The organism is Frigoribacterium sp. ACAM 257 (assembly GCF_007954365.1).
Classification (GTDB): domain Bacteria; phylum Actinomycetota; class Actinomycetes; order Actinomycetales; family Microbacteriaceae; genus Frigoribacterium.
The window spans coordinates 57301-113721 of the sequence record NZ_VOLO01000003.1; the positions used below are offsets into that span (position 1 = coordinate 57301).

General features: G+C 73.1%; 48 protein-coding genes (2 of these 48 cut by a window edge). 21 read left to right on the forward strand and 27 right to left on the reverse strand.

The features are described from left to right. Nucleotides 1-924, forward strand: the 3' portion of a protein-coding gene (locus ES689_RS10140; RefSeq protein WP_146903831.1) for a CPBP family intramembrane glutamic endopeptidase. Its footprint begins 207 nt before the window's first position; the window shows 924 of its 1131 coding nt (coding positions 208-1131); the start codon falls outside the window, past its left edge; its stop codon occupies nt 922-924. 111 nt (nt 925-1035) lie between these two features. On the opposite strand, the gene ES689_RS10145 is transcribed toward ES689_RS10140, so the two are convergent. The 4 genes from ES689_RS10145 to ES689_RS10160 all read right to left on the reverse strand — a co-directional run bounded on the left by ES689_RS10145 (nt 1036) and on the right by ES689_RS10160 (nt 6380). After that, nucleotides 1036-2844: a beta-galactosidase family protein gene (locus ES689_RS10145; protein ID WP_223269527.1), complete on the reverse strand. Its 1809-nt coding sequence runs from the start codon at nt 2842-2844 to the stop codon at nt 1036-1038. A 166-nt stretch (nt 2845-3010) separates the two neighbouring features. Next, the gene (locus ES689_RS10150; RefSeq protein ID WP_146903837.1) at nt 3011-4366 is read right to left on the reverse strand and encodes an ABC transporter substrate-binding protein; all 1356 of its coding nucleotides are present in this window, start codon (nt 4364-4366) and stop codon (nt 3011-3013) included. 125 nt (nt 4367-4491) lie between these two features. Further along, on the reverse strand, nt 4492-5439 hold the full coding sequence (locus ES689_RS10155) for a carbohydrate ABC transporter permease (RefSeq protein WP_146903841.1): 948 nt from the start codon (nt 5437-5439) through the stop codon (nt 4492-4494). After that, a complete protein-coding gene (locus ES689_RS10160) occupies nt 5439-6380 on the reverse strand; it encodes a carbohydrate ABC transporter permease (RefSeq protein WP_146903844.1) in 942 nt (313 codons plus the stop codon). Before ES689_RS10160 ends, ES689_RS10155 begins: the two co-directional genes overlap by 1 nt. An 88-nt stretch (nt 6381-6468) precedes the next feature. Between ES689_RS10160 and ES689_RS10165 the strand changes: the two genes are divergently transcribed. Beyond that, the gene (locus tag ES689_RS10165) at nt 6469-7524 is read left to right on the forward strand and encodes a LacI family DNA-binding transcriptional regulator (RefSeq protein ID WP_146903847.1); all 1056 of its coding nucleotides are present in this window, start codon (nt 6469-6471) and stop codon (nt 7522-7524) included. Between the two features lie 28 nt (nt 7525-7552). On the opposite strand, the gene ES689_RS15885 is transcribed toward ES689_RS10165, so the two are convergent. The 3 genes from ES689_RS15885 to ES689_RS10180 all read right to left on the reverse strand — a co-directional run bounded on the left by ES689_RS15885 (nt 7553) and on the right by ES689_RS10180 (nt 11009). Next, nucleotides 7553-8800: a kynureninase gene (locus tag ES689_RS15885; protein ID WP_146904828.1), complete on the reverse strand. Its 1248-nt coding sequence runs from the start codon at nt 8798-8800 to the stop codon at nt 7553-7555. Between the two features lie 122 nt (nt 8801-8922). Beyond that, the gene (locus tag ES689_RS15890; RefSeq protein WP_146903850.1) at nt 8923-10008 is read right to left on the reverse strand and encodes an amidohydrolase; all 1086 of its coding nucleotides are present in this window, start codon (nt 10006-10008) and stop codon (nt 8923-8925) included. Nucleotides 10009-10235: 227 nt separating this feature from the next. Beyond that, nucleotides 10236-11009 (reverse strand): class I SAM-dependent methyltransferase, encoded by a 774-nt coding sequence (locus ES689_RS10180; RefSeq protein ID WP_146903852.1) that lies wholly within the window; start codon nt 11007-11009, stop codon nt 10236-10238. Between the two features lie 71 nt (nt 11010-11080). Between ES689_RS10180 and msuE the strand changes: the two genes are divergently transcribed. Continuing rightward, the gene (msuE, locus tag ES689_RS10185) at nt 11081-11740 is read left to right on the forward strand and encodes an FMN reductase (protein WP_146903857.1); all 660 of its coding nucleotides are present in this window, start codon (nt 11081-11083) and stop codon (nt 11738-11740) included. 52 nt (nt 11741-11792) lie between these two features. Continuing rightward, a complete protein-coding gene (locus ES689_RS10190; protein ID WP_146903860.1) occupies nt 11793-12215 on the forward strand; it encodes a hypothetical protein in 423 nt (140 codons plus the stop codon). Between the two features lie 56 nt (nt 12216-12271). Here ES689_RS10190 and ES689_RS10195 read toward each other — a convergent pair whose 3' ends face one another. The 4 genes from ES689_RS10195 to ES689_RS10210 form a co-directional block, all read right to left on the reverse strand. Beyond that, nucleotides 12272-13807, reverse strand: coding sequence for an alpha-N-arabinofuranosidase (locus tag ES689_RS10195; RefSeq protein ID WP_146903863.1), 1536 nt, complete (start codon nt 13805-13807; stop codon nt 12272-12274). Between the two features lie 123 nt (nt 13808-13930). Next, nucleotides 13931-14878, reverse strand: coding sequence for a carbohydrate ABC transporter permease (locus ES689_RS10200; protein ID WP_223269528.1), 948 nt, complete (start codon nt 14876-14878; stop codon nt 13931-13933). Continuing rightward, entirely contained in the window at nt 14875-15864 is a 990-nt protein-coding gene (locus ES689_RS10205; protein ID WP_370512361.1) for a carbohydrate ABC transporter permease, read from the reverse strand. Before ES689_RS10205 ends, ES689_RS10200 begins: the two co-directional genes overlap by 4 nt. A gap of 111 nt (nt 15865-15975) precedes the next feature. Beyond that, complete coding sequence (locus ES689_RS10210) at nt 15976-17364, reverse strand: extracellular solute-binding protein (protein ID WP_146903866.1); 1389 nt, start codon at nt 17362-17364, stop codon at nt 15976-15978. Between the two features lie 212 nt (nt 17365-17576). Between ES689_RS10210 and ES689_RS10215 the strand changes: the two genes are divergently transcribed. Then, entirely contained in the window at nt 17577-18566 is a 990-nt protein-coding gene (locus tag ES689_RS10215; RefSeq protein ID WP_223269529.1) for a PhzF family phenazine biosynthesis protein, read from the forward strand. Nucleotides 18567-18640: 74 nt separating this feature from the next. Here the strand turns inward: ES689_RS10215 and ES689_RS10220 are convergent, their stop codons facing one another. Together ES689_RS10220 and hrpA are read right to left on the reverse strand one after the other, a co-directional pair. Beyond that, nucleotides 18641-19651, reverse strand: a complete 1011-nt coding sequence (locus ES689_RS10220; protein ID WP_146903868.1) for a LacI family DNA-binding transcriptional regulator — start codon at nt 19649-19651, stop codon at nt 18641-18643. 50 nt (nt 19652-19701) lie between these two features. Beyond that, entirely contained in the window at nt 19702-23685 is a 3984-nt protein-coding gene (gene hrpA, locus ES689_RS10225) for an ATP-dependent RNA helicase HrpA (protein WP_146903871.1), read from the reverse strand. Between the two features lie 140 nt (nt 23686-23825). Here hrpA and ES689_RS10230 point away from each other — a divergent pair, with 140 nt between their 5' ends. The 7 genes from ES689_RS10230 (at nt 23826) to ES689_RS10260 (ending at nt 33200) form a co-directional block, all read left to right on the forward strand. Then, complete coding sequence (locus ES689_RS10230; protein ID WP_146903874.1) at nt 23826-24530, forward strand: hypothetical protein; 705 nt, start codon at nt 23826-23828, stop codon at nt 24528-24530. A gap of 43 nt (nt 24531-24573) precedes the next feature. Then, nucleotides 24574-26190: a long-chain fatty acid--CoA ligase gene (locus tag ES689_RS10235; RefSeq protein ID WP_146903876.1), complete on the forward strand. Its 1617-nt coding sequence runs from the start codon at nt 24574-24576 to the stop codon at nt 26188-26190. 125 nt (nt 26191-26315) lie between these two features. Further along, a complete protein-coding gene (locus ES689_RS10240) occupies nt 26316-27290 on the forward strand; it encodes a DMT family transporter (protein ID WP_146903879.1) in 975 nt (324 codons plus the stop codon). Nucleotides 27291-27303: 13 nt separating this feature from the next. Then, the gene (locus tag ES689_RS10245; protein ID WP_146904840.1) at nt 27304-28944 is read left to right on the forward strand and encodes an MmgE/PrpD family protein; all 1641 of its coding nucleotides are present in this window, start codon (nt 27304-27306) and stop codon (nt 28942-28944) included. Continuing rightward, nucleotides 28944-29843, forward strand: coding sequence for a methylisocitrate lyase (gene prpB / locus ES689_RS10250; RefSeq protein WP_146903881.1), 900 nt, complete (start codon nt 28944-28946; stop codon nt 29841-29843). Before ES689_RS10245 ends, prpB begins: the two co-directional genes overlap by 1 nt. Before the next feature lie 86 nt (nt 29844-29929). Next, nucleotides 29930-31111, forward strand: coding sequence for a bifunctional 2-methylcitrate synthase/citrate synthase (locus tag ES689_RS10255; RefSeq protein ID WP_146903884.1), 1182 nt, complete (start codon nt 29930-29932; stop codon nt 31109-31111). A 64-nt stretch (nt 31112-31175) separates the two neighbouring features. Further along, nucleotides 31176-33200: a thioredoxin domain-containing protein gene (locus tag ES689_RS10260; protein WP_146903887.1), complete on the forward strand. Its 2025-nt coding sequence runs from the start codon at nt 31176-31178 to the stop codon at nt 33198-33200. 139 nt (nt 33201-33339) lie between these two features. Here the strand turns inward: ES689_RS10260 and ES689_RS10265 are convergent, their stop codons facing one another. The 4 genes from ES689_RS10265 to ES689_RS10280 form a co-directional block, all read right to left on the reverse strand. Beyond that, nucleotides 33340-34218 carry a sulfurtransferase gene (locus ES689_RS10265; RefSeq protein ID WP_191330360.1) on the reverse strand — a complete coding sequence of 293 codons (879 nt, stop codon included), beginning with the start codon at nt 34216-34218 and terminating at the stop codon, nt 33340-33342. A 107-nt stretch (nt 34219-34325) separates the two neighbouring features. After that, nucleotides 34326-34898, reverse strand: coding sequence for a CoA-binding protein (locus tag ES689_RS10270; protein WP_146903892.1), 573 nt, complete (start codon nt 34896-34898; stop codon nt 34326-34328). 1 nt (nt 34899) lies between these two features. Further along, nucleotides 34900-36192, reverse strand: coding sequence for an O-acetylhomoserine aminocarboxypropyltransferase/cysteine synthase family protein (locus ES689_RS10275; RefSeq protein ID WP_146903895.1), 1293 nt, complete (start codon nt 36190-36192; stop codon nt 34900-34902). Nucleotides 36193-36297: 105 nt separating this feature from the next. Next, entirely contained in the window at nt 36298-38013 is a 1716-nt protein-coding gene (locus tag ES689_RS10280; protein WP_146903897.1) for a dolichyl-phosphate-mannose--protein mannosyltransferase, read from the reverse strand. Nucleotides 38014-38081: 68 nt separating this feature from the next. Between ES689_RS10280 and rsmI the strand changes: the two genes are divergently transcribed. From rsmI to ES689_RS10310, 6 genes are all read left to right on the forward strand, one after another. Continuing rightward, the gene (gene rsmI, locus ES689_RS10285) at nt 38082-38912 is read left to right on the forward strand and encodes a 16S rRNA (cytidine(1402)-2'-O)-methyltransferase (protein ID WP_123548018.1); all 831 of its coding nucleotides are present in this window, start codon (nt 38082-38084) and stop codon (nt 38910-38912) included. A 75-nt stretch (nt 38913-38987) separates the two neighbouring features. Beyond that, a complete protein-coding gene (gene metG / locus ES689_RS10290) occupies nt 38988-40556 on the forward strand; it encodes a methionine--tRNA ligase (RefSeq protein WP_146903901.1) in 1569 nt (522 codons plus the stop codon). Next, the gene (locus ES689_RS10295) at nt 40553-41509 is read left to right on the forward strand and encodes a TatD family hydrolase (RefSeq protein WP_146903904.1); all 957 of its coding nucleotides are present in this window, start codon (nt 40553-40555) and stop codon (nt 41507-41509) included. Before metG ends, ES689_RS10295 begins: the two co-directional genes overlap by 4 nt. Next, nucleotides 41509-42348, forward strand: a complete 840-nt coding sequence (rsmA, locus tag ES689_RS10300) for a 16S rRNA (adenine(1518)-N(6)/adenine(1519)-N(6))-dimethyltransferase RsmA (protein ID WP_146903907.1) — start codon at nt 41509-41511, stop codon at nt 42346-42348. Before ES689_RS10295 ends, rsmA begins: the two co-directional genes overlap by 1 nt. 43 nt (nt 42349-42391) lie before the next feature. Continuing rightward, nucleotides 42392-42958: a hypothetical protein gene (locus ES689_RS10305; RefSeq protein ID WP_146903910.1), complete on the forward strand. Its 567-nt coding sequence runs from the start codon at nt 42392-42394 to the stop codon at nt 42956-42958. A gap of 13 nt (nt 42959-42971) precedes the next feature. Then, entirely contained in the window at nt 42972-43910 is a 939-nt protein-coding gene (locus tag ES689_RS10310) for a 4-(cytidine 5'-diphospho)-2-C-methyl-D-erythritol kinase (RefSeq protein ID WP_146903913.1), read from the forward strand. Nucleotides 43911-44002: 92 nt separating this feature from the next. On the opposite strand, the gene ES689_RS10315 is transcribed toward ES689_RS10310, so the two are convergent. After that, nucleotides 44003-45694, reverse strand: coding sequence for a hypothetical protein (locus ES689_RS10315; protein WP_146903916.1), 1692 nt, complete (start codon nt 45692-45694; stop codon nt 44003-44005). Here ES689_RS10315 and ES689_RS10320 point away from each other — a divergent pair. Then, entirely contained in the window at nt 45693-46955 is a 1263-nt protein-coding gene (locus ES689_RS10320) for a ThiF family adenylyltransferase (RefSeq protein ID WP_146903919.1), read from the forward strand. The two genes, ES689_RS10315 and ES689_RS10320, sit on opposite strands and share 2 nt — an antisense overlap. A gap of 24 nt (nt 46956-46979) precedes the next feature. Here ES689_RS10320 and ES689_RS10325 read toward each other — a convergent pair whose 3' ends face one another. The 7 genes from ES689_RS10325 to ES689_RS10355 form a co-directional block, all read right to left on the reverse strand. Continuing rightward, complete coding sequence (locus tag ES689_RS10325; RefSeq protein ID WP_223269530.1) at nt 46980-47249, reverse strand: MoaD/ThiS family protein; 270 nt, start codon at nt 47247-47249, stop codon at nt 46980-46982. 2 nt (nt 47250-47251) lie between these two features. Further along, nucleotides 47252-48364 (reverse strand): GTP 3',8-cyclase MoaA, encoded by a 1113-nt coding sequence (gene moaA / locus ES689_RS10330; protein ID WP_146903922.1) that lies wholly within the window; start codon nt 48362-48364, stop codon nt 47252-47254. A 171-nt stretch (nt 48365-48535) separates the two neighbouring features. Further along, the gene (locus ES689_RS10335; protein ID WP_146903925.1) at nt 48536-49720 is read right to left on the reverse strand and encodes a sulfate/molybdate ABC transporter ATP-binding protein; all 1185 of its coding nucleotides are present in this window, start codon (nt 49718-49720) and stop codon (nt 48536-48538) included. Beyond that, on the reverse strand, nt 49717-50589 hold the full coding sequence (locus ES689_RS10340; protein ID WP_223269531.1) for an ABC transporter permease: 873 nt from the start codon (nt 50587-50589) through the stop codon (nt 49717-49719). Before ES689_RS10340 ends, ES689_RS10335 begins: the two co-directional genes overlap by 4 nt. Before the next feature lie 10 nt (nt 50590-50599). Next, entirely contained in the window at nt 50600-51451 is an 852-nt protein-coding gene (modA, locus tag ES689_RS10345) for a molybdate ABC transporter substrate-binding protein (RefSeq protein WP_223269532.1), read from the reverse strand. Next, the gene (locus tag ES689_RS10350; RefSeq protein WP_146903928.1) at nt 51448-51924 is read right to left on the reverse strand and encodes a molybdopterin-binding protein; all 477 of its coding nucleotides are present in this window, start codon (nt 51922-51924) and stop codon (nt 51448-51450) included. Before ES689_RS10350 ends, modA begins: the two co-directional genes overlap by 4 nt. Nucleotides 51925-51961: 37 nt before the next feature. Continuing rightward, nucleotides 51962-53416: a glycosyltransferase 87 family protein gene (locus ES689_RS10355; protein ID WP_223269533.1), complete on the reverse strand. Its 1455-nt coding sequence runs from the start codon at nt 53414-53416 to the stop codon at nt 51962-51964. Between the two features lie 69 nt (nt 53417-53485). Between ES689_RS10355 and ES689_RS10360 the strand changes: the two genes are divergently transcribed. Beyond that, nucleotides 53486-54826 carry a molybdopterin-dependent oxidoreductase gene (locus tag ES689_RS10360; protein WP_146903931.1) on the forward strand — a complete coding sequence of 447 codons (1341 nt, stop codon included), beginning with the start codon at nt 53486-53488 and terminating at the stop codon, nt 54824-54826. Further along, the gene (locus tag ES689_RS10365; RefSeq protein WP_146903933.1) at nt 54826-55317 is read left to right on the forward strand and encodes a hypothetical protein; all 492 of its coding nucleotides are present in this window, start codon (nt 54826-54828) and stop codon (nt 55315-55317) included. Before ES689_RS10360 ends, ES689_RS10365 begins: the two co-directional genes overlap by 1 nt. Nucleotides 55318-55429: 112 nt before the next feature. Here ES689_RS10365 and ES689_RS10370 read toward each other — a convergent pair whose 3' ends face one another. After that, on the reverse strand, nt 55430-56167 hold the full coding sequence (locus tag ES689_RS10370; RefSeq protein ID WP_146904854.1) for a bifunctional 2-polyprenyl-6-hydroxyphenol methylase/3-demethylubiquinol 3-O-methyltransferase UbiG: 738 nt from the start codon (nt 56165-56167) through the stop codon (nt 55430-55432). 2 nt (nt 56168-56169) lie between these two features. Then, nucleotides 56170-56421 carry the 3' portion of a DUF2064 domain-containing protein gene (locus ES689_RS10375; protein ID WP_146903936.1) on the reverse strand. 420 nt of this gene lie beyond the right edge of the window, so only the last 252 of its 672 coding nucleotides appear in the window; its start codon lies beyond the right edge, outside the window; its stop codon occupies nt 56170-56172.

The window sequence follows — 56421 nt, forward strand, 5'->3', positions numbered from 1 at the left end:
CGGGTCTCGTGGTGGCCGATCGCCGCCTTCGTGCTGCTCTCGTTCGGCCTCGCCTGGCTCGTCTGCCTGCCGCTCTGGCTCGGCGACGGCCTCGCCAGCCCGCTGCGCGGCGTCTGCGCGGTGGCGATGATGGCGACGCCGGCCGTTGGCGCCCTCGTCGTCAGCCGGTTCGTCGACCGCCCGGCGTCGATCCCGCGGTCGCTCGGGCTCTGGCCGCTCCGCCCTGTCGGGCGCCTGCTCGCGTACCTGGGCCTCGCCCTCGTCGTCCCGGTCGCGCTCGTGCTCGTCGCCCTGCCGATCGGTGCCGCACTCGGCTCCTACCCGGCCGACGTCACCGGGTTCTCGGCGTTCCGAGAGCTGACCGAGCAGCAGGTGGCTCAGGCGACCGCGGGCCTCGGCGATCCGGGGCCGCTGCCGCCGATCGGCCTGCTCGTCGCCCTGCAGCTCGTGTCGATCCCGATCGGCGCGTTCGTCAACACCGTGCCCGCGCTGGGGGAGGAGCTCGGCTGGCGGGGCTTCCTGCTGCCGCGCCTCCTGCCCCTGGGCACCGCGCCTGCCGTCCTGGTCAGCGGGGCCGTCTGGGGGCTCTGGCACACGCCGCTGATCCTGCTCGGCTACAACTACGGAGTCCAGACGCCGGGCTGGATCGGCGTCGCGATGATGACCGGGACGTGCGTCGTCGTCGGGGCCGTCTTCGCCTGGCTGCGGGTGCGCTCGGCCAGCGTCTGGCCCGCCGCCCTGGCCCACGGCGCGTTCAACGCCGCCGCCGGCTCGTCCCTGCTGTTCGCGGCCGCGGGCGAGCGGATCGACCTCGTGCAGGGCACGATCCTCGGCTGGTCGGGGTGGATCGTCCCCGTGCTGCTCGTCGCGGTGCTCGCCGCCACGGGCCAGTTCCGTCGCCCGGGCGCTGCCCGCCGCCGCTGACCGCGAACCCCGAGCCGCGGAGCACCCCCGAACCAGCAATGCACCCCCGGTTCTGCGGGTGTAGTGCTGGTTCGGGGGTGCAGCTCGGCAGGGCGGGCCCCGGACGCGGGGCTACTGCTCGGTGTGTCCGAGGTCGGGGTCGGCCACGAACGACACGACCGGGGCCGCGGCGGCACCCGTCTCGAAGACCACGAGGTCGTTGTCGCCGGCGCGCAGCTGCTCGCCGGGCACGTAGAGGGTGTGCTGGGGCCCCCGTGTCCAGTAGCGGCCGAGCGCGAATCCGTTGACGAACGCGACGCCCTTGCCCCACGATCGCGTGTCGAGGAACAGGTCGGCGGGCTCGTCCAGGGTCACCGTCGCGTGGGCGAAGACCGGACCGTCGAGCCTCGAGACATGCGAGGACGAGTCCGACGCCGACCCCGTGGAGGCGTCGGTCGCGTCCCCGGAGAGGGTCGCGACGACCGCCCCCAGGTCGAGCGGCGTGCTCCGCCAGCCGGTCAGCTCGGCGCCGTCGAGCAGCGCCGGCCCGACGAGGCCCTTCGCCTCGCCGATGCGGACGCCGTAGTTGACGCGTCCCATGTCCTCGACCAGCACCTCCAGCACGCGGCCGGGCGGCACCGTGATCGCGCGCTCGTGCTGGTCGCGCTGGAGGACTCCCACGCGGCGGCCGTCGACCGAGACGACGGCGCGGTCGCGCACCCCGGCGAACGACAGCACCCGTGGCTCGTCGCCGGCCGGCAGCTCGACGCGGTGCAGGGCGAAGCCGCGATAGCTGCCGAGCGCGTCCATCGTGGGCACGCCCTCGGTCGCGGTCCAGCTCGAGGCACCGGCACCGGCACCGGCGCTGTCCGCGCCGAGGTCCCCGGCCACGTCGGCCAGGCGCACGCTCCGGTCGAACGTCGTCGACAGCACGGGCGACGGCGTCCGCCGTGCGGGCACCTCGTCGGGAACCGGCAGGTGCCGCGCGATGACGTCGCGGAACGTGAAGAACTTGTCGGTCGGCCAGCCGGCCTCGTCGAGGGGGGCGTCGTAGTCGTACGACGTCACGTGCGACTGGTACGTGCCCTTGTGGTTGGCGCCGTTCGTGAAGCCGAAGTTCGTGCCGCCGTGGAACATGTAGATGTTGACCGACGCGCCTGCCGTCAGCAGCGCGTCCAGCTCGCGTGCCGCCTCCTCGACGGGGGTCGTGTGGTGGTGCTCGCCCCAGTGGTCGAACCAGCCGTCCCAGAACTCGGAGCACATCAGGGGCCCGGTCGGCTGGTGGCGGCGCAGGGTCGCGAGCCGCTCCTCGGCGCGTGACCCGAAGCTGCCCGTCTTGTGCAGCTCGGGCAGGCTGCCCGCCGCGAGCATCTCGTCGGTGGGCTGGTCGACCGTCGTCAGGGGCACCACCACGCCGGAGGCGCGGGTCAGGTCGACGAGGTGCCGCAGGTAGCCTGCGTCGTCGCCGTACGCGCCGTACTCGTTCTCGATCTGCACGAGCACGACGGGCCCGCCGTGGTCGATCTGCCGGGGCACGACGATCTCGTAGACGCGCTCGAGGAACTCGTCGACGGCGGCGAGGTAGAGCGGCTCGCTGCGGCGGACGCCGACGGCCGGGTCGTCGAAGAGCCAGCCGGGCAGGCCGCCGCCGTCCCACTCGGCGCAGATGTAGGGGCCGGGGCGCACGATCGCGTGCATGCCCTCGGCGGCGACGAGGTCGAGGAACCGGCCGAGGTCGAGGCCCGCGCTCGTGTCGAAGTCGCCGCGGCGCGGGGAGTGCGCGTTCCAGGCGACGTACGTCTCGATGGTGTTGAGGCCCATCAGCCGGGCCTTGTGGATGCGGTCGGCCCACTGGTCGGGGTGCACCCGGAAGTAGTGCAGGGCGCCGGCGACGACCCGGTGCGGGGCGCCGTCGAGCTCGAAGTGGTCGGGGCCGATCACGAAGCGCGTGCTCGTGGGGGCGGTGCTGCTGCTGATGGTGTTCCTCCGGTGGGGCGAGGGGACGTGGCGACGGGGAGGCGCGACGTGCGTCGCGCCTCCCCGCTGCGGTGGTCAGGCGGTGCTGCGGTGGTGCTGGTGGTGCTGGTCGTGCGTGTGCGGCGAGGCCCTACTTGGTCTCGACCGTGAAGCCCTGCTGCTCACCGTACGAGGCCGTGGCCTTCGCCCACTCCTCGAGCACCGGGTCGAGCGAGGTGCCGTTGGTGTAGGCCGACGAGGCGCTGTCGCTGAAGATGCTGTTCGCGTAGACCTGGAAGGGCAGGTACTGCCAGTCGGGCAGCACGTCCTGAGCGGCCTGGCCCAGCACCTCGTTGATCTTCTGGCCGCCGAAGTACTCGGGGGCCTCGGAGAGGAACTCGGGGTCGGTGAGGTCGGCCGTGGTGGACGGGAACCCGCCGGCGTCGAACGAGATCTGGCGCCCCTCCTCCTCGGCGGTGGCGAACTTGGCGAACTCGGCGGCGACGAGCTTGTTCTGCGACTGCTCCATCACGGCGATCGACGATCCGCCGTTCTCGGCGGTCGCGGTGTCGCCCTCCTCGTACTGGGGCATCGGGGCGACGCGCCACTGGCCGGAGCCGTCGGCGGCCTGCGCCTCGAGGTTGCCGGGCATCCAGGCGCCGGTCAGCATCGTCGCGATCGAGCCGTCGCCGAGGGCACGGAACCACTCGTCGGTCCAGCCGGGGGTCTGCGCGAGCGAGCCGTTCTCGACCAGGGTGTTCCAGGTCGAGGTCCACTTCTTGGCGCCCTCGTCCTGCAGGTCGATCGACACGGTGTCGCCGTTGACCGAGTAGGGGTGGCCTCCGGCCTGCCAGATCATGCTGGTCGCGAAGCCGGCATCGCCGGTGTCGCCAGCGATGTACTGGTTCGGGTCGGCGGAGTGCATCGTCTCGGCCGCGGCGAGGTACTCGTCCCACGTCGTCGGCACGGCGATGCCGTACTTGTCGAAGACGTCCTGGCGGTAGAACATCGCCATGGGGCCCGAGTCCTGGGGCAGGGCGTACACGGCGTCGCCGTCGGTGACCGAGTTCCAGGTCGAGGCGGTGAAGTCCTCCTCGAGGTCGCCGTAGCCGTAGCCGCTCAGGTCGGCGAGCGAGTCGCCGAGCGAGAACTGCGGGATGGCGAAGTACTCGACCTGGGCGACGTCGGGGGCGCCCTTGCCGGCCTTGATCGCGTTCTGCAGCTTCGTGTACTGGTCGGCGCCGGTGCCGACGTTCTGCACGTCGACGGTGATGTCGGGGTGCGCCTTCTCGAAGGCCTCGGCGATGGGCTCGACGGCGGGGGCCCAGGCCCAGACCGTGATCGAGGACTTCTCCTTCAGGGCGGCGGCGAGCTCGTCGCTGGTCGCGGTGTCGGCGCTGGCGCCGCCTCCGGAGCCGGACGAGCAGGCGGCCAGCGAGCCGGCCAGGGCGATGCCGAGACCGAGGGCGACGACGCGCTTCGCGGTGCGGGGGAGGGTACGGGACATGGGTGGTGCCTTTCACTTCATCGTGGAGGTGGAGCGGGGGGTGCTGCGGGGGAGGTGCTGCGGTGCGGGAGATGGTGCGGTTCGGGAGAGGACGAGGAGGGGCGGGTCGGCAGCGCCGACGCGCGTCAGGCCTTGACGCCGCCGGCCGAGAGGCCGGACTGCCAGTAGCGCTGGAGGAAGAGGAACGCCACGACGATCGGGATGATCGCGAGGAACGAGCCCGTGATGACGAGGTTGTAGATCGGGTCGCCGCCGACGGTCGTCGACTGGGCGTTCCACTGGTTCAGGCCGACGGTCAGGGGGTACCAGCGCGAGTCGCTCAGCATGATGAGCGGCAGGAAGTAGTTGTTCCAGGTCGCGACGATCGAGAAGAGCAGCACGGTGATGAGGCCGGGGCTGAGGAGGCGGAGGCTGATGGTGAAGAACGTGCGGACCTCGCTCGAGCCGTCCATCCGCGCGGCCTCGAGGATCTCGGTCGGCACCGAGTCGACCGCGTAGGTCCAGATCAGGTAGAGGCCGAAGGGGCTGATCAACGAGGGCAGGATGATCGCCCACGGGGTGTTGGTCAGGCCCATCTGGCTGAACATCAGGAACGTCGGGACGGCGAGGGCGGTGCCCGGGATGGCGACCGCGCCCAGCACGACGGCGAAGACGGCCTTCTTGCCCGGGAAGTCGAACTTGGCCAGGCCGTAGCCGGCCAGCGTGGCCAGCAGGGTCGCGCCTCCTGCGCCCACCACCACGTAGAGCAGGGTGTTGCCGAGCCAGCGGACGAACTCGCCGTCGCCGTAGGTGAAGACGCCCTTGATGTTGTCGACCAGGGCGAAGTCGCCGCTGAACCAGAGGCCGAAGGAGCTGAACAGCGCCTCCTGCGTCTTGGTCGAGTTGACGAGCAGCCAGAAGAGCGGCAGCACCGAGTAGACGAGCAGCAGGGCCATCACGACGGTGAGCAGGACGCTGCGCTTGTCGCGGGGGGCGCCGGCGCGGCGCTTGCGGGCGGTCGCGACACGGTTGGGGGTGATGGTGGGGGTGCCTGCGTCGGGCGCGGCGACCGGGGTTCCGGTGAGGGTCGACATCAGTTGTCCTTCCGGGTGCCGACGACCTGGACCACATAGGCGACGACCATCGTCAGGACGCCCATGATGATCGCGATGGCGGCGGAGTAGTTGAACTGCTGGCCCGCGAACGACAGGTTGTAGGCGTACATGTTCGGGGTGAAGAAGGTGCTGATCGCGTTGGGCGCCAGCGTCTGCAGGATGTTCGGCTCGTTGAAGAGCTGGAAGCTGCCGATGATCGAGAAGATGATGCCGATGACGATCGCTCCGCGGATGGCCGGCAGCTTGATGTTCCGCACGATGCGGAACGGGCCGGCGCCGTCGAGCTCGGCGGCCTCGTAGAGGTCGGGCGAGATGACGCGGAGGGCGGCGTAGAAGAGCAGCATGTTGTAGCCGACGAACTCCCACGTGACGATGTTGCCGATCGACGCGAGCACCCAGCTCTGCGAGAGCAGGTCGGGGAGGTCCCAGCCGGTGGCGTCCTCGAGGTTGCCGACGAGGCCGAAGCGGTTGCCGTAGATGAAGCCCCACATCAAGGCCGCGACGACCGCGGGAACGGCGTAGGGCAGGAAGATCGAGATGCGGAAGAACGCCGTGAAGTGCAGGCGGGCCGAGTCGAGGGCGAGGGCCGCGGCCAGGGCCACGATCAGCATGATCGGCACCTGCACGACGAGGAAGAGCGCGACGCGGCCGAGCGCGTCCCAGAAGTTCGGGTCGGTGAGCGCGCGGACGTAGTTGTCGGCGCCGACGAACGAGTTGCCGCCGATCATCTGCTCCTGGAACAGGCTCAGGTAGATCGCGTAGACCACGGGGGCCACGAGCACGAGCGCGAAGACGACGAGGAACGGGAGCACGAAGCCCCAGCCGGTCCAGCGTCGTTTGTCGCGACGGATCTGCGAGCTGCTGCGGGGCGCCGGCGAGGTCGCCTCCGAGCGGGTCGCGGGTGTCGACAACGTCGTCATGTCCATCCACTTCATCGGGGCTGAGGAGCCGTGAACACGCTGCCCGGGAGGGTGTGTGTTTACGTAAACATCTGGGATGCTCGCAACCATGACACCTCCGCCGTCCGAAATCAAGTCGGCATCTCGACGCGCCCCGCGCACCCGCACGGTGTCGATGGCCGACGTCGCCGCGCGCGCCGGCGTCTCGTCGCAGACCGTGTCGCGCGTCTCGAACGGCGCGCAGAACGTCGAGGACGGCACCCGCCAGAGGGTGCTCGACGCGATGTCCGCGCTCGACTACCGGCCGAACAGCGCGGCGAGGGCGCTCAAGACGGGTCGCTTCCGCAGCGTCGGGGTGATCATGTTCACGCTGTCGACCCTGGGGAACATGCGCACCCTCGACGCGATCGTGACCGCCGCCTCCGGCGCCGGGTACACGATCACGCTGATGCCCGTCGCCCAGCCCACCGAGGGCGAGGTCGCCGGGGCGTTCAGCCGCCTGCAGGAAGAAGCGGTCGACGGCGTCGTCATCATCATCGAGGCGCACATGCTCGACCGCGCCGACGTGATCATCCCGAGCGGGCTGCCCGTCGTCATCATCGACTCGGACGCCGGCGACCCCTTCGTCGTCGTCGACACCGACCAGGAGCAGGGCACGCGGCTCGCGACCCAGCACCTGATCGACCTCGGGCACACGCGCATCGTGCACGTGGCCGGGCCCGACACCTCGTACTCGGCGACCCGGCGGTCGGCGTCCTGGCACGCCACGATGCGCGACGCGGGCCTCGATCCGGAGCCGCCGCTGAAGGGGGACTGGACGACCGCCTCCGGCCACCGCCTGGGCCACGCGATCGCGAGCCGCGACGACGTCACCGCCGTCGTCGCCGCGAACGACCAGATGGCCCTCGGCGTCATGCACGCCCTGCACGAGAGGGGACGGTCCATCCCGGGAGAGATCAGCGTGGTCGGCTTCGACGACACCGACGAGTCGGGCTCGTTCTGGCCGCCGCTCACCACCGTGCACCAGGACTTCGGCGAGATCGGCGCCCGGTCGATGCGGGTGCTGCTCGAGCTGCTCGAGGGGAAGCCGGCGTCGGGCGACCGCATCGTGCCGACCCGGCTCGTGGTGCGCGAGAGCGCGGGGCCGGCGCCCTCTGCCGGGTGAGCCCGGCCCGGCGTGAGCTCGGCGCGGGTCAGCCCTGCTGCAGCGCCTCGCGGATCGCGGCCACCCCGACGCGCACCTCGTCGAAGGTGGTGCTGAGCGGCGAGAGACCGATGCGGAGTGCGTCGGGGCCGCGGAAGTCCGGCACCACCCCCTCCTGCCAGAGCGTCGCGACGACCTCGCGGAACCGCGGGTGCCGCACCGTCACGTGGCTGCCCCGCCGCTCGTGCTCGCGCGGCGTCGCCGTCGCGACGCCGAGCGGGGCGAGCCAGGCGTCGACGAGGTCGAACGCGTAGTCGGTCAGGGCGAGCGACTTCTCGCGGATCGCCGGGATGCCCGCCTCCTCGATCGCGTCGAGCATGTCCTGCATCGCGAGCATGCCGACGACGGGCGGGGTGCCGCTGACGAACTTGCGGATGCCCGCGTCGGGCACGTATCCCTCGGCCATCGCGAACACGTCGGCCGCGCCCATCCAGCCCTGCACCGGCTGCTCGAGCTCGGGCAGCAGGTCGGCGCGGGCGTAGAGGAACGCCGGCGCGCCCGGCCCGCCGTTCAGGTACTTGTAGGTGCAGCCGACGGCGATGTCGACGCCCCAGGCGTCGAGCTCGGTCGGCACGACGCCGACGGAGTGGCAGAGGTCGGCGACGAGCAGCGCGCCCGCCTCGTGGACGATCTCGGTGATCGCGGGCAGGTCGGCGAGGAACCCCGACCGGTACGACACGTGGTTGACCAGCACGACCGCGGTGTCCGGCCCGACGACCTCGCGCACCTGCTCGGGCGTCACGCCGCGCGTCTCGTCGACGGACAGCCAGCGCACCGTCGCGCCGCGCTCGCGGGCGATGCCCTCGACGACGAATCGGTCGGTCGGGAACTGGTCGTCGTCGATGACGATCTCGTGCCGGCCGGGGCGGGCAGCCAGGGAGGCGCGGATCGCCTTGTAGAGCAGCACCGTCGTCGAGTCGGCCACGACGGTCTGCCCGGGGGCGGCGCCGAGCGCGGCGGCGCCGATGCGGTCGCCGAGCTCGGTGGGGAGCTGCATCCAGCGCTCGTCCCACGAGCGGATCAGGCGCGTGCCCCAGTCGCCGCGCACGAACGCGTCGAGCCGCGCGGGCGTCGCCGCCATCGGCCTGCCGAGGGAGTTGCCGTCGAGGTACGAGACCACGTCGCCCGCGGGCAGGAACAACGCCGTGTGGTGCGCGAGCGGGTCGGCCGCGTCGCGGTGCGCACTCGCCAGCGGGTCGTCGAGCTCGGCGGGGTCGGCGGGCGGGGCGGCCGGCACGAACGAGGCCGGGGTCGAGGCTGCGGGGGCCGCGTCGACGGGGGCCACGTCGGCGGGGGCCACGGCGGCGGGGGCCGCTGCGGGCGACTGGGAGCTGGTGCCGGGCGAGTCGGAGGCGGTGGTCACGAGAGGTGCTCCTGCAGGGTCGAGGCGGTGAGGACGGAGGCGCGGGCCAGCCACGCGGGATCGTCGCGTTCGTCGCCGGGCGGCGGCTGCGGCACCCACGACGCGCGCGGTGTCCAGTGTGCGCCGTCCTGCCCGGCGTCGAGCGAGTCGTCGCTGCCCAGGGCCCTGAGCAGCGCCTCGCGGCCGAGGCCGACGCGCTGCAGCGCCCGGAGCTCGCGCTCGTTCACCCCGACCGGGAGGTCGCCGTTCCCGAGGTCGGTGCCGTAGAGCACGTGCCCGCCTCGCTCGCGGAACCCGCGCAGGTTGGCGATCGCCACCTCCTGCGCCTCGTCCCGGTCTCCGTCGGCGGCGCGGTGGATGTCGAGCGTGCTGATCCACGTGCCGTCGGCCGCGCGGTCGAGCAGGTCGTCGGACAGCAGCTCGCTGAAGGGCGTGTGCGCGAACCGGAGGAGACCGGCGTCGAGCGCCCGTCGCACCTGTCCGGCGCCTTGGACGTGAGCGACGGTCAGCAGCCCGACGAGGTCGGCCGCGACCGCGATCGCCCGCAGCACGTCGTCGTCGAAGACGGGCCCGACGTCGCTGTTGAGGGTCAGCTTGACGACGGAGGCACCGAGGTCGCGCATCCGCACGACGGCCCGTTCGGCGTCGGCGGCGTCGGCCACGACGACCGGTGCGTCGTCGGGCGCCCAGCCGGCGAGCGAGGGGTAGCCGCCGGGCGGGCAGAGCAGCCCGCCCGCGACCTGCACCTCGGGCCAGCCGGCGTCGACCCGGCCCCGTTCGGGCCAGAGCGCGGCGACGTCGGGGCTCCAGCCGAGGTCGAGCACGCGGCCGATGCCGCCCCGCACGAGCTGCTCGGCGTCGACGAGGCCGAGGTGCACGTGCGAGTCCGTGAACGGCGAGAAGAGGGTGCCGGGCAGATGCGGCAGGTCCGCGTGCTCGCCGCGGCCGGCGTGCGCGCCGTGCTCGGCCGCGGCCGCCCCGACGAGGTGGATCGCGGTCGGCGACACGCGCACGACGCTCGGGCCGTGCCACCTGCCCGACCAGACCCGGTCGACGGTGACGAGTCGCGCCTCCTGCTGCATGCCCCCACCGTACGGCCCGCCGCCGCCCTGTCCGTGTCGGCGCGGCCCGTGCTCGTGCCCGTGCCCGTGCTCGTGCCTGTGCTGCCTGTGAACTCTCGAGGGCGGGTATTCCGGGTCGAGGGCGGGTCTCCGCGTACCCGCCCTCGACCCGGAATGCCCGCCCTCGACACATCCATGCAAGGGCTGGGCGGCAAGGAGGCGCGGGCCGGGCGGCGAGGAGGCGCCGGTCAGCCGGGCAGCAGCGTGCGGCTCGCCCGTGTCACGTACGGCAGCCGGATCGTCTCGGCGCCCCGGGTGTCGGGATGCGTGTCGAGCAGCTGGCCGACGTCGCGGAGCACCTGCGCGCGGTCGTCCTCCGACAGGGTGATGACGTAGCTGCGCGAGGCGATCATGGCGAGCAGCTCGTCGCGGCCCAGCTCGTGCACCCACGGGAAGTCGCGGCGCTCGATCGGGGCGAAGGGCTCGCCGACCGCAGGAGCGTCGGACGACATGTCGCGCTCGGCGGGGGAGTGCATCACCTGCGACAGCTCGGCCAGCCAGGGCACGGTCTCGTCGCGGATGTTCCACAGCAGGGCGAGCGTGCCGCCGGGGCGCAGCACCCGGGCGACCTCGGGGACGGCGGCCCGCGGGTCGACCCAGTGCCAGGCCTGCGCCACGAAGACGGCGTCCACCGACGAGTCGTCGAGCGGCATCGACTCCGCCGATCCGGCCAGTGACGCCGCATCGGGGACGGCCCGCTCGAGCGTCGCGCGCATGCCCTCGCTCGGCTCGACCGCGGTCACCTGCTCGACGCGCGGCAGCAGCACGCGGGTCAGCTTGCCGGTGCCCGCGCCGAGGTCGACGACGTGCCGCGCGCCGAGCGGAAGCAGCCACTCGACCGCCTCGGCAGGGTAGGAGGGGCGGCCCCGTTCGTAGACGTCGGCCGCCTGGCCGAACGAGGAGGCGAGGGTGCTGAGCGGGTTCGCGGCGTCGAAGCCGTGCGGCGAGGAGGCGGTGGTCACGCGACCACTGTCGCATGACTCACGGCGTCACACGGCTTCGTTACGGGTCGCCTCCGGAGCACGATGGCTGCATGACGCAGACACCTCCGCAGCCGCTCCGTGTCGTCGCCGTGTCGGGCACGCTGAGCTCTCCCTCGAAGACGGACGCGCTCGTCGACGCCGTGCTCGACGAGCTCGCCCTCGTGCTCCCGATCGAGCGGCACGTGATCCGCGTGAGCGAGCTCGGGCCGCTCTTCGCCGGCGCCCTGACCCGTGACCAGCTCGACGAGCGGGTCGAGCGCGAGCTCCGGGCCGTCGAGGGGGCCGACCTGCTGATCGCGGCCTCGCCGGTCTACCGCGCCTCCTTCACGGGGCTCTTCAAGCACTTCTTCGACTTCGTCGAGCAGTACGCGCTGGTCGACGTGCCGGTGCTGCTCGCGGCGACGGGCGGCAGCGAGCGGCACGCGCTGATCCTCGAGCACTCGCTCCGGCCGCTGTTCGGCTTCTTCCAGGCGCTGACGCTGCCCCTCGGCGTCTACGCGCACGCCAGCGACTTCACCGACCGGCGCGTGACGGCGCCGCTGCTGCAGGAGCGCATCCGGGCCGCGATCGCCAGGGGCCTCCCGCTGATCCGCTCGAGCGTCGACGAGAAGCGGCGCATCGAGCGGGCCGTCAGCGGCGTGGGCGACGAGCTCGACGCGCTGCCGACGCCCGCCGCGCAGGACGCGGTGCCCGTCCGTCTCTACAGCTGACGACCCGCTCTGGGGGGAGGTGGTGCTCGGCGTCGTGTGATTAAGGTGGAGCGTGCCCGACGAGACCCCGACTCCCGAGACCACGCCCCGTGACGTCGCCGTCGCCCGAGCAGAGATCCGCGACGACGAGGCCAAGCGCGTCATCGGCATGCTCGCTGCCGGCGAGCTGCCCGGCCGCGCCGCCCAGTGGGTGGCCGACGGCGTCGACGACGACGCGGCTCGCGAGCTCGCCGCCGCGACCGGACGCCCCGAGGAGGAGCGGGTCGGCCTCCTGGAACGCCTCGCCGCCGCCCAGGGCCTCGGCTTCCCGAGCGCACGCGAGGCGCGGGCGCACCACGGCCAGAGCGTGATCGCGTCGATGACCGCGTCGTCCGCCGCCGGTGACTCGCTGTCGTTCTCGAACTCGTTCAGCGACACCATCGAGGAGTCGGTGCGCGACTCGATCTCCCGGCTGTTCCCGCGCCGCAAGAAGTAGGAGCGCACAGAGGAGGGCCCGGGCGCACGTCGCACCCGGGCCCTCTTCGGCGCGGCTCAGGCCTTCGCGACCTCGAGCTCGACGACCGCCCACGACAGGGCCGGCAGGCTCAGGCGGACGCTGCCGTCGTCGACCGTGACGCCGTCGAGCGGCACGAGGCCGACCGCGTCCTGGGCCTCGACGGTGTTGGCGGTGAAGCGGTCCCCGCCCTCCGGGACGGCCAGCAACTCGGAGCGGACGACCCGGGCGTCCGCGAAGCCGCGGAGGACGAGCTCGACGTCCGCCGCCTCCTCGAGTCCGCGGTTCGCGAGGAAGAACACGACGCGCCCCGTCTCCTCGTCCCACGTCGAGCTGACGTCGACCAGGTCGGCGTCGCCGTACTTCGGGGTGTCGATCTTGTCGCTGGTGACCTGCGTGCGGAGGATCTCGCCCTGGGCCAGCGCCGCCATGCGGGCGAACGGCCAGAAGATCGTCTGGCGCCAGGCGGGTCCGCCCTGCTCGCTGCGGATCGGCGCGATCACGTTGACGAGCTGGGCCTGGTTGGCGATCTTCACCCGGTCGCCGTGGCGCAGCAGCGAGTTGAGGAACGTGCCGACGACGACCGCGTCCGTGACGTTGTAGGTGTCCTCGATGAGGCGGGGGTGCTCGACCCAGCCCTTCGAGACGTTGTGCGGCTGGTCGTCGGTGTCGAGGCCCGTCTGGTACCAGACGTTCCACTCGTCGAACGAGATGTGCACCTGCTTGTCGTGCTTGCCCGCGGCCTTGACGCCGTCGATGGTCGAGACGACCTCCTCGATGAAGGCGTCCATGTCGACCGCCGTCGCGAGGAAGCTCGTCGCGTCGCCGTCGTGCTCCTGGTAGTAGGCGTGCATCGAGACGTAGTCGACCTCGTCGTAGGCGTGGGTGAGCACCTCGTGCTCCCAGGTGCCGAACGTCGGCATGCCGCGGCCCGAGCTGCCGACCGCGACGAGCTCGATGCTCGGGTCGACGAACTTCATCGCCTTGGCGGCCTCCTGGGCCAGGCGGCCGTACTCGGTGGCGGTCTTGTGCCCGATCTGCCAGGGGCCGTCGAGCTCGTTGCCGAGGCACCAGAGCTTGATGTCGAACGGGTCGGCCGCGCCGTTGGCGATGCGGCGGTCGCTGAGGGCGGTGCCGCCGGGGTGGTTCGCGTACTCGACGAGCTCGCGGGCGGCGTCGACGCCGCGGGTGCCGAGGTTGACGGCCTCCATCACCTCGACCTCCGCGAGCTTCGACCACTCGACGAACTCGTGCAGGCCGAACGCGTTCGACTCGACGGTGTGCCACGCGCCGTCGAGGCGGCGGGGGCGCTGGTCGACCGGCCCGACGCCGTCCTCCCAGTTGTAGCCGGAGACGAAGTTGCCGCCGGGGTAGCGGACGACGGTCGCGCCGAGTTCCTTGGTGAGGGCGAGGACGTCGCGACGGAAGCCCTTCTCGTCGGCGGTCTCGTGGCCGGGCTCGTAGATGCCGGTGTACACGCACCGGCCCATGTGCTCGACGAACGAGCCGAACAGGCGGCGCGGCACGGTGCCGATCGTGAACTCGCGGTCGACGGTGATGCGGGCGGTGGTCATGGTTCTCCTAGGTAGAGGGGGAGCGGCGTGCTGGCGGGTGGTCGGTCGGTCAGGAGGTGCGGATCGAGGAGGCGCGGCGCGCGCACCGAGGAGGCGCCGGCCGGGCAGAGGAGGCGCTGGTCGCTACTGCCCCCCGAAGCCGGTGGTCGAGATGCCCTTGATGATCTGTCGCTGGAAGAACAGGAACACGAGGATGAGGGGGAGCGCCGCCAGGATCGCCGCGGCCATGTTCTGCGCGTACTGGATCCCGTAGGCGCTCTTGATGGTCTGCAGGCCGACGGGCAGCGTGAGCAGCGACGCGTCGTTCGTGACGATGAAGGGCCAGAGGAAGTTGTTCCAGGCCCCGATGAACACGAAGATCGACACCGCCCCGAGGATGGGCCGCGAGAGCGGCAGCAGGATCGTGAAGAACACCCGGATGCGTCCGGCGCCGTCGACGCGGGCCGCGTCCTCGAGCTCGATCGGCACCTGGTCGAAGAACTTCTTGAGCACGAACACCATGGCGGGAGCTATGGCCTGCGGCAGGATGATGCCCCAGTAGGTGTCGACCATGTCGAAGGCGAGCATCTGGTAGAACAGCGGCACGATCAGCACCTGCGGCGGGATGATGATCGACGCGATCGTCGCCACGTAGAGCCACTTCTTGCCGCGGAAGTCGAGCCGCGAGAACGCGTACGCCACGAGGGCCGACGTGGCGACGACGATCAGGGTGATGACGATCGACGTGAGCAGGCTGTTGAACAGCCACGTCGGGATGTTCCCCTGCTCGAGGATCGCCCGGTAAGCCTGCAGGGTGAAGCCGCCCGCGGGCAGCCAGGTCTGCGGCGTCGCCGCGGCGTCGGCCTCGCTCTTGAACGAGGTCGCGAGCGACCAGAGGAACGGCAGCAGCCAGAGCACGGCCAGCACGACGAGGACGACGATGCTGACGACGCCCATGACGCCGAAGCGCTGCTTGCCGGGTGCGTGGCCGTGGCTGCCGCCTCCTCGGCTCGGGCCTCTGCCTCGGTCGGCGGTCGGGGCTCGCAGGTCGCCGCCGGGCGCTGCGGCGGGGGCGACGGCAGGTGCGGTCATCGCTGGGCTCCCTTGCGGTTGCGGGCCGTGATCGAGAACTGGGCGATCGAGATGACCACGATCACGGCGAAGAAGATGTACGAGATGGCGCTCGAGTAGCCGAAGCGGTAGCCGGTGAAGCCCGACTCGAAGATGTACTGGACCGTGGAGCGCGTCGTGCCCGCCGGCCCGCCGTTGGTCATCTGGTAGATCTGGTCGAAGACCTTGAGCGACGCGAGCACCTGCAGGATGACGATCAGGCCGGTGGTGGGGCCGAGCTGGGGGATCGTGATCGACCAGAGCGAGCGCCAGCGCCCGGCGCCGTCGAGAGACGCCGCCTCGTACTGCTGGTCGGGGATGTTCTGCAGGGCAGCGAGGTAGAGCAGGAAGTTGAAGCCGACGGTCCACCAGACCGTCGTGGCGACGACGGCGATCATGGCCGTGTCCGGGTCCTGCAGCCATGCGGGCTGCGGCAGCCCCAGGGTGGCCAGCACGTTGTTGATCGGGCCGAGCGTCGGGCTGTACAGCTGGATCCAGAACAGCGACACGACGGTCGACGCCAACAGGTACGGCAGGAAGAAGCTCAGGCGCCAGAGCCACTGGCCGGGCAGGCCGGTGTTCACCAGCAGCGCGAGGACGAGCGCGACCGCGACGAGCGGGATCGTGCTGAGGATCGTGAACCAGAACGTGTTGAGCATCGAGCGCCACATGGCGCCGTCGGCGAAGGCCTCGGCGTAGTTGGCGAAGCCGATCAGCTCGCCGCCCTGGCCCGTGAGGCTCTGCCCGGTGAAGCTCAGGTAGAGGCCGTGCAGGAGGGGCCACACGAGGAACAGGGCGAACAAGATCGTGAACGGGGCGGCGAAGCCCCAGCCGATGCGGTTCTCCTTGTGGGCGCCGGGGCGCAGGCGGGTGGTGGTCCCGCCGCGTCCGCCGCCGGCGCGGGTGCCGGTGGTCGCCGGGCTCCGGTCGGCGGGGGCCGCCGGGGTCTTGACCGTGGTGGTCGTCACAGATCGACTCCTTCGTCGTCGTGCTGGTCAGGTCGTTCAGGGGAGGAAGTGCGGGTGCGGGGGCGGTTGCGGGTGGCGCGGTCCGGCCGGGCGCGGGTCATGTCGTCCTGTTCACACCGGCGCGGGGCGGCCGAGCTGCGTGTTCACCCGGTCGACGAACCGCTTCATGCCCGTCGCCGCGTCGTCCTTGGCGAGGATCACCGACTGGATGCTGTCGAGGAAGTACGTCTGGAAGTCCGACCCCGAGCCGGTGAACCAAGCGGGCGGGTCGTAGTTGAGGTACTCGGCGGCCTCGGCGTAGTGCGCCTGGGGGATGAGGTCGGCGTACTCGCTGCTGTCGACCACGGGCCCGTAGGCGGGGATGTGCCCGGCCTCGGCCCACGAGATCGAGTCCTTGAGGATGGTCGAGACCATCTTGTAGACGTCCTCGCGCGCGGCCTCGTCGACGGTGCTCTGCCGGGGCAGCACGAACGCGTGCGAGTCGGCGTAGACGGCGGGCGTCCCGAACAGCGTCGGGATCATGCTCGCGTCGTAGGGGATGCCCGACGCCGCGGCGCTCGGCACCTCCCACACCCCGGTGAAGAGCATGCCGCTCTCGCCCGAGACGAACTCGGCGATGCCCGACTGGATGTCGCTCGCCTCGGCCATCACGGTGCCGTCGGTCATCTGCTGCATGAACTCCAGCGCGGTGACGGCCGCCTCCTCGTCGTACTCGACCGACCCGCCCTCGCGGAGCACCATGTCGGCGCCCTGCTGCTTGTAGAACGTGTAGAACATGCGCCAGAGCTGGGCGCCGTCGTTGAGGTACCCCCACGAGGCGCCGTGCTTGCCGGTGACGGCCTGCATCGCGGTCGCGACCTCGAGGAACTGCTCGGGGCTCGAGATCTCGGCGAGCTGCCCGTCGGGGCCGAGGACGCCGGCCTGGGCGGCGATGTCGGTGTTGTACAACAGGATGAACGGGTGCGAGTCGAGGGCGACCGAGAAGAGCTGGTCGCCGCTGAAGCCGGCCTTCCAGACGGCGGGAGCGAAGTCCTCCTCGCGAAGGCCGTACGAGGCGAGCTTCTCGACGTCCCACGGGTCGAGCAGGCCGCCGGGCGCGTAGCCGGGCACCCGTGAGGCGTGCATGATCGCGACGTCGGGGGCACGGCCGCCGGCCGACGCCATGGCGAGCTTCGTGTAGTACGGAGTGCCCCAGGCGAGCACCGTCTGCGTCGCGTGGAACTCGGGGTTCTGCGCGTTCGCCTGGTCGACGAGAGCGGACATCTTCACGCCGTCGCCCCCGCTCAGCAGGTGCCAGAACTTGAGCTGCTCGACCGTGGCGCCGGAGGCGGTGGTCGCGCCGGTCGCGCAGCCGGTGAGCGCGGTGGCCGCGAACGCGGTGCCGAGCAGGGCCGCGCCGCCGACGAGGACGCCGCGGCGGCTGAGGCCGGCGCCTCGGGCCGCGGTGCCGGGCGGGGTGGCCTCGGCGCGGCTGCGGGCGGGGTTGTCGGGCAGGGTCATGTTCACTCCTTCGTGACGTGTGACTGCTCGCACTATTCCATCGTTGTAATCGGAGCGCAAGGGCTGTCGCACCGCGTTTCGTGCACCGCGCCGTGTCTAGTCCTGGTGTGGTGCACGAAACGCGGTGCAGTGCTCCCCGGCGACGGACGCTGCGGCCAGCGGTCGACGAGTGGCCCTTGCCCGAAGGAGGCGGCAGCCGGGAGGGTGGAGCGGTGACCGATCCGCAGGTGCCAGCGACCGCCTCCTCGACCGACGTGGGTCCCTCGGTGCTGCGGCTGACCGCGTTCGCGGACGGGCCGGGCGGTGGCAACCCCGCGGGGGTCGTGCTCGACGCGCGGACGCTCGACGACGGGCAGATGCAGCAGATCGCCGCCGAGGTCGGCTACGCCGAGACCGCGTTCGTCGCCGACGGCGCCGTCGGGGGAGACGACCGCGTCGTGCGGACCCGTTACTTCTCGCCGATCGCCGAGGTGCCGTTCTGCGGACACGCGACGATCGCGACCGCTGCGGCACTCGCCGAGGCGCGGGGTCCCGGAGCGTTTCGCTTCGAGACGGCCGTCGGGCCCGTCGTCATCGAGACCACGCAGGAGGCGGTGGCCGGGGGAGAAGGCCGGCTGCGCGCCTCCTTCACCAGCGTCGAGCCGCGCATGCGGCCGCTCGACGACGCGGTCGCCGACGAGCTGCTCGGCCTCCTCGGGCTGGTGCGCGACGACGTCGATCCGGGATGGCCGGTGACGGAGGCGTTCGCCGGCAACTGGCACCCGGTCGTGGCCCTGCGGTCGCTCGCGGTGTTCGACTCGTTCGGGTTCGACCCCGGCCCGGTGCGCGAGCTCATGGACCGGCAGGGCTGGTCGGGCACCGTGACGGTCGTCTGCACCGAGAGCGTGGCCTCAGCGGCTGGCGCTGGCGCTGGCGCTGTGGCCGCTGCCGCTGCCGCCGCGACCCGCGGAGCCGGCACCGAGGTGCCCGCTATCGAGGCCCGCAACCTGTTCCCCGTCGGCGACATCACCGAGGACCCCGCGACAGGGTCGGCGGCCGCCGCCCTCGGGGCGTACGTGCGGGCTGTCGGCCTGCTCGCGCCTCCGGCCCAGTTCGCGGTGCGGCAGGGCAGGCACGTCGGACGCCCGAGCGTGCTCACGGTCGACGTGCCCGCGACCGGCGGCATCACGGTCAGCGGCACCGCGGCCCTGATCGTCGAGTGACGCGCCTGCCGCTCCTGTGGGGTGTTCCGCGATCGCGGCGCACCGCGGCGCACCGCGGCGCGCCGCGGAGCGGGTCAGGGGCGGGCCGCGGTGCTCTCGCGCCGCACGATCTCGTGGGGGATGATCGCGAGCTCGGGCGGCCGGTCGCGGTCGGCGATGCGCGCCGCCAGCAGCTCGAGCGTGCGCTCGGCGAAGAGCCGCTTGTCGAGGCGCACGGTCGTGAGCGGCGGCAGCGTGAAGCGGCCGTCGGCGATGTCGTCGAATCCCGCGACCGACACGTCGTCGGGCACCCGCAGGCCCGCCGCCCAGAGGGCGTGCACGGCGCCGATCGCGAGCGAGTCGGTGAAGCAGAAGAGCGCGTCCGGCGGACCGTCGGCGGCGAGTCGCTCGCGCACGGCCGCCGCGCCCGCCTCGGGCGACCACGATCGGCACGACCACCGGAGCGCGGGGTCGACGGGCAGCCCGGCCGCCTCGTGCGCCTGCTGCCAGCCGAGGGTGCGCGCCCGCGCCGTCGCGCTGTCGAAGCCGTCGCCCGAGCTGCCGAGCACGGCGATGCGCCGGTGCCCCAGCTCGATCAGGTGCATGGTCATGTCGCGTGCGGCCGCGACGCTGTCGACCCTGACCTGGTCGACGAGACTCTGCTCGACCTCGCCGATCACGACGACCGGGGGCAGGGACTCCGCGCCGACGATGGCGCTCTCGTCGAGGCTCACCGGGTTGAGCACGAGCCCGTCGACGAGGTGCTCCTTGCCCTTCAGCAGCAGCTCGCGCTCGCGCTCCGGGCGCATGCCGGTCTGCTCGAGCTGCACCGACCAGCCGCGCTCGTGCGCGACCTCGACGAACCAGTGCGACATCTCGGCGCTGTACGGCGTCGTGAGGTCGGGGAAGGCGAGCGCGATGGAGCCCGTGCGGCCGGTGCGGAGCCCTCGTGCGCTCAGGTTGGGCACGTAGGCGAGCGCGGCCACCGCCTCCTCGACACGCGCCCTGGTCTCGGCGCTGACCCGGACCGCCCCCGTCACGACGTTCGAGACCGTCTTCGGAGAGACGCCTGCCCGGGCGGCCACGTCCTTGACCGTCGCTCGCATCCGCCCAGGCTAGCGCCGCGCCGCACGTCGGACGCGACCGGCCGCAGCAGCTACGCCGAGGCGAGCACCTTGACGATGCGCTGCAGCGACACGCTCTCGCTCGGGCGCAGATCCTGGGCGAAGAGGCTGATGCGGAACTCCTCGAGCATCCAGCGGGCACGCACGAGCGCCGGAGGCGCCCCCTCGGCCGGCGGGAACGCGCCGCCCGCCGCCTCGTACCGCTCCGTCGCCTGCTGCACCTCGGTCAGCCAGGCCCGGTCGCGCGACGGCGCCTCGAGCAGCTTCGCCGTACGGCGGGTGATGCCCACGAGGTACACGGGAACGCGTTGCAGCTGTTGCAGGCCGGTCGCCGAGACGAAGCCCGGGTGCACCAGCCGGTCGCGCTGCTGCCGCATGTCGGTCAGGGCCGTCAGCAGCGACATGTTCGTGGCCGCCTTCATGGCCTTGTCCGCGTCGCGGGCGGCGGTGAGGGTGCGGGCGACGAGCGACACCGTCTGGAACATCTGGTCCATCACGGCCCCCGACACCCGGTCGCGCACGGTGAGGAACTCCTTCTTCGTGTAGAGCTGCCCGTCGGGCTTCACCCGGTGCAGCACGTCGTCGACGACCGCCACCAGGCAGTCCGCGAAGAGCGCTGAGGTGTTCTGGTACGGGCTCGTCGCGAGGATGAGCTTCTCCGGCGCGGTGAGGTGCTGCTGCACGTACGCGACGGGGCTCGGCACGGCGAGCATCAGCAGGCGCCGCACCCCCTTCGGCGTCTCGCGTGCCTGGTCGGCCGGGGTCGCCATGAGGCGGATCGCCACGGAGGCGCCCTCGTCCACCAGCGCCGGGTACGCCCGGATCACGGTGTCGCCGTGTCGCGTGTCGAGCACGGTCGGGAGCTCGTCGAAGTCCCACGAGGTGAGGCCGCTGCGCTCGACGGCGTTCGCGGGGGCGGCGGTCGCGGCGTCGGGGCGACCGCCCTCGGGGCCGCCGCGTCCTCGCTGGCCGCGACCCGCGCCTCCTGCGCCCTGCCCCTGGGTGACCCGCGCGACGCTCTCGCGCATGTCGTCGCTGAGCCGGTGCTGCAGCTCGTCGAGCGACTTGCCCGCGCCGACCGTGCGGCCGCGCTCGTCGACGACGGCCCACGTCACGCGCAGGTGAGCGGGCACCCGCTCGAGGTCGAAGTCGGCGGCGTCGACGGGCGTGTAGGTCAGCTTCTTGATGACGGAGGCGAGGGTCGCCGTGAACGACTCGGCCGCGTCGTGCGGCGGCTCGGCCGGCAGCTCGGCGGTGATCTTCGACGCCCAGTCGGCGGCGGGCACGACGTTCTTGCGGATCTGCTTCGGCAGCGACTTGATCAGCGAGGTGACCAGCTCGTCGCGGAGGCCCGGCACCTGCCAGTCGAACCCGGCCGGCCGGAGGCGCGCCAGCAGCGGCAGGGGCACGACCACCGTCACGCCGTCGTCGTCGGCACCCGGCTCGAACTTGTAGCGCAGGGTCAGCGTCTGGTCGCCCTGCCGCCACGTGCTCGGGAAGCCCGCCTCGTCGACGTCGGGCTCGTCGTCGCCGAGCAGGTCGGCGGCGGTCATCGTGAGCAGGTCGGGAGTGTCTTGCTTGGCCCTGCGCCACCAGCCCTCGAAGTCGCGGGTGCTCGTGACCTCGGCCGGCACGCGGCGCTGGAAGAACTCGAACGCGGCGTCGCCGTCGACGAGGATGTCGCGACGGCGGGTGCGCTCCTCCACCTCGGTGAGCTCGCGGATCAGCTGCTGGTTGGCCTTCTCGAACGACTGGCGGCTCTCCCAGTCGCCCTCGACGAGGGCGTGCCGGATGAAGAGCTCGCGGGCGTAGCCGGGGTCGATCCGGGAGAACTGGATGCGCCTCCTCGGCACGATCGGGACGCCGTAGAGCGTCACGCGCTCGTAGGCGACGACCGAGCCCTGCTTCTTCTCCCAGTGCGGCTCGCCGTAGCTGCGCTTGACGAGGTCGGGCGCGAGCGGCTCGGCCCAGGCCGGGTCGATGGCGCCGTTGACGCGCGCGAAGAGGCGGCTCGTCTCGACGAGCTCGGCGCTCATGATCGCGGCGGGCTGCTTCTTCGCGAGGGAGCTGCCGGGGAACACCAGGAACCGCGTCTGGCGGGCGCCGACGTAGTCCTTCTTCTGCGGGTCGAACAGGCCGATCTGGCTGAGCAGGCCGGCCAGGAGGCTGCGGTGCACGCCGTCGGGGTTCGTGCTGCGCTCGCCGACGTGCAGGCCGAGGGGCTTGGCCGCACGCAGCAGCTGCCGGTAGACGTCCTGCCACTCGCGGACGCGCAGGTAGTTGAGGAACTCCTCGCGGCAGAGGCGCTTGAACGCGTTGCCGGTGAGCTCGTCCTTCTTGTCCTCCAGGTGGTTCCAGAGGTTGAGGAGCGTCATGAAGTCGCCCTGCGGGTCCTTGAAGCGCGCGTGCGCCTCGTCGGCCTGGGCACGGCGCTCGAGCGGGCGCTCGCGGGGATCCTGGATGCTCAGCGCCGCGACGATCGCGAGCACCTCGCGGGTGGTGCCGTGCACCTTCGACTCGACGGCCATCCGGGCCAGGCGCGGGTCGATCGGCAGACGCGTCAGCTGCTTGCCGACGCGGGTGATCTGGCCGCCCTGGGTGACGGCGCCGAGCTCGCGCAGCAGGTCGAGGCCGTCCTTGATGCCGCGCGAGTCCGGCGGCTGGAGGAACGGGAACGCCGCGATGTCGCCCAGCCCGAGCGAGATCATCTGCAGGATGACGGCGGCGAGGTTCGTGCGGAGGATCTCGGGCTCGGTGAACTCGTCGCGCCTGCCGAAGTCGGCCTCGCTGTAGAGCCGGATCGCGATGCCGTCGCTCGTGCGGCCCGACCGGCCGGAGCGCTGGTTCGCGCTGGCCTGCGAGATCGCCTCGATCGGCAGGCGCTGCACCTTCGCGCGGGTCGAGTAGCGGCTGATGCGCGCGGTGCCGGCGTCGATCACGTACTTGATGCCCGGCACGGTGAGGCTGGTCTCGGCGACGTTCGTCGCGAGGACGATGCGGCGCCTGGTCCCTGCCGTGCTGCTCGGCTGGAAGACGCGGTGCTGGTCGGCCGCGCTCAGTCGGCCGTAGAGGGGCAGCACCTCGGTCTGCGGCAGGTTCCGCGCACGGATCGCGTCCTCCGCGTCGCGGATCTCGTTCTCGCCGCTGAGGAACACGAGCACGTCGCCCGAGCTCTCGCGGGCCAGCTCGTCGAGGGCCTCGTTGATGCCCTGAAGGTAGTCCTTGTCGTCGGCGCGCTGCCTCGGGTCGCCGGCCCGCGCCTCCTTCGCCCGTCTGGCTGCGGCACCGGGGCGGCCGGGCTCGCCACGGCGGCGGCCGTCGTCTCGTCGGGCGTCGTCGCGTCGGGCGCTCGGCCGCGAGGGCACGGGTGCCTCGTCGAGCTCGTCCAGGTCATCGACGTCGCGGTCGTCGTCGGCCGTCGTGTCGTCGGCGACGAGCGGCCGGTAGCGGATCTCGACCGGGTAGGTGCGGCCGGAGACCTCGACGATGGGCGCCCCGTCGAAGTGCTGGGAGAACGACTCGGGATCGATCGTCGCGCTCGTGATGATCAGCTTGAGGTCGGGACGGCGCGGCAGCAGCTGCTTCAGGTACCCGAGCAGGAAGTCGATGGTGAGGCTGCGCTCGTGCGCCTCGTCGATGATGATCGTGTCGTACCGCTTCAGCTCGCGGTCGAAGTGGATCTCGTTCAGCAGGATGCCGTCGGTCATCAGCTTGATCTGCGTGTCGGCGCCGACCTTGTCGGTGAACCGCACCTGGTAGCCGACGAGCCCGCCGACCTCCTCGCCGAGCTCTTCGGCGATGCGCTCGCTGATCGTGCGTGCGGCGATGCGGCGCGGCTGGGTGTGCCCGATGCTCGTGCGGCCGAGCTCGAGGCAGATCTTCGGCAGCTGCGTCGTCTTGCCCGAGCCGGTCGACCCCGCGACGATGACGACCTGGTGGTCGCGGATCGCGGCGGCGATGTCGTCGCGTCTCTGGCTGACCGGCAGCTCGGGGGGATAGGTGATGGTGGGCGACATGAGCCCTCCATCGTAAGCCGCGCGGGCTGGGGAGCGCTCCCCGCCGTGGTCCCTCCCCGACCGGTCGGCCGTGGTGCGTCGTCCCCAGCGGCAGCCGACACGAGGAGGCGCGGGCCGGCCCGGCAGGCAGCCTCGCTCCCATGACCCTCACGAACCGTCTCCCCGCCGCCTCCCCGTCCGCCGCCGTCGGGGCGGCCTCGCCGCTCGCCGTCATGACCGACCCGCTCTGCGTCTGCGTTCTCGACGTGCTCGAGGACGGCACGCGGGCGGCCTCGCAGCTCGTGGCCGAGGTGTCGCGGCGGCTCGGGCCCTCGGCCGGAGGACCAGCGTTCGTGGCGTCGCGCGTGGCGCTGCTGGTCGCGTCGGGCTTCGTGGAGGCGAGCGAGCCGCCGCCGGGCGCGGCCGCACGGGCCGAGACGGTGCTGTCCGTCGCGGAACGGCGGTCGTGCGAGCTGCTCGACGCGCTCGCCGAGGCAGTCTCGGAGGTGCGCGACGCCGGCGACGTGCAGCAGGAGCAGGACCTCGTGGACGCTCTCGAGACCGCGTGGGCCGCCCGCGACGGTCGCCGGTCCGGTCTGCGGGGCGTCGATGAGTTCCGCGCGTCCGAGGCCGGCCGCCGCCACGCGCGTCGAGTCGCCGAGGGGACGCTCGGCCAGCCGGGCTCGCCCTTCGCCGCCGGCCGAGTCGGATCGTGCCGGCCGTCCGGGGTACGCCTTCGCACAGCTCCGCTTCGTCGGGCGCACGGCGGTGTTCCTCGTGTTCCTCTCGACCCTGATCGTGCGCAGCGGGGTGCGGTAGCGGCGCCGGCAACGAGCCAGCCGGGCTCGGCGTCACGGGACGTATGATCCGACCAGGACCACTCGTCAACGGAGACGGAGCACACCCGACATGAGCACGAACGCACCCACGACCAGCCCGACCGGCCGCGCGACGGCCTCGGTCGCCGCGATCCTCAGCGAGGCGGCCTCCCGGTACCCGGACGACGTCGCCGTCGTCGTCGGCCCGCAGCGCACCACCTACCGCGAGCTCTGGCAGCAGTCGCTCGCCTACGCGGGCGCCCTCCGCGCCCGTGGCGTCGGCGAGGGCGACCGCGTCGCGATGCTCGTGCCGAACGTCGCCGACTTCGCCCGCGTCTACTACGCGACCCTCGCGCTCGGCGCAGTCGTCGTGCCCGTGCACGCGCTGCTCAAGCGCCACGAGATCGAGTACGTGCTGGGCGACAGCGGGTCGTCGTTGCTCGTCTGCGCGGCGCCGCTGCTCGCCGAGGGCGCGGCCGGGGCGCAGCTGGCGGGAGTCGACGTCGTGACGGTGCTCGCGCCTCCTGCGACCGACGCCGGCACGGCCGTCGTGCCCGCGGCGCCCGACCGGCTCGAGGCGCTCGCCGCCGAGGCAGAGCCGCTGACGACCTACGTGCCGCGGCACCCGTTCGACACCGCCACGATCCTCTACACGAGCGGCACGACCGGCCAGCCGAAGGGTGCCGAGGGCTCGCACTTCGCCCTGCTGCAGCAGGTCGACACCAACCTGATGAGCACCTTCGACATGCGTCGCGGCGACGTGCTGCTCGGCGCCCTGCCCCTGTTCCACACCTTCGGCCAGACCTGCACGATGAACACCGGCTTCCGGGCCGGCGCGACGATCGTCATGCTGCCGAAGTTCGACGGCGACGCGGCGCTCGCGGCCATGGTCGAGCACGGCTGCGAGGTCTTCATGGGCGTGCCGACGATGTACATGGCGCTGCTCGACGCCGCGACGCGGTCGGAGGCACGACCGCCGCTGCGGTACGCGATCTCGGGCGGCGCCTCCTTGCCGCTCGCCGTGCTGGCCAAGTTCGAGCAGGTCTTCGGCGCCCCGGTGCACGAGGGGTACGGGCTCACCGAGACGTCGCCGGTCGCGACGTTCAACCACGTCGGGCGTCCTCCACGGCCCGGCACGATCGGCACCCCGATCTGGGGAGTCGACGTGGAGATCGCCGACTCGTCCGTGGAGGACCGGATCGTGCTGCTGCCGCACGGCGAGATCGGCGAGATCGTCGTCCGCGGCCACAACCTCATGAACGGCTACCTCGACCGGCCGGAGGACACGGCGAAGGCGGTCGTCGACGGCTGGTTCCGCACCGGCGACCTCGGCACGAAGGACGACGACGACTACCTCACCGTCGTCGACCGCACCAAGGACATGATCATCCGCAACGGCTACAACGTGTACCCGCGCCAGGTCGAGGAGGTGCTCGCCCAGCACCCCGACGTGACCATGGCCGCCGTCTTCGGCGTGCCGCACGAGACGCACGGTCAGGAGATCGAGGCGGCCGTCGTGCTGCGCGCCGGCGCGACCGTCGCCCCCGAGGAGCTGGTCGCCTTCGTCTCGGACGAGATCGCCGCGTACAAGTTCCCCCGCGTGGTGCACGTCGTCGACGCGCTGCCCCTCGGCCCCAGCGGCAAGGTGCTTAAGCGCGACCTGGTCGCGAGGTTCGGCACGCAGGAGGCGGCCGTCACGCCATCCTGACCGCTCGCGCCGCTGTCGCGTCCAGCTGAGCGTCGAGGGCGGGTATTCCGGGTCGAGGGCGGGTAGCCGCGGACCCGCCCTCGGCCCGGAATACCCGCCCTCGACGGGGTCGGTACGATCGGCGCGTGATCGGCATCGTGCTCGCGGCACTGCTCTGGGGCACCACCGGCACGGCGGCGAGCCTGCTCCCGGAGTCGGTCAGCCCGCTCGCGACGGGCGCGGCGACGATGTGCGTCGGCGGCCTGCTGCTCGCGCTGACCGCGCCGAGGCAGGCGGCGGCGGTGCTCCGAGGAGGCGGCGCCTCCTGGCGCTGGATCGTCCCGGGAGCGCTGGCGGTCGTCGCGTACCCGCTCGCGTTCTACTCGTCGATGTCCCTGGCCGGGGTCGCCGTCGGCAACGTCGTCTCGCTCGGGACGGCGCCCCTCTTCGCGGCGCTGCTCGAGCGGCTGCTCGACCCGGCCGCGCGCCGGCGACGGCTCGACCGGCGCTGGGCGGCCTCGGCCGGGGCCGCCGTCGCGGGGGTGGCGCTGCTGGCGGCGTTCGGGCACGACGAGCAGCCCCGTGACTTCGGCTTCGTCGCCGGTCCCGGCCAGGCGGCGGCCACCGGGCTGCAGCCGACGTCGACGTTCCTGGTCGGGGTCGCGCTCGGCCTGCTCGCCGGTCTCGCGTACGCGACCTACACGTACACGGCGGGCCGCCTCCTCGACCTCGGCCACACGGCGCGCGGCTCGATGGCGGCGCAGTTCGGCGTCGGGGCCGTGCTGCTCGTGCCGGTGCTGCTGCTGACGGGCGCCCCGATCGTGCAGACGGGCAGCTCCGTGGGGGTGCACGTGTACCTCGCGCTCGGGCCGATGTTCGTCGCGTACCTGCTGTTCGGGGCCGGCCTCCGCACCGTGCCGAGCTCGCGTGCGACGACGGTCACGCTGCTCGAGCCCGTGGTGGCGCCCCTGCTCGCGGTCCTCGTCGTGGGGGAGCGGCTCGCTCCGCCCGGCTGGCTCGGCCTCGCGCTAGTGCTGGCCGGGGTCGCGGCCGTCGTCACGTCCCGGCCGTCGCCGCCGGGGTCGGCCGCCTCTCGACGAGCGGTCGTGTCGGACGCCTAGGGTGGGGCAGGTGATGCTCATCGACGTGCACGTCCACCGTTCCGACGACCCGCTCGCGCGGCACGACGAGCTGGCCCACCGGCTGGCCTCGGTCGCGGTCGACCCCGTGGCGGTCGACGACGACGTGGCCGAGATGGTGGTGAACCGCGTGATCGACAACGCGGCCGTCGCGGTCGCGAGCCTCGGCCGGGCACCGGTCACCGCGGCCAGGGCGCAGGCGGCGGCGCGGCTGCAGCACCGCGCACGGCACGCCGGGGCAGGTGCCGGCGACAGCCCCGCCGACACGGCCGACCGCCCCGACAGCACCCTGCACGCCGCGGGCCCGGCCGGCATCGCGAGCTCCGACGCCCGCAGCCCGCGCGCCGGCTCGACCGTCTTCGGCCTCGACCCCGAGCTGCGCGTCCAGCCCGAGTGGGCGGCCTGGGCGAACGGCGTCGCCGTGCGCGAGCTCGACTACCACGACACGTTCCTCGCCGCCGAGTACTCGCACCCCGGCGACAACATCCCGCCCGTGCTCGCCGTCGCCCAGCACGTCGGCGCCGACGGCGAGCAGCTGGTCCGCGGCATCGCGGCCGGCTACGAGCTGCAGATCGACCTCGCCCGCGCGATCAGCCTGCACGCCCACAAGATCGACCACGTGGCGCACCTCGGCCCGAGCGCGGCCGGCGGCATCGCCGCGCTGCTCGGCCTGGACACGGAGACCACCGCGCAGGCCATCGCCCAGGCTCTCCACACGACCACGGCCACGCGGCAGTCCCGCAAGGGCCTGATCTCGAGCTGGAAGGCCTACGCGCCCGCCTTCGCCGGCAAGCAGGCGATCGAGGCGATCGACCGTGCGCTGCGGGGCCAGACCAGCCCGAGCCCGATCTGGGAGGGGGAGGACGGCGTCGTCGCGCGCCTGCTCGACGGCCCCGACGCGCGCTACTCCGTGCCGCTGCCCGGCCCCGGCGAGGCGAAGCGGGCGATCCTCGACAGCTACACGAAAGAGCACTCGGCCGAGTACCAGGCCCAGGCCTGGATCGACCTCGCCCGTCGTCTCGGCCGCGAACGGCCCGAGCTGCGCGACCCGGCCGCAGTGCGGAGCATCGTCCTGCACACCAGCCACCACACGCACGTCGTGATCGGCTCGGGCGCCGGCGACCCGCAGAAGTACGACCCGACCGCCAGCCGCGAGACGCTCGACCACTCGATCCCGTACATCGTCGCCGTCGCCCTGCAGGACGGCGAGTGGCACCACGAGCGCAGCTACGCGCCCGAGCGGGCACAGCGCCCCGACACGATCGAGCTCTGGAGGCGGATCACGACCGCCGAGGACGCAGAGTGGACCCGGCGCTACCACTCCGCCGACCCGGCCGAGAAGGCGTTCGGCGGACGCATCGAGGTGGAGTTCACCGACGGCTCGCGGCTCGTCGACGAGATCGCCGTCGCCGACGCGCACCCGCTCGGCGCGCGGCCGTTCGCCCGCGAGGACTACGTGCGGAAGTTCCGCACGCTGGCCGAGGGGGTGCTGGCGCAGGAGGAGGTGGAGCGGTTCCTAGAACTGGCCACGCGCCTCCGGACGCTCGACGCGCACGAGCTCGCCGGGCTGACGCTCACGCCCCCGGCGGGCTCGCTCGACCAGGCCGACGCGGCCTCGCCCGACGGGCTCTTCTGATGCTGTACTCGACGACGACCCCGGCCGCGAAGCGACGCCGGCTCCGCGAGGCGCTCGCCGGTGACCGGCTCGTGCGCCTGCCCGGAGCGTTCAACCCGCTCAGCGCGCGGCTGATCGAACGGAAGGGCTTCGAGGGCGTCTACGTCTCGGGCGCCGTCGTCGCGGCCGACCTGGGACTGCCCGACATCGGCCTCACGACGCTGACCGAGGTCGCCACGCGCGCCGGACAGATCGCGCGGATGACCGACCTGCCGACGCTCGTCGACGCCGACACGGGCTTCGGCGAGCCGATGAACGTCGCCCGCACCGTGCAGACGATGGAGGACGCAGGCCTCGCGGGCCTCCACGTCGAGGACCAGGTGAACCCCAAGCGCTGCGGCCACCTCGACGGCAAGCAGGTCGTCGGCCTCGACACGGCCGTCAAGCGGGTCCGTGCCGCCGTGGAGGGCCGCCGTGACCCCGACTTCCTCGTGATGGCCCGCACCGACGTGCGCGCGGCCGAGGGCCTCGACGTCGCGGTCGACCGAGCGAAGGCGCTCGTGGACGCGGGCGCCGACGCGATCTTCCCGGAGGCGCTGACCGGCCTGGCCGAGTTCGAGGCCGTGGCCGAGGCGGTCGGGGTGCCGGTCCTCGCCAACATGACCGAGTTCGGCAAGGGCGAGCTGCACACGACCGAGCAGCTGCTGGGCGCCGGGGTGCGGATGGTCATCTGGCCGGTGATGTTGCTGCGCCTCGCCATGGGCGAGGCCGGGCGCGGGCTGGACGAGCTCGCCGCGACCGGCACCCAGGTGCGCCTCCTCGACCGCATGCAGCACCGCGCCGACCTCTACGACCTCGTCGACTACGAGGGCTACTCTGCCTTCGACGGCGGCGTGTTCGACTTCACGGTCGAGCGCTGAGCCGCAGCACAGCACCGCCGCACGACCTGCACCGCCTGTCGGCACCGCCGCCGGCGCACCTCGCCTCACCTCACGAAGGAGTGACCATGAGCGACACCCTCACCGCACCTCCCGCCCCCGAGCTGCACAAGGGCCTGGCCGGGGTCGTCGTCGACCGCACGGCCGTCTCGTCCGTCGACGCGGACAGCAACTCCCTGCTGTACCGCGGCTACCCGGTGCAGCAGCTCGCCGCCTCGTGCGAGATCGAGGACGTCGCGTACCTCCTGCTGCACGGTGAGCTGCCGACGCCTGAGCAGCGGTCCGCCTTCGACGCCGAGCTGCGGGCCGCGCGCCCCCTCGCGCCGGGGCTGCAGCACGTCATCGACCTCATCCCCACGTCCGCGCACCCGATGGACGTCGTCCGCACGGCCATCAGCGCCCTCGGCGCGGCGGAGCCCGAGCGGAGCAGCGCACCCGGCGAGCACGACCCCGCCGACACCCGCCGCCTGGCGACGCGCCTCTTCGGCGCCCTGCCCGCCGTCATCGCGTACGACCAGCGGAGGAGGCGCGACCTCCCTCCCGTGCGCCCTCGCGACGACCTCGGCTACAGCGCTGACTTCCTCCGGCAGGTCTTCGGCACGGAGGCCGACGACCTCGACGTCCGAGCGTTCGACACCTCGATGGTGCTCTACGCGGAGCACTCCTTCAACGCGTCCACCTTCACGGCGCGCGTGGTGGCGTCGACGCTGAGCGACCTGCACTCGTCGATCGTCGCCGCGGTCGGGGCCCTCAAGGGGCCGCTGCACGGCGGGGCCAACGAGGCGGCGCTCGAGCTGCTCGTCCGGGTCGCCGACGAGGGCGGCGCGGACGGTGCAGCCGCCTGGCTCGACGGCGCCTTCTCGCGCCGGGAGAAGATCATGGGCTTCGGGCACCGCGTCTACAAGAACGGCGACAGCCGGGTGCCGACCATGGAGGAGGCGCTGGCGGGCCTCGTCGACCGGGCCCGCGCCTCCGGCGACGCCAGGGTCGACCAGCTCGCCGCCGTCTACGACGCGCTGGCCGCGGGTGTGCTCGAGCGCAAGGGCCTGAAGCCCAACGTCGACTGGCCGTCGGGCTTCGCGTACCACCTGATGGGCTTCGACACGGCGGTGTTCACGCCGCTGTTCGTCGCGTCGCGGGTGCTCGGCTGGAGCGCCCACGTGATCGAGCAGCGCGAGGCCAACTCGCTGATCCGGCCGCTGTCGCACTACGACGGCCCGGCGCTGCGCGACGTGCCGTCGCGCGCGTAGCCGGTTCATCGTTCAGGAAGCCAGGGCCCGCGCCGCCCGGCCGGCACGCGCCTAGCGTGGAGGCATGACGAACCGACTCGCCGACGCCGTCAGCCCCTACCTGCGCTCGCACGCCGACAACCCCGTCGACTGGTGGCCGTGGGGCCCGGAGGCCTTCGCGGAGGCCGTCCGGCGCGACGTCCCCGTGCTCGTCTCGATCGGCTACTCGACGTGTCACTGGTGCCACGTCATGGCCCGTGAGAGCTTCAGCGACCCCGACCTCGCGGCGCACCTGAACGAGCGGTTCGTCGCGATCAAGGTCGACCGCGAGGAGCACCCCGACGTCGACTCCAGCTACCTCGCCGCCGCGTCCGCCTTCACCCCGCAGCTCGGCTGGCCGCTCACCGTCTTCACGACGCCCGCCGGGCAGGCGTTCTTCGCCGGCACGTACTTCCCGCCGCGGCCGGTGCAGGACCACCCGGCGTTCCGACAGGTGCTCGACGCGGTCACCGAGGCGTGGACGACCCGGCGCGGCGAGGTCGACACGACCGCCCGGGGCGTCGCGGCCGCGCTCGCGGCTCAGCCCGCGCCTCCTGCGGCCGGCGCCGTCGAGCTGCCCGCGCCTGCCGCGCTCTCGCGCGCGGCGGCCCGCGTCGCCGCCGCCGAGGACGTCGAGCACGGCGGCTTCGGCGGCGCCCCGAAGTTCCCCGTCGCACCCGCCCAGCTGGCGCTGCTCGGCCTCGGAGCTGGAGGAGACCGTCAGGCGCTCGCCCTCGCCTCGCGCACCCTGCGGCGCATGGCGGCGTCCCCGCTGCGCGATCCGGTCGAGGGCGGCTTCTTCCGCTACTCGACCCGTCGCGACTGGGGCGATCCCCACTGGGAGCGGATGCTCTACGACAACGCGCTGCTCCTGACCGCGTACTCGCGGCTTGCCCTGCTCGAGCCAGCTGACACCGTCGGCGACGGCACGGACGAGACCGCAGGAGGTGCGGGTCGCGGATCCGCTCCTGCCCTCGGACCGCTCGAGGTCGCGGCCGGCATCGCGGGGTTCCTGCTCACGCGGCTGCGCACGTCGCGCGGGGCCTTCGGCTCGGCACAGGACTCGGAGAGCACGATCGACGGCCGCCGGGTCGAGGGCGGGTTCTACGCCCTCGACGCCGCCGAGCGAGCTCGCCACGAGGCACCGCCCGTCGACGACAAGGTGCTGACGGGCTGGAACGGGCTCGCGATCGCCGCGCTCGCCGAGGCCGGTGCCCGGCACGACCGCCCGGACTGGGTGGCTGCCGCCCGGCGAGCCGCGGACGTCCTGCTCGACGAGCACGTGACGCCGGACGGGCGGCTGCTGCGCGCCTCCTCGTCGACCGGGGTCTCGGAGGCGGTCGCCACGCTCGAGGACCACGGCATGTTCGCCGAGGGGCTGCTGCAGCTGACGCTGGCGACCGGTCTTCCCCGGTACGCGGTGGTCGCACGCGCGGTGCTCGAGGCGTGCCTGACCGACGACGAGACGGCGGCGCCCTTCGCCGCGCCCGCGGGAGCGGATCCCGTGCTGCGGGAGCAGGGGACGGCGCTCGCGGCCGACCCGTCCGAGGGCGCCTACCCGTCCGGCGTCGCCGCGACGGCTGTCGCCGCGCTCACGCTGCACAGGCTCACGGGCGAGGCGCGGTGGCGCCGGGCCGTGGAGCGGGCAGTCGGGCCGGCCGCCGACGCCGCGCTCGACTCGCCCGTCGCGTACGGGACGACGTTCTCGTTGATGGCGGAGCTCGCGGCGCCCTCCACGCAGCTGCTCGTCGTCGAGCCGTCGGTGATCACGCTTGCCGGCACGGCCTCCGTCGGGACAGCGGCTGGCGAGGACGACCTCGTGGCTGCCGCGGGTCTCGGCGCTCGCGCGCGGCGGACGCTCGGCCCCGGCGTGCTGGTGGGCGTCGTCGACGAGGACTCCGCCGTCGCCCTGGCCGACGCCGGGTTCGAGCTCTTCGCGGGGCGCACCGCCGTGCAGGGCCACGCGACCGCGTACCTCTGCCACGACTTCGTCTGCCGACTTCCCGTCACGGGCGTCGCCGAGCTCGATCGCGACCTCGCCGAGCAGGCCCGCTCGCGGTCACGCTCGTAGGCCCGAGCCTGCTCGATTCGCCGAGGGCGGGTCATCTGGGCCGAGGGCGGGTTCCGTGCGACCCGCCCTCGACCCGAGAGACCCGCCCTCGACCCACGGCGGCCGGCTCACGCCGCAACCGAGTCAGGCAGCGAGCCCGTCAGGCGGCGAGCGACTCGAGCGGCGCGTCGTCGTCGCTCGTCCACTCGTCGAGCGAACCGTCGTAGAGCGCGACGTCGTCGTGCCCCACCAGCACCAGCGCGAGGGCGTCGGCGCTGGCCGCGATGCCCTGGCCGCAGTAGACGACGATCTTCTCCGCCTCGAGCACCGGAGCGAAGGCCGCCTCGAGCTGCTCGACCTCGGCGAAGTGCAGGTCGTCGTCGCCGACTAGCTCGATCGACGGCACGTTGACGCTGCCGGGGATGTGGCCCAGTCGGGGACGCGCCCCTGCGACGCCGTCGAACTCGGCACGCGGCGAGCCGCACACGAGTGCCGCGCGCTCGTCTCCGCGCACCACGGCCTTGACGAAGGGCTTGTCGACCCAGAGCCCGGGACGCTCGTGCGCGACGAACACCGAGGGCTCGGGCCGGACCGCTCCGACGTCGACGGGCCGCCCCTCGGCGGCCCAGGAGGAGAAGCCGCCGTCGAGGACGGCCGCGTCGTCGTGGCCGGCTGCGCGCAGCAACCACCAGAGCCGAGCGGCCCACGGTCCCCCCGACGAGTCGTAGGCGACGACCGTGGTGCCGGTGGTGATGCCCAGCGCACCCGCGGCCTCGGCGAAGCGCTCGGCATCGGGCCGGGTGAACGGGAGGGCCGCCCGGTCGTCGCTGAGGTCGTGGATGAGGTCGCCGAACACGGCCCCGGGGACGTGCCCCTGCTCGAGGTACTCGCCGCGGCCGGTGGTGAACCGGCCGGTCGCCTCGCCGTCGCGGTCGCGGACGGGGAGCACCGACACGTCGACCACGACCATGTCGTCGGCGCCGAGGTGGTCGGCGACCCACTGGCTGGAGACGAGCGGAGAGGTGATGACGGGGGACATGCGGGCCACGGTAGCGCCCACCGCCGTCATCGAGCCCTGGACACGTTCACACGGCGTCACGGGCAGCCGTCACGACGTGCGCCCGCCCGGGCCGGTCGCGTCCGACCTCAGCGACCCGACCGCCGGGACGAGATGACGCCGGTGTCGAACCCCATCAGGTTCAGCCCGCCGTTGAAGCGGGCGTGCTCGACCTTGATGCAGCGGTCCATCACGACGGTCAGGCCCTTTTCCTCGGCGTACCGCGCCGCCTCCTCGTTCCAGATGCCGAGCTGCACCCAGATCGTCCGGGCCCCGCTCGCCAGCACGTCGTCGACCACCGACGGGATGTCGCTCGCCTTGCGGAACACGTCGACGATGTCGGGCACCTCGGGCAGCGACGCCAGGTCGGGGTAGGCCTTCTCGCCGAGGATCACGTCGGCCCGTGGGTTCACGAAGTAGACGCGCAGGTCGCTCGACTGCTGCAGGTAGGTGCCGACGAAGTAGGAGGAGCGGGTCGAGTTCGGCGAGGCGCCCACGATCGCGACGCTCTTCGCGGAGCGCAGGATGGCCTGCCGGGCGCGGGCGTCCGGCCCGACCCAGGTGCGCTGCGACTTCAGCAGCTTCGCCAGCGGCGAGCTCGACGGCAGCTCGCAGGTGCGTCCGTTGGCGAGCTGCGTCGTGACGGTGTCGCTGCTGCTCATGTCACGCCTCCTTCGTCGCGGCGCGGAGCGCCTGGTCGAGGTCGTCGATGATGTCGGCGGCGTCCTCGATGCCGACGCTGATCCGCACCGAGCCCGGCAGCACGCCGGCGTCGACGAGCTGCTGCTCGCTGAGCTGCGCGTGGGTCGTCGAGCCGGGGTGGATGACGAGCGTCTTGGCGTCGCCGATGTTGGCCAGGTGGCCCGCGAGCTCGACCGACTCGATGAAGGTCTTGCCTGCGGCGCGCCCGCCGGCCAGCTCGAAGGTGAAGACCGAGCCGGGCCCCTCGGGCAGGTACTTCTGCGCGCGCTCGTGGTGCGGGTGCCCGGGCAACCCGGCCCAGCGCACGCGCTCGATGCGCGGGTCGGCATCGAGCCACTCGGCGACCTCGCGCGCGTTCTCGACGTGGGCGCGCATCCGGAACGGCAGGGTCTCGACGCCCTGCGCCAGCAGGAAGGCCGAGTGCGGCGCCAGCGCGGGCCCGATGTCGCGCAGCTGCTCGGCCCGCAGCCGCGTGAGGAACGCGTACTCGCCGAAGTTGCCCGACCAGTTGAGCCCGCCGTAGCTCGGCACAGGCTGGTCGAAGAGCGGGAACCGCTCGCTGTCCCAGCCGAAGCGGCCCGACTCGACGACCACGCCGCCGAGGGTCGTGCCGTGCCCGCCGAGGAACTTCGTGGCCGAGTGGATCACGACGTCGGCGCCCCACTCGATCGGCCGGTTGAGGTAGGGGGTCGCGATGGTCGAGTCGACGATCAGCGGTATGCCGGCGGCGTGGGCGACCTCGGCGAGGCCCTCGAGGTCGGCGATCTCGCCCGAGGGGTTCGCGACGGTCTCGACGAAGAGCAGCTTCGTGGCCGGGGTGATCGCCGCGGCGTAGTCGGCGGGCTCGCTCGACTGCACGAAGGTCGTCTCGACGCCGAAGCGCCGCAGGGTGACGTCGAGCTGGGTCACCGAGCCGCCGTAGAGCGCGGCGCTCGCGACGATGTGGTCGCCTGCGCCGGCCAGCGAGGCGAAGGTGATGAACTGCGCACTCAGCCCGCTCGACGTCGCGACGGCGCCGAGGCCGCCCTCGAGGCTGGCGATCCTCTCCTCGAAGGAGGCAGTGGTCGGGTTGGCCAGACGGCTGTATATGTTGCCGTACTTCTGCAGCGCGAACCGCGCCGCCGCGTCCTCCGTGTCGTCGAACACGAAGGCGCTCGACTGGTAGATCGGGAGCGCGCGCGCCCCGGTCGCCGAGTCGGGGACGTTGCCCGCGTGGATCGCACGCGTGCGGAAGCCGTAGTCACGATCTGCCATGCGGCCACGCTAGCCGCTGGGCGTCACAGGACGCCTCGTGACGTAACGCGGCTTCACAGGACGAGCCGCGCCTCCTCGACGGGGGAGGGACGACCGGCGGCCACGCTACTTCCAGCTGGGGATCCAGTAGTGCAGCCGGATGAACTCCCAGTCCTCGAGCTGCGCCGTCCAGAGCGGGTAGAAGAACACGGTCACGGCCACCGAGACGACGACCACGATGCCCGTCACGACGATCCCGCTCAGGCGCCGGTCGGGGTGGTCGGTGCGGCGTCCGAGCACGATGCCGAGCACGCCCGCCAGCCCGAGCAGCAAGTAGGGCTCGAAGGCGATCGTGTAGAACTGGAACACAGTCCGGCCCGAGAACGCCAGCCAGGGCAGGTAGCCCGCCGCGATGCCGACCAGCACGGCGCCGACCTGCCACTCGCGGCGGCGGACCAGGCGGTACACGAGGTACGCGCAGGCCGCGACGGCCGCGTACCAGATGAACGGGTTCGCGATCGAGGTGATCGCCATCCCGCAGCGAGCGACCTCGCAGGCGCCTTGCCCCTGGTCGAGCCCTTGGTAGTACATGCTCGTCGGCCGCAGCATCAGCAGCCAGCCGAACGGGTTCGCCGCGTACGAGTGCGGCGTGTGCAGTCCGACGTTGAACGCGTAGACGCCGGCCTCGTAGTGCCACCAGTTCTGGACCGTGTCGGGGACCCAGGCGAGTGCTCCCGACCAGCGCGCGCCTCCTTCGGACACCCAGTTGCGGTAGTAGCCGCCGTCGGTGACGAACCAGCCCGTCCAGCTGGCGACGTAGGCGACGACGGCGATCGGCACCGTGAGCAGGAAGCTCACCGGCGCCTGGCGGAACAGCGTGCCCGAGAGCCAGAACTCGACGCCCGCCCGGCGACGCGCGAGCACGTCGACGACGACCGTGTAGACGGCGAACACGGCCAGGAAGTAGAGGCCGTTCCACTTCACGCCCGTCGCGAGGCCGCACATCAGCCCGGCCGTCACGAGCCAGGGACGGCCCCAGATCGACGGGCCCCAGGCGGTGTCGCGGCCGGCGCCCCGCCTCCTCGCGAGCCAGGCGTCGAGCGCCCTCGCGCTCTGCCGCCGGTCGAGCAGCACCGCCCCGAACGCCAGCAGCCCGAACAGCATCACGAAGTCGTCGAGCAGCGCCACCCGCGACATCACGATCGCGTGCCCGTCGATCGCCATGAAGAAGCCGGCCAGCGTGCCGACCAGCGTCGAGCGCGACAGGTACGTGCCGATCACGGCGACGAGCGCCACGGCGACGATGCCCGCGACCGCCGTGCTGATCCGCCAGCCGGCCGGGTCGTCGGGACCGAGGGCCCACATGCCGAGGCCGATCAGCCACTTGCCGAGGGGAGGGTGGGCCACGAAGGAGGGGGCGGCCAGGTAGCCGTCCGCGCCGCCGGCCGCGAAGGCGGCGTCGTACCCGCTCGGCCACGAGCCCTCGTAGCCCAGGTTCCAGAGGCTCCAGGCGTCCTTGACGTAGTAGGTCTCGTCGAAGACGAGGGTGCCGGGCCGGCCGAGGTCCCAGAGGCGCAGCGCGGCGGCGAGCAGGGTGACGACCAGCGGCCCGCCCCAGGCCCAGGCGCGGCGGCGAGCGGGCGTCGAGAGGAGGCGGCCCCACCACGCGTCGATCCGGAGCAGCGGGCGGGGGACGACCTGAGCTGCGGCCGCCTCGCTCGTCGCGTCTCCGGCGGCAGTCTCGAGGTCGACCCGCTCGTGGGGCTCAGCCGGGGCGACGCGCCCTGGGGCCGTCCCGGTGTCGAGCAGGGCGTCGAACTCCCGATCGCCCTGGCTGCTCATCCGGCCATCGTATTCGGCCCGCATCGGGCTCGTCGGCGGCGACGGCCGGGCCAGGGGACAATGGGCGGGTGATCGTCCTCGCCGCCACCCCCATCGGAAACCTCGGCGACGCCTCCCGGCGGCTGGTCGAGGCCTTGACGAACGCCGAGGTCGTCGCGGCGGAGGACACCCGCACCGCCATCCACCTGATGCGCGCCCTGGGGGTCGAGAACCGTCCCCGCCTGATCGCCCTGCACGAGCACAACGAGCGCGAGAAGGCGGCGGAGCTCGTCGAGCTGGCCCGGACGGCCGACCTGATCGTCCTCACGGACGCGGGCATGCCCGCGATCAGCGACCCGGGGTTCCCCCTCGTCGAGGCGGCCGCGGCCGCGGGCGTCACCGTCACGGCGATCCCCGGCCCGTCCGCCGTGCTCACCGCGCTCGCCGTCTCCGGCCTGCCCACCGACCGGTTCAGCTTCGAGGGGTTCCTGCCGCGCAAGCAGGGCGACCGTCTCCGGGTGCTCGGAGCCCTCGCCGACGAGCGTCGCACGATGGTCTTCTTCGAGTCGCCGCACCGTCTCGGCGACTCGCTCGGCGACGTGGTGACGGCGCTCGGCGCCGACCGTCGCGTCGTCGTCTGTCGTGAGCTGACCAAGCTGCACGAGGAGGTGCGGCGCGGCTCCGCCTCCGAGCTCGCCTCCTGGGCGGCCGAGGGCGTCCGCGGCGAGATCTGCGTCGTCGTCGAGGGCGCCCCCGAGCGCGAGTTCGACCTCGCGGCGGGTCTCGCGCAGGTGCAGGCCCTCGTCGCGGACGGCGCCCGCCTCAAGGAGGCCTCGACCGACGTGGCCGCCGCCACCGGCCTCTCCCGTCGCGACCTCTACCAGGCGGCCCTCGCGGCCAAGGCGCCCCGCCCCTCCTGAGCCCCCGGCGTGGGCGGCAGCCGAGGAGTCGCGGGCCGCGTCGCGGCGTCGGCGGCCGCACCTAAGATGGTCCCCATGCCCGCCGGCGACTCCTTCTTCATCGCAACGCCCATCTTCTACGTCAACGACGTGCCGCACATCGGCCACGCCTACACCGAGGTCGCGGCCGACGTGCTCGCCCGCTGGCACCGCCAGCGCGGCGACGACACGTGGCTGCTCACCGGCACGGACGAGCACGGCCAGAAGATCCTCCGCACCGCGACCAGCCACGACGTGACGCCGCAGGCGTGGGCCGACAAGCTCGTCACCGAGTCCTGGAAGCCGCTGCTCGAGACCGTCGACATCAGCAACGACGACTTCATCCGCACGACCGACGAGCGCCACGAGAAGGGCGTGCAGCGGTTCCTGCAGAAGCTCCACGACGACGGCTACATCTACCAGGGCGAGTTCGAGGGCTACTACTGCGTCGGCTGTGAGGAGTACAAGCAGCCGGGCGACCTCGTCGACGGCACCGGGGCGTTCGAGGGCGAGCAGGTCTGCGCGATCCACTCGAAGCCCGTCGAGCTCCTGAAAGAGAGCAACTACTTCTTCCGCATGAGCGACTTCGAGCAGCGCCTGCTCGACCTGTACGAGTCGCAGCCCGACTTCGTCCAGCCCGAGAACGTCCGCAACGAGATCGTCCAGTTCGTCAAGCAGGGCCTCCGCGACCTGTCGATCTCTCGTCAGACGTTCGACTGGGGCGTCAAGGTCCCGTGGGACGAGAAGCACGTCGTCTACGTCTGGTTCGACGCGCTGCTCAACTACGTCACGGCGATCGGCTACGGCGTCGACGACGAGCAGTTCGACCGGCGGTGGCCCGCCGTCCAGCTCGTCGGCAAGGACATCGCGCGGTTCCACGCCGTCATCTGGCCCGCCATGCTGATGGCCGCCGGCCTGCCCGTCCCGAAGGCCGTCTTCGGCCACGGATGGCTGCTCGTCGGCGGCGAGAAGATGTCCAAGTCGAAGCTGACCGGCATCGCGCCGCAGCAGATCACCGACGTCTTCGGCGCCGACGCCTTCCGCTACTACTTCATGCGCGCCATCACCTTCGGACAAGACGGCAACTTCTCGTGGGAGGACATCTCGGCCCGTTACCAGGCCGAGCTCGCGAACGGCTTCGGCAACCTGGCCTCGCGCGTCATCGCCATGATCACCCGCTACTTCGACGGCACCGTCCCCGTCGCGGGCGAGCTGACCCCTGCCGACCTCGCCGTCCGCGAGACCGAGCTGCGCGTCACGGCCGCCGCCGACGGCGCGATGGACCGCTTCGCGATCAACGAGGCGCTCTCGTCGATCTGGGAACTCGTCGACGTGCTCAACGGCTACATCACCGAGCAGGAGCCCTGGGCCCTCGCCAAGCACGACGACCAGCGCGAGCGCCTCGCGACGGTGCTCGCCACCGCGCTCCGTGGCCTCGGCACCCTCACGGTGCTGCTGTCGCCGTTCATGCCCACCGCGACCCGCACCCTGTGGGAGGCGATCGGCCAGGGCGAGCTCACCAGCCAGCCCGTCGACCGTGCCGCCGAGTGGTCCAGCGCCCCGACCGTCCAGCCCCTCGCGGCGGGGCTCTTCCCGCGCATCGAGCAGCCCGAGCCGGCCGCATGACCGACGGGCGCAGCAGCAGCAGGGACGGGCGCAGCGGCGATGCGACACCGACGCACGTCCGGCACCGCTCCTCCACCGAGTCGGGCGGGCAGACCCGCGACCTGACCTACCCGCCGAGCCCGCAGGCGCTCGTCGTGCCCGTGTACGACAACCACACCCACCTCGAGATCGCCGACGGGCAGAACGCGCTCGACTACCGCGAGCACCTCGACCGAGCGTCGAGCGTCGGCGTTCGCGGCGTCGTCCAGGTCGGCACCGACCTCGAGACGTCCCGCTGGTCGGCCGACATCGCGGCCCGTGAGCCCCGAGTCCTGGCCGCCGTGGCGATCCACCCCAACGAGGCGCCGCTGCTGGCCGCCCGCGGCGAGCTCGCCGACGCCCTCGACGAGATCGACGAGCTGGCTGCCCGTCCGCGCGTCCGCGCCGTCGGCGAGACGGGGCTCGACTTCTTCCGCACGGGCGCCGAGGGACGCGACGCGCAGCTCGAGTCGTTCGCCCGGCACGTCGAGATCGCGAAGAAGCACGACCTGGCCCTGCAGATCCACGACCGTGACGCGCACGACGACGTCGTCGACCTGCTGCTCGAGCTCGGCGCCCCGGCGCGGACCGTGTTCCACTGCTTCAGCGGAGGCCCGGAGCTGGCGAGCATCCTCGCCGAGAACGGCTGGTACGCGTCGTTCGCGGGCACCGTGACGTTCAAGAACGCCCAGCCTCTCCGCGACGCACTCGTGCAGCTGCCCCGCCACCTCGTGATGGTCGAGACCGACGCCCCGTACCTCACTCCGACGCCGTTCCGCGGCCGACCCAACGCGCCGTACCTCATCCCGCACACGCTCCGGTCGATGGCCGAGACCATCGGCACCGACGTCTCGATGCTCGCGGCGCAGATCTCGTCGAACACCGAGCTGGTCTACGGCTCGTGGACCGACGAGCCCGTGACGGTCGAGGGCTGATGTCGCGCTCGACCCTGCTCGGCCCCGCCGAGATCCGCGACCTCGCCGACCTGCTGGGCATCCAGCCGACGAAGAAGCTCGGCCAGAACTTCGTCCACGACGCCAATACGGTGCGGCGCATCGTCGCCGCGTCCGGGGTGTCGGCCGGCACCTCGGTCGTCGAGATCGGGCCGGGCCTCGGCTCGCTGACGCTCGGCCTCCTCGAGGCCGGGGCGGACGTCGTCGCCGTCGAGATCGACAAGCGCCTCGCCGCGCAGCTGCCGACGACGGTGTCCCTCCTGCAGCCCGCGGCCGACCTGTCGGTGGTCGTCGACGACGCCATGCGCGTGGTCGAGCTCCCGTCGGCTCCGACGCACCTCGTCGCGAACCTGCCGTACAACATCAGCGTGCCGGTGCTGCTGCACTTCCTAGAGCACTTCCCGTCCCTCACGCGCGGCCTCGTCATGGTCCAGGCCGAGGTCGGGCTTCGGCTCGCCGCCGAGCCAGGCTCGAAGATCTACGGCTCGCCGAGCATCAAGGCAGCCTGGTACGGCGAGTTCTCCACGGCCGGCCAGGTCAGCCGACAGGTCTTCTGGCCCGTGCCGAACGTCGACAGCATCCTCGTCGCCTTCGACCGCAAGGAGGCGCGGGGCACCGAAGAAGAACGCCTCGCAGTCTTCGAGCTGGTCGACGCCGCCTTCCAGCAGCGCCGCAAGATGCTCCGACAGTCGCTGTCCGGCGTCTTCGGCTCCTCGGCCGCCGCCTCCGACGCCCTCGTCGCCGCCGGCCTGCCGCCGACCGAGCGCGGCGAGCAGCTCACCGTGGACGACTTCCTGGCGCTGGCGCGCGCGACGCGCTGAGCCGCAGGGCGCGCCGCGTGCTCGTCGCTGGCAGGCTGGCGACGTGAGCACGCGGGGCAGCGACGACGACCGGCGGAGGCGACCCGCGGTCATCAGCGACGCCCGCCTGGCCTCGGGCACGGGCCGCAGCAGCGACCAGTGGTTCGCGCTGCTCGACGCCGCGGACGCCACGCGGCTGTCCCACACGCAGATCGCGCGCCTCCTCGTCGACGAGCACGAGGTGCCCGGCTGGTGGGCGCAGTCGATCACCGTGCGCTACGAGCAGGCCCGCGGCATGCGGCTGCCCGGGCAGCAGCCGGACGGCACGTTCTCGGTCGCGGTGAGCCGCAGCCTGCGGGGCGAGCCTCTCGAGCTGCTCGACCTCGGCGCCACACGGTTCGCGGACTTCGCCGGGGGAGCGCCCGAGGCGACGAGCCGCGCCGCGGCGCACCCGACGGCTCGGTGGCGGCTCGACGGCGACGTGCGCCTGCAGCTGATGGTCTCGCCGGGCACGGGCGGCAAGTGCAGCGTCAGCCTGACGCAGAGCCGTCTCCGGCTCCCCGAGCGCGTCGAGCCCGCGCGCGAGGCCATGACCCGGGCGTTCCGGGTCATGGGGGACCGACAGAACTGACTAGGTTGGGACCATGAGCTCCGTGGCCGGCCCGACCGTGGTCCACACCCGTGCCCCGGGCAAGATCAACGTGTTCCTCGCCGTCGGCGACCTGCAGGACGACGGCTACCACGAGCTCGCGACGGCCTACCAGGCGGTGTCGCTCTACGAAGACGTGCGGGCCCGCAAGGCGGACGACTTCACCGTTCGGGTCTCGGCCGGCCCCGGCGTCGACGTGTCGGGGGTGCCGACCGACGAGAGCAACCTCGCGGTCCGCGCCGCGCGCCTCCTGGCGACGACCACCGGCTACCGGGGCGGCGTCGACCTCAGCATCGAGAAGGCGGTGCCCGTCGCGGGCGGCATGGGCGGCGGCTCGGCCGACGCGGCCGCGACGCTGCTGGCCTGCGACGCGCTCTGGGGCACGGGCCTCGGCCGAGACGACCTGCTCAAGCTGTCGGCCGAGCTGGGCGCCGACGTGCCGTTCGCCTTCGCCGGCGGCACCGCGGTCGGCACCGGGCGCGGCGACGAGCTCAGCCCGGCGCTGGCCAAGGGGCAGTTCCAGTGGGTGCTGGCACTGGCCGACTTCGGCCTGTCGACGCCGACCGTCTACCGCGAGCTCGACGAGCACCGGCTGCGCCACTCGAGCGACATCACGCCCGTGCGCCAGCCCGTCGTCGACACCGGCGTGCTCCAGGCTCTCCGCGCCGGCGACGCGGAGCTGCTGGCCGACGTGATGCACAACGACCTCCAGGCGCCGGCCCTGCACCTCGAGCCGGGCCTCGGCCGCGTGCTCGAGCTCGGCGAGGGCAACGGCGCCCTGGCCGGCATCGTGTCGGGGTCCGGGCCGACCGTCGCCTTCCTGACACCCGACCTCGACGGGGCCCTCGAGCTGCAGATCGCGCTGAGCGCGGCCCGCCTCACCGTCGTCCGGGCGACGGGGCCGGTGCACGGCGCCCGGGTCATCACCGACTAGGAGGCGCGGGCGCGGCACCGTTCGCCGCTCGCGCCCTCGGGAGCGCGGCCAGCTCCGCACGGCCGCCCCGCGCCTCCTCGGGTCGGCGAGCGTCAGCGCGTGAACTTGAGCACGTTCGTGCGGGTGAGGCCCCACTCCTGGTCGAGCGTGAAGCCGACCGAGCCGAGCTGCTCGGTGACGCGCGGCCGCCAGTCCTGCTTGTCGCTGGTGATCAGCCAGACGACGTCGAGGTCGTCGGTGCGGTCGAGCACGTCGCCGAGCGGGTGCTGGGTCTCCCAGAGGCCGTCGGTCTCGTAGCCGGGGGTCTCGAGGGTGAAGTCGGACATGCCGCGGAAGGCGTCGGGGTAGGTGTCCTGGATGATCCGCGACGTCGCCTTCGGGTGACGCCGGACGGGACCGAAGACGACCCCCTCGCGGGTGCCGGGCGCCTCGGTCGCGCGTTCGCCCGCGACGAGGTCGGCCACCTGGTCCCAGGCGGACGAGTCCTTCGCCTCGGGCTGGCGCTGCTCCACGTAGGTCGGCGCGGTGAGCACGACGGCGACGAGCAGCACGAGCGCGATCACGCGACGCCACGGGATCGCCGCGACGGCGACGGCCATCGTCATCGCGATCGCGGGGGTGCCGAAGGTGAGGTAGCGCGGCGAGTAGAGCGGATCGACGACCAGGGACACGCCCACGAGGCCGACGGTCGGCACGACCATCCACGGCAGCACCACCTCGGCGAAGCCGCGGGCGGCGGGCACGAGGCGGAGCGAGAGCACGACGAGCGTCGCGCCGGCGCAGACGAGCCCGAACACGGCGAAGTTCTCGTTGCCCTGGAACCACTGCGTGACGAGGACGCCGCGGAGCGTGCTGAAGCTCGGTCGCTCGATCCAGCTGACCTGGCTGTTCTGCGAGGCGATGAACCAGGCCAGCGGCAGGCTCGCGAGACCGGCGACCCCGGCGCCGGCGAACCAGCCGAGCAGGGCCCGGCGAGACGACCGGACCGAGGGGGCGCCCTGTTCCGGCACGACGGCGACGGCACCGGTGCGCGCCCACTCGTCGACGGCCGCGCGCTCGGCGGCGTGGTCGTGGCGGTCGCGCAGCACCCGGACGAGCATGGTGAGGGCGTGGCCGACGACGAGCAGGGCGACGTAGAGGAAGAACGCGCAGGCCACGACGGCGAGCACGGCGTAGCCGACCCACCAGAGCGTGATCGACCGGCGGGTGCGGGCGTGGCCGTCCTCGGCGGTGCGTCGGGCGGCCACGACGAGCACGAGCGTGAGCGCGACGGCGAAGAGCGCCGAGAGGGCGTACGAACGGCCCTCGCCGCCCATCCACGTGACGCGTGGCAGGAGCACGAAGACCAGCCCCGCGACGACCGCGGTGCGGCGGTTCACGAGGATGCGGGTCAGCGACACCGTGAGGCCGGCCGCGACGCCCGTGGCGAGGGCGCTCGGCACCCGCAGCGAGGTCGGCGAGTACGGGAACACGTCGAACCACAGGTGCATGAACGCGTAGTACGCGGCGTGCACGAGGTCGACGGTGTGGACCATCGCCCAGAGCTGGCCCCAGGTGCGCGTGGCGGAGACGACCGTCGCGGCCTCGTCGTACCAGACCGAGGGCACCCAGAGGAAGGCGCCGGAGACGAGCGTGGCCAGCACGCCGATCAGCACCGCGTCGGCATGGCGGCGGCCGAGGAGGCGCGCGAGCGACGAGCGCGTCGGCGGCTGCTCGCCGTCCGGGGCGCGGGTTACTGTGGGCGGGGTCGTGTCGTCCGCGGCCGTTCTCCGGAGGTCTGCCATGTCGTCACTGCCCCCTCTCGTCTCGGTCGCGTCGGCCTCGACGAGGCCGGAAGCCGCTGACGAGACCGACGAGCGCTGGTCGCGCACCGTGCGGCTGCCGGGCTTCGGCCTCGAGGCCCAGGCCCGACTGCGCGCGGCTCGCGTGCTGGTCGTCGGCGCCGGCGGTCTGGGATCTCCGGCTGTCCAATATCTCGCAGCCTCGGGTGTGGGGACGCTGGGAGTGGTCGACGACGACGTCGTCGACCGGTCGAACCTACAGCGTCAGGTGCTCTTCGCACCTGGGGACGTGGGCCTGCCGAAGGCGCGGATCGCCGCCGAGCGCGTGCGGGCGACCGCCCCCCACACGCAGGTCGTCGTGCACCCCGTCCGGCTGACGGCCGAGACCGCGGCCATCCTCGACGGGTACGACCTCGTCGTCGACGGCAGCGACTCGTTCGACACCTGCTACGTCGTCGCCGACGAGGCCGCAGCCAGGGGACTGCCCGTCGTCTGGGGCAGCGTCGCTCGGCTCGACGGCCAGGTCAGCGTCTTCTGGGACGCCGCCCCCGACGGCCGTGACGTCGACTACCGCGACCTGCACCCGTCGCCGCCGGCCGGCGGCTGGGACGAGTCCTGCGCCGACGTCGGCGTGCTCGGGCCGCTCTGCGGCACCGTCGGCTCGGTCATGGCCAGCGAGGTCGTCAAGCTCGTCACGGGCGTCGGCGAGCCGCTGCTCGGCCGCGTCGTGACGATCGACGCGGGCACCGCCTCCTGGCGGGAGAGCCGCCTCCGACGCGCTCCGCACCGGGCTGCTGCGCGTGCCGTGGCACGTGCTGAGCCGAGCCGCGCGCGAGGAGCATCGGCGTCTGGTGCGGCCAGCGCACCCGGCGAGGCCGACGAGGAGGCGCGGGCCGGTTCCGGCGAGTCCGTCGCGACCCGGCCCCTCGGCACCCGCAGCCCGGACGTCTCCGCCGAGGAGCTCGCCGACCTGCTCGCCGCACGCGATGCGGGTGAGGCGGCGTTCACCCTGCTCGACGTGCGGGAGCCCGACGAGCACGACTTCGCACACCTGCCGGGCGACGTGCTCGCGGCAGGCTTCGGGGTCCGCACCCGTCAGAGGCCCGAGCTCGACCCGGACACGCCCGTCATCGCCTACTGCGCCCGCGGCCCGCGCGCCCGGGCGGCCGCCGAGCTGCTCGTCGCGGACGGGTTCGACGTGGCCGTGCTCGACGGGGGCATGCTCGGCTGGCAGCTGCGCACCTCCTCGGCTGCACGCCCCTGACCAGCCCGGCTGAGGCGACCGGGCTCAGCCGCCGGCGAAGGGCGGCATGACGTCGACCACGTCGCCGTCGGCCACGACCTGTTCGCGATCGCGCGTGGTCAGCCCGTCGACGAGGAACGAGCAGCGCAGCAGCACGTCGCGCCAGTCGGCCGCCGAGGTGCCCTCGACGGGACGCACCTCGGTCAGGAGTCGTCCGAGCGTCGCGGCCTCGTCGCCGGGCACCTCGACGACCTGCTCGTCACGGCCGACTGCCGCGCGCGCGGCGGCGAAGAACCTCAGGGTCGCTCGGGTCACGGTCAGCCTCCGATGGCGCTCATGGTGCGGACGGGCTGGACGAAGTCGTCGCGGTCGATGCCGTGCGAAGCCGGCTTCGTCCACATCGCACCACGCCAGAGGTCGGCGAGCTCGACGTCGCTCGCCCCCGCGCGCAGCGGGTCGCGGAGACCCGTCTCGGCGTCGCCGAAGAGGCAGCTGCGGACGCCTCCCTCGGCGGTCAGGCGGGTGCGGCGGCAGTCGCCGCAGAACGGCTCGCTGACCGACGCGATGATGCCGACGGTGCCGACGAGGTGGGCCTCCGCGCCGAGGCCGACCGCGTCGAACCGCTCGGCGGGCGCACCGTCGCGCGGGGCGGCGTGGGGGCTCAGCGCGAACCGCTCGGCGAGACGGCCCCGGATGTCGTCGGCCGTCACGAAGGACGCGCGGTGCCAGGTCCGGTCCGCGTCGAGCGGCATCTGCTCGATGAAGCGCAGCTCGTGCCCGCGGTCGAGCGACCAGGCCAGCAGGTCGGCCGCCTCGTGGTCGTTGACCCCGGGCAGCAGCACCGCGTTGATCTTGATCGGGGTCAGGCCCGCGGCCGCCGCTGCGTCGACGCCGGCCAGGACCTTGTCGAGGAACGGACGGCGGGTCAGCGTCTCGAAGGTCTCGGCGTGCAGCGAGTCGAGCGACACGTTGATGCGGTCGAGCCCGGCGTCGGCCAGGGCGCGAGCACGCTGCGCGAGGCCGATCGCGTTCGTCGTGAGCGAGATGTCGGGCCTCGGCTCGAGTGCGGCGACGCGTCGCACGATGTCGACGAGGTCGGCGCGCAGCAGCGGCTCGCCCCCGGTGAACCGCACCTGGCGGACGCCGAGGTCGCGCACCCCGATGCTCACCAGCCGCACGATCTCGTCGGCGCTGAGGGCCTGGTCCTTCGGCAGCCAGGGCAGGCCGTCGGCCGGCATGCAGTAGGTGCAGCGCAGGTTGCAGCGATCGGTCAGCGACACGCGCAGGTCGGTGGCCGTGCGGCCGAAGCGGTCGAGCAGGCCGGGAGCCGCGTCGGAGCCGGGGCGAGCCGGCAGCGCGGCGCCCGGGGCTGCTGCGTCGCCCGCGGCGATCCGCCGGGGGATCGTGGGCAGACCGAGCGAGACCGTCATCCCCTGAGAGTAGGCGACGTCGCTGTGCGCCGCTGGCCGGCGGCCGTCATGCACTCCGGAGTGGACGATGCACCCCGTCGTGTCGGGGTGCATCGTCCACTCCGGGGTGCATCGCACCGTGCGGGCCCGGTGGGCCCACGCTCACGCTCACGCTCACGCTCACGCTCACGCTCACGCGATCGTGACGCGCTCCGGGTCGAGCAGCAGCCCGACCCGCTCGCCGCGCCGGAGCCGGGCGCCGTCGGCGGTCGCGAGGGGCAGCTCGGCCACGGCCGAGAGCGACCCCTGGTCGGTGACGACGGTCACGGCCAGCCGGGAGAGGCGCTGCTCGACGCTCACCACGCGCGCCGGGACTGGGACGGGTGCCGCGCCTCCTGCGGGCACGGCGCCGCTCCGAGGTCGGGACCCGACCGCGGGCCCGGGAGGCGCGGCCGGCTCGTCGAGGCGCACCAGCGACACCGCCTCGATCGGCACCGACACGCGCGCGGGCCCGTGCGCGAGCGGCCGAGTCGACGACACGGTGAGCCCGCCCGTAAGCGAGGCGCGAGCTCCGCGGCCCGTCGCCGACGACTCGACGGGCGTCCAGACCGTGGCCCCCGTCAACGAGGCGACGTACGAGGTGTGCGGGTCGGTGAGCACCTCGGTCGGCGTCCCGCGCTGCACCACGACGCCGCCCTCGAGCACGACCACGCGGTCGGCGAGGGCGACCGCGTCCACGGGGTCGTGGGTGACGAGCAGCGTCGCGACCCGCACCTCCTGCAGCACGTCGGCGAGCGCCGCGCGCAGGGCCGGGCGCTGTTCGGCGTCCAGGGCCGCCAGCGGCTCGTCGAGCAGCAGGAGGCGCGGGTCGGCCGCCAGCGCGCGCGCCACCGCCACCCGCTGCGACTGGCCGCCGGAGAGCTCGGAAGGACGCCGTCCCGCGAGGTCGCCGAGGCCGACCCTGCGCAGCTCGGCCAGTGCCAGCTCGCGGGCCGCGCGGGCCGGGCCCCCCCTGCTGCGGGGACCGAAGGCGACGTTCTCGAGGGCGCTGAGGTGGGGGAACAGGCGGTGGTCCTGGAAGACGGTGCCGACACGACGGTCGCGGGCGGTGACCCGGGCGGCCGGCCCGTCGTCTGGACCTGGCCCGTCCAGCAGGCGTCCGTCGAGGACGACCCGCGACCCGTCAGCGGGCAGCAGCCCGGCGAGTGCCCCGAGCGCCGACGACTTGCCCGCGCCGTTCGGGCCGAGCAGGGCGACGACCTCGCCCGGGGCGACGTCGAGGTCGAGCTCGAGCCTGAACGAGCCGCGCGCCACGCGGAGACGAGCGCTCAGCCCGCCCCCGCTCAGCCCGCCCCCGCTCAGCCCGCCGTCGCTCATCGCGGCCCCGTCGTCAGCCAGCGGTCGCGCAGCAGCAACAGGACCCCGACCCCGACCGCCAGCAGCAGCAACGAGATGGCCACGGCGCTCTCGGGGTCGCTCTGCTGTGCCAGGTAGACGCTCGTCGGGAGGGTCTGCGTCCGTCCCGGGAAGGTCCCGGCGAACGTGATCGTCGCCCCGAACTCGCCGAGGGCCCTGGCGAAGCAGAGCACGGCTCCCGCGGTGACGCCGGGGGCGACCAGGGGGACCGTCACCCGCCGGAACGCGTACCAGCGCGACGCCCCGAGCGAGGCGGCGGCGTCGTCGAGCCCACGGTCGACACCGCGCAGCGCCCCCTCGACGCTGAGCACCAGGAACGGCATCGCGACGAACGTCTGCGCGATCACGACGGCCGCGAGCGTGAACGGGATCGTCACGCCGAGGGCCGCGTCGAGCGGACGGCCGAGCAGTCCGTTGCGCCCTAGCAGGTAGAGCAGCGCGATGCCGCCGACGACGGGCGGCAGCACGAGCGGCACGGTCACGACGGCTCGCAGGAGGCGTCGCCAGACCGCAGGCCAGGCGTCGCTGGCCGTCAGCAGCCACGCCAGGGGCACGCCCAGCAGCAGGCTGATCGCGGTGGCGAGCAGCGCGCTCGTGACCGACACCCGCAGGGCGTCGAGCACCGTCTCGCTCGCCAGCCGCTGGCCGAGGGTCGACCACGGGGCCCGGACGAGCAGCGCGACGGCGGGGAGGACGAGCAGCGCCAGCCCGACGAGCGCCGGCACGAGGACGGCGACGGGCAGGCGCCGGTCGCGCCGCTGACGTCGATCACGCGGGAGGCGCCGATCAGGCAGCAGCCGGCGGTCACGCTGGTGGGGAGGAAGGACCACGGCGCCCAGGTCAGCCGATCCTGAAGCCGGCGTCGGCGAGCGCGTCCTGGCCGGTCGACGACAGCACGAACGTGAGGAACGCCTCTGCCAGGTCCGGGTTCGGGGCGTCGACGAGGCGGGCGGCGAGGTACGAGGTGGTCGGGGTCGAGGCGTCGCCCACCTCGATCCCCTCGACCGAGTCGCCGGCCGCCGCGACGTCGGTCTCGTACACGAGCGCCGCGTCGACCTCGCCGAGCTCGACCTTCGTGAGGGCGCTCTTCACGTCCGGCTCGAGCGTCGCCGGGGTGACGGCCACCCCCTCTGCCTCGAGCACGGTCGTGGCCAGGGCCCCGCAGGGCACCTCGGCCGCGCACAGCGCTACCTTCACGTCGGGCGAGGCGAGGTCGGCCAGCGAGGTCACGCCGCCGGGGTTGCCGGCGGGCACGGCGATCTCGAGCGCGTTGCGCGCGAACGTGGCGGGCTCGCCCTCGGCGAGGCCCGCGTCGGTCACGGTCTGCATGGTGGCGGCGCTGGCGCTGAAGAAGTCGTCGACGGGCGACCCGGCGACGATCTGCTGGGCGAGTGCCGAGCTTCCGCCGTAGCTGACGGTGACGATGGTGCCGGGGTTCGCGGCCTCGAAGTCGGCGGCGAGGGCGTCGAAGGTCTCCGTGAGGGAGGCGGCGGCCAGCACCGTGATGTCGCCGGTCGGCGCGGCGGCGGGCCTCGCGACGGGGGGGCCCGAGGCGGTCGGGTCGTCGGCGGCGCCCCGGGAGGAGCAGGCGCTCAGCACGAGCAGCGCGGCAGCGCCGGCGGCGAGGGCGAGGAGCACGCGGGCGGAGGGCATGCGGGCCGAGGAGGCGCGGGTGCGGCGTGCAGGAGTCATCGAGCGGTCTCGCTCTCGGCCTCGGCGGGCGCGGGCGCTGTCGCGCCCAGCCGCCCGAGCGTCACGCTCACGTTCGTCGCCTTGGCGCTCGCGACCACGGGGCTGCCGACCTCCAGTCCCAGCTCGTCGGCCGCCTCCCGGCTGATCAGCGACACGACCCTGAACGGCCCGGCCTGCACGTCGACCTGCGCCATGACCGTGTCCCGGACGATCGCCGTGACGATGCCCGTGAACCGGTTGCGCTCGCTCGCCACGGAGCCCGAGGTGTCGCCTCCCGTCGCAGGACGAGGAGGTGCGGCGAGCGCCGCCTGCTCGCTCGCGACGCGTGCCAGCTCCGAGCCGACGACGGCGAGGCGTCCGCCGGGGCCGGGCACGAGCTCGAGCCGCCCGGCGTCGGCCCAGCGGCGGACGGTGTCGTCCGAGACGCCGACCAGCGCGGCGGCCTCGCTGACGCGGTACAGGGTCTCTGGCATGCGTCGAGCCTAGCGGCCCGGTGCCGCGCGTGCGGCCTCAGTCGACGGTCGCCGCCGTACGTGCGGGTCTACGGCCGACGATGCGCCGCACCCGACGCACGTCGGCCACGACGACGTCCCCCAGCCGCTCGGACCACCCCGGCCCCGCCCGCCAGATCGACACGAGCAGGATCACGAGCACCGCCGTCGCCAGCGACGCCCGCTGCAGGGCCATGTACGGCTCCAGCTGTCGCACGAGCAGGGCGAGCGGGATCGCCAGCCACTCCCACCGACCCGTCAGTGCGACGAACGGCACGAGCAGCAGGGCGTACCAGGGGTAGCGCGGGCTGACGGCGACGAGCACGACGCCGATCATCACGAGCTGGCCGAGCCAGGGGCTGTCGACCGGGGTCTTCACCCAGACGAGGGCGGCCGTCACGGCGAGCAGCAGGGCGACGACCGGCGTCGTCCAGGCGTCGGGCAGGAAGGCGGACATGAAGACGAAGCGCGAGCCGTCCTCGTAGCCCTCCTCCGTGAGGTAGCCGGGCAGGTAGCCGAGCACCTGCCAGCCGGTCGTGGCGACGTACGGCACGTAGAGCAGGGCGAACGTGACGATCGAGGCGACGACGACCTTCGCCGGCTGACGACGCAGCAGGGCGGGGGCGGCGATCGCCGGGATGAGCTTGGTCGCGACGGCGGCGCCAAGCGCGATGCCGCCCCGCCAGCGACGGCCGGTCGCGACGAGCAGCGTGGCCGCGACGACGAGCACGGCCCCCAGCAGGTCGACGTGCGAGTTGGTGATCCCCTCGCCGACGACGAGCGGGCACCAGCCCCAGAGAGCGGCCCAGCGCGGGTCGAGGCCGCGGCGGCGGAGGGTGACGACGAGCGCGACGGTCGTGCCGAACACGAGCAGCGCGCCGGTGAGCTGGAGCGGGAAGAAACCGACCTCGGGGCCCACGAGGGCCCGCACGCCCGCGAAGTACAGCTCGGCCGCGGGCGGGTAGATCGTCGGGACCTCCGGGCGGTTGATCGCCGTGCAGACGACGTCGCCCGTCTCGGTGTCGTAGGCGCGGTGGATCTGCCGGTCGGGCTGGCTGCACCGCTCGCCGATCGTGCCGTCGTCCCGGGTGAAGGGCGCCGACTCCGGGAAGATCCAGTCGGGGCGCAGGTCGCGCAGCTCGCCCGAGTCGGGGGTGTGCGCGTACGGCGAGACGCCGTTCACCTGGACGATGCCGTCCCAGGCGTAGCGGGCCGGGTCGGTGCTCGTGTTCGGGTCGCCGACGAGGGCCGCACCGCCGACGAGGGCCGTGCCCGCGAGCACGAGCGCCGTGACCGCCCGGGCGGGCACCCGGCGCAGCAGCAGCAGGGCCACGACGAAGAAGGCCCAGCACACCGCGGTCCACACCACGTAGGAGGCGCGGAGCTCCTCCCGCAGGAATCCCAGCTCGAGAACGCCCCACGCCACGGACGCCGCCAATCCGGTGACGGCGACGGCCGCGAATAGAGTACGCACCTGTCCAGTCTGGTCGACGACCGCCTGGGAACCAGGACCACGCACCAGATATGTGAAATGATGGCCGACATGAGACAGCTGCTGCTCACGCTCCGCACGGCCGCCTCGTCGCCGACCCGCAACGCCCGCTCGGCGACCGTCCTCGGCCGGCTGCTCGCCGCCGCGTTCCTGATCTGCCTGCTGACCGGCCTGTACAGCCACTTCCTGCAGGAGCCCGCATCGTGGATGCGGTTCCCCACCTCGCCCGTCTGGCTCTACCAGGTGACGCAGGGCATCCACATCACGGCCGGCATCGCGTCGATCCCCCTGCTGCTCGGCAAGCTGCACGCCGTGTTCCCGCAGCTGTTCCAGCACCCTCCGGTGCGGCACCCGGTGCAGGTGCTCGAGCGCGCCTCCATCGCCCTGTTCATCTCGACGTCGGTGCTGCAGCTCGTCACCGGCCTGCTGAACACCTACCAGTGGTACCCCTGGCCGTTCCCGTTCAAGCAGGTGCACTTCGCCCTGTCCTTCGTGATCATCGGCTCCCTCGCCGTCCACATCGCGGTGAAGCTCCCGCTGATCACGCGCTACTGGCGGGCCCGCGACAGCTACGACGCCGAGGGCCGGTTCGTCGAGCCGTCGGGCGAGCTCGACCCTGCGCGGGCAGAGCACGAGGCAGTCCGCGAGCTCGCACGGATGCGCCGCGACGCCGCGCCGACGGGCGTCGGTGAGCACGGCGACGCGGGGCCCGCAGCCGCTCAGCCCCGCGGGCTGGTCGGCCGCGTGACGCGCTGGATCGACGACGCCCGCGAGCCCGAGCGAGACCCGGCCCGCAGCCGCGTGTCGCGCCGGGGCTTCTTCGTCGCGATCGGCGCCTCGACCGTCGGCGTCGTCGCGCTCACCGCCGGCCAGTCCTTCACGCCGCTGGAGCCGCTCAACGCCTTCGGTCCCCGCCAGCGCGGCATCGGCCCGAACGACCTGCCGGTGAACCGCACCGCCTCGGCCGCCAAGGTGCTCGAGACCGCCATGGACCCCGACTGGACCCTCACGATCGCCCACGGCGAACGCACGATGGCCTTCACCGCCGCCGACCTGGAGGCGATGGCCCAGGGCGACGAGCGCCTCCCGATCTCGTGCGTCGAGGGCTGGAGCCAGACCGCGCGCTGGCGTGGTCCGCGGCTCGTCGAGCTCATGGCGCTGGTGGGGGCGCCGTCCGACCGGTCCCTCCGCGTCACCAGCCTCGAGGAGAAGGGCGGCTACCGCGTCATGCTGATGGGCCCCGAGTACGCCACCGACCCCGCCACGCTCGTCGCCCTCGAGGTCAACGGCGGCCGGCTCGACATCGAGCACGGCTACCCTGCCCGGATGATCGCCCCCGGGCGTCCCGGCGTCCTGCAGACCAAGTGGCTCAGCCTGATCGAGGTGATCTGATGACGCGCTCGTCGGCCGTCCCCGCCGTCCCCGCCTCGACAGGCCGCGGCGTGCGCGTCGCCCGTGCCGTCCTCGTCGTCGTCGGGGTCGCCCTGATCGGCCTCGGCGGCTGGGTGCTCACCGAGACGGTGTCGCCGACGCGCTACGGCGGCTTGCTCGTCTGGCTGATCGGCTCCGTGATCGCCCACGACGCGATCATCGCCCCGGTCGTGGCCGGAGCGGCGCTGCTCGTCGGGCGGACGGGACGCCGCATCTCCGCCGCCGTGGTCGCGATCCTGCAGGTCGGGGTCGTCCTCGGGGTCGTGCTGACCCTGGTCGTCGTGCCCGAGATCATCGCGAAGGCGCGAGGGCCGAAGAACGACACCGTGCTGCCCTTCGACTACGGCGCCCGGCTGGCGGTCGCGTGGCTCGTCGTGGCCGTGCTGACGGCGCTGGCCGTCGTCGGCTGGACCGTGCTCGCCCGCCGTCGCGAGGCGCGCTGCGCGGCCTGACGCGCACGTCCTGGCGCGCCCGAGCGGCCTCGGCCTCGGCTGAGGCGACGCGCAAACGACGAACCGACGTGATCTCCCACGTCGGTTCGTCGTTTGCGCGTCGCTTCCTGGCCTAGGAGGCGCGCACCAGCCGGCAGAAGGTGCGACGACCGACCGACCAGGTCTGCGACACGCGCAGGCCCGCGGCGGCGGCGTGGCGGCCGAGTGCCTCGCGGCCGACCTCGGCCCAGGGGAACGTGGCGCTCGCGCGGCCCTGCTCGTCGACGACCTGGGCGTCGTACGCGACGTCGACCGCGGGGTCCGCCGCGGTCTCGACGACGACGGACCCCGTGGGGGCGACCACCGAGGAGGCGCGGGCGACGAGCGCGGTCGGGTCGCCGCCGATCCCGACGTTGCCGTCGAGCAGCAGGGCGACGTCCCACGTCCCCTCGCCCGGCAGCGCGTCGAAGACCGAGCCGGCCACGACGGGGAGCCCGGCGTCGACGGCCATGGCGACCGCGGTGACGGAGACGTCGACGCCGAGGGCGCCGAGCCCGCGGTCGACGGCGGCGCGCACCATCCTGGCGGGGCCGCAGCCGATGTCGAGCACGGAGGACGCGTCGAGGATCGTGCTCAGGTCGGCGGCGTCGGCGTCGCGGCTCCAGCGGGCGACGTCGAACGCGTCGAGGTCGGAGGTGCTGCGGTCCACCGCGTTGCGGTCCGCGGCGTCGCGGACGCTGTCGACCGGGCGTGAGCCCTGGCGAGCGGTGCCGGGGGAGCGGACGAGCTGGAGCCGCCCCTCGCGGCGGAGGGCACGGGCGTACGGCTCGGCGCCTCCTGAGCCGAAGGTGGGCTGGGGGTCGGCGGTCATGGTCACGAGAGGGTCTCCTCGGTGGTGGGCCGGGAGGCGTCGGGATCGCCAGCGGTGGTGGGGTCGAGTCGGCGCAGGGCCTGCGCGAAGAGGGTGTCGGGGCCCGCGGCGGCCGCCAGCCGGGCGTCGTCGATCGTGTCGACGTCGACGAGCTCGGGCAGGGCGCGGACGCGCAGACCCGCCTCGGCGAGTCGACGCAGCTGGTGTGCGCCGGTGTCGTCGCGCGACATCGGGACGCCGCGCAGCAGGTCGCC

What these genes read in the sequence shown, in the direction of transcription:
- msuE (WP_146903857.1), top strand. Translation starts at nt 11,081, where the DNA reads ATGACGCAGACACCTCCGCAGCCGCTCCGTGTCGTCGCCGTGTCGGGC.
- ES689_RS10165 (WP_146903847.1), top strand. Translation starts at nt 6,469, where the DNA reads ATGACACCTCCGCCGTCCGAAATCAAGTCGGCATCTCGACGCGCCCCG.
- ES689_RS10210 (WP_146903866.1), bottom strand. Translation starts at nt 17,364, where the DNA reads ATGACCCTGCCCGACAACCCCGCCCGCAGCCGCGCCGAGGCCACCCCG.
- ES689_RS10370 (WP_146904854.1), bottom strand. Translation starts at nt 56,167, where the DNA reads ATGACCGCCGACCCCCAGCCCACCTTCGGCTCAGGAGGCGCCGAGCCG.
- modA (WP_223269532.1), bottom strand. Translation starts at nt 51,451, where the DNA reads ATGACTCCTGCACGCCGCACCCGCGCCTCCTCGGCCCGCATGCCCTCC.
- ES689_RS10365 (WP_146903933.1), top strand. Translation starts at nt 54,826, where the DNA reads ATGACGCGCTCGTCGGCCGTCCCCGCCGTCCCCGCCTCGACAGGCCGC.
- moaA (WP_146903922.1), bottom strand. Translation starts at nt 48,364, where the DNA reads ATGACGGTCTCGCTCGGTCTGCCCACGATCCCCCGGCGGATCGCCGCG.
- metG (WP_146903901.1), top strand. Translation starts at nt 38,988, where the DNA reads ATGCCCGCCGGCGACTCCTTCTTCATCGCAACGCCCATCTTCTACGTC.
- ES689_RS10315 (WP_146903916.1), bottom strand. Translation starts at nt 45,694, where the DNA reads ATGGCAGACCTCCGGAGAACGGCCGCGGACGACACGACCCCGCCCACA.
- ES689_RS10195 (WP_146903863.1), bottom strand. Translation starts at nt 13,807, where the DNA reads ATGACCACCGCCCGCATCACCGTCGACCGCGAGTTCACGATCGGCACC.
- ES689_RS10235 (WP_146903876.1), top strand. Translation starts at nt 24,574, where the DNA reads ATGAGCACGAACGCACCCACGACCAGCCCGACCGGCCGCGCGACGGCC.
- rsmA (WP_146903907.1), top strand. Translation starts at nt 41,509, where the DNA reads ATGTCGCGCTCGACCCTGCTCGGCCCCGCCGAGATCCGCGACCTCGCC.
- ES689_RS10280 (WP_146903897.1), bottom strand. Translation starts at nt 38,013, where the DNA reads ATGAGCAGCCAGGGCGATCGGGAGTTCGACGCCCTGCTCGACACCGGG.
- ES689_RS10200 (WP_223269528.1), bottom strand. Translation starts at nt 14,878, where the DNA reads ATGACCGCACCTGCCGTCGCCCCCGCCGCAGCGCCCGGCGGCGACCTG.
- ES689_RS10265 (WP_191330360.1), bottom strand. Translation starts at nt 34,218, where the DNA reads ATGTCCCCCGTCATCACCTCTCCGCTCGTCTCCAGCCAGTGGGTCGCC.
- ES689_RS10260 (WP_146903887.1), top strand. Translation starts at nt 31,176, where the DNA reads ATGACGAACCGACTCGCCGACGCCGTCAGCCCCTACCTGCGCTCGCAC.
- ES689_RS10160 (WP_146903844.1), bottom strand. Translation starts at nt 6,380, where the DNA reads ATGACGACGTTGTCGACACCCGCGACCCGCTCGGAGGCGACCTCGCCG.
- ES689_RS10245 (WP_146904840.1), top strand. Translation starts at nt 27,304, where the DNA reads ATGCTCATCGACGTGCACGTCCACCGTTCCGACGACCCGCTCGCGCGG.
- ES689_RS10360 (WP_146903931.1), top strand. Translation starts at nt 53,486, where the DNA reads ATGAGACAGCTGCTGCTCACGCTCCGCACGGCCGCCTCGTCGCCGACC.
- ES689_RS10255 (WP_146903884.1), top strand. Translation starts at nt 29,930, where the DNA reads ATGAGCGACACCCTCACCGCACCTCCCGCCCCCGAGCTGCACAAGGGC.
- ES689_RS10155 (WP_146903841.1), bottom strand. Translation starts at nt 5,439, where the DNA reads ATGTCGACCCTCACCGGAACCCCGGTCGCCGCGCCCGACGCAGGCACC.
- ES689_RS10320 (WP_146903919.1), top strand. Translation starts at nt 45,693, where the DNA reads ATGTCGTCACTGCCCCCTCTCGTCTCGGTCGCGTCGGCCTCGACGAGG.
- ES689_RS15890 (WP_146903850.1), bottom strand. Translation starts at nt 10,008, where the DNA reads ATGCAGCAGGAGGCGCGACTCGTCACCGTCGACCGGGTCTGGTCGGGC.
- ES689_RS10310 (WP_146903913.1), top strand. Translation starts at nt 42,972, where the DNA reads ATGAGCTCCGTGGCCGGCCCGACCGTGGTCCACACCCGTGCCCCGGGC.
- ES689_RS10295 (WP_146903904.1), top strand. Translation starts at nt 40,553, where the DNA reads ATGACCGACGGGCGCAGCAGCAGCAGGGACGGGCGCAGCGGCGATGCG.
- ES689_RS10275 (WP_146903895.1), bottom strand. Translation starts at nt 36,192, where the DNA reads ATGGCAGATCGTGACTACGGCTTCCGCACGCGTGCGATCCACGCGGGC.
- ES689_RS10335 (WP_146903925.1), bottom strand. Translation starts at nt 49,720, where the DNA reads ATGAGCGACGGCGGGCTGAGCGGGGGCGGGCTGAGCGGGGGCGGGCTG.
- ES689_RS10270 (WP_146903892.1), bottom strand. Translation starts at nt 34,898, where the DNA reads ATGAGCAGCAGCGACACCGTCACGACGCAGCTCGCCAACGGACGCACC.
- ES689_RS10230 (WP_146903874.1), top strand. Translation starts at nt 23,826, where the DNA reads ATGACCCTCACGAACCGTCTCCCCGCCGCCTCCCCGTCCGCCGCCGTC.
- ES689_RS10350 (WP_146903928.1), bottom strand. Translation starts at nt 51,924, where the DNA reads ATGCCAGAGACCCTGTACCGCGTCAGCGAGGCCGCCGCGCTGGTCGGC.
- ES689_RS10150 (WP_146903837.1), bottom strand. Translation starts at nt 4,366, where the DNA reads ATGTCCCGTACCCTCCCCCGCACCGCGAAGCGCGTCGTCGCCCTCGGT.
- prpB (WP_146903881.1), top strand. Translation starts at nt 28,944, where the DNA reads ATGCTGTACTCGACGACGACCCCGGCCGCGAAGCGACGCCGGCTCCGC.
- hrpA (WP_146903871.1), bottom strand. Translation starts at nt 23,685, where the DNA reads ATGTCGCCCACCATCACCTATCCCCCCGAGCTGCCGGTCAGCCAGAGA.
- ES689_RS10220 (WP_146903868.1), bottom strand. Translation starts at nt 19,651, where the DNA reads ATGCGAGCGACGGTCAAGGACGTGGCCGCCCGGGCAGGCGTCTCTCCG.